54 protein-coding genes, 3 pseudogenes and 1 riboswitch (2 of these 58 only partly in view) are annotated in these 57,671 nt (G+C 35.2%); of the genes and pseudogenes, 45 read left to right on the plus strand and 12 right to left on the minus strand.

The window, feature by feature from the left end; all coding sequences use genetic code 11:
- A protein-coding gene (locus MHH96_RS17470) for a PAS domain S-box protein (RefSeq protein ID WP_235844490.1) crosses the window boundary here: on the plus strand, positions 1 to 930 show its 3' end. It extends 1,203 nt beyond the left edge of the window; only the last 930 of its 2,133 coding nucleotides appear in the window; its start codon lies off the left edge, out of view; its stop codon occupies positions 928 to 930.
- 182 nt (positions 931 to 1,112) lie between these two features.
- Positions 1,113 to 1,844: a 3D domain-containing protein gene (locus tag MHH96_RS17475; protein ID WP_061798853.1), complete on the plus strand. Its 732-nt coding sequence runs from the start codon at positions 1,113 to 1,115 to the stop codon at positions 1,842 to 1,844.
- Positions 1,845 to 1,964: 120 nt separating this feature from the next.
- On the opposite strand, the gene MHH96_RS17480 is transcribed toward MHH96_RS17475, so the two are convergent.
- Together MHH96_RS17480 and MHH96_RS17485 are read right to left on the minus strand one after the other, a co-directional pair.
- On the minus strand, positions 1,965 to 2,708 hold the full coding sequence (locus MHH96_RS17480; protein ID WP_061798852.1) for a hypothetical protein: 744 nt from the start codon (positions 2,706 to 2,708) through the stop codon (positions 1,965 to 1,967).
- Positions 2,709 to 2,852: 144 nt separating this feature from the next.
- The gene (locus MHH96_RS17485; RefSeq protein WP_235973392.1) at positions 2,853 to 3,047 is read right to left on the minus strand and encodes a helix-turn-helix domain-containing protein; all 195 of its coding nucleotides are present in this window, start codon (positions 3,045 to 3,047) and stop codon (positions 2,853 to 2,855) included.
- 377 nt (positions 3,048 to 3,424) lie between these two features.
- Between MHH96_RS17485 and MHH96_RS17490 the strand changes: the two genes are divergently transcribed.
- The 11 genes from MHH96_RS17490 (at position 3,425) to MHH96_RS17540 (ending at position 14,897) form a co-directional block, all read left to right on the plus strand.
- Complete coding sequence (locus MHH96_RS17490) at positions 3,425 to 4,405, plus strand: XdhC family protein (protein WP_047943420.1); 981 nt, start codon at positions 3,425 to 3,427, stop codon at positions 4,403 to 4,405.
- Entirely contained in the window at positions 4,402 to 5,013 is a 612-nt protein-coding gene (locus tag MHH96_RS17495) for a nucleotidyltransferase family protein (protein WP_047943421.1), read from the plus strand. The genes MHH96_RS17490 and MHH96_RS17495 overlap by 4 nt, the downstream gene beginning before the upstream one ends.
- 1 nt (position 5,014) lies before the next feature.
- Positions 5,015 to 5,872, plus strand: a complete 858-nt coding sequence (locus MHH96_RS17500) for an FAD binding domain-containing protein (RefSeq protein WP_047943422.1) — start codon at positions 5,015 to 5,017, stop codon at positions 5,870 to 5,872.
- 24 nt (positions 5,873 to 5,896) lie between these two features.
- The gene (pucD, locus tag MHH96_RS17505; protein ID WP_047943423.1) at positions 5,897 to 8,182 is read left to right on the plus strand and encodes a xanthine dehydrogenase subunit D; all 2,286 of its coding nucleotides are present in this window, start codon (positions 5,897 to 5,899) and stop codon (positions 8,180 to 8,182) included.
- 10 nt (positions 8,183 to 8,192) lie between these two features.
- Entirely contained in the window at positions 8,193 to 8,708 is a 516-nt protein-coding gene (locus tag MHH96_RS17510; RefSeq protein WP_047943424.1) for a (2Fe-2S)-binding protein, read from the plus strand.
- Positions 8,686 to 9,204 (plus strand): 2-oxo-4-hydroxy-4-carboxy-5-ureidoimidazoline decarboxylase, encoded by a 519-nt coding sequence (gene uraD / locus MHH96_RS17515; RefSeq protein WP_341117772.1) that lies wholly within the window; start codon positions 8,686 to 8,688, stop codon positions 9,202 to 9,204. The genes MHH96_RS17510 and uraD overlap by 23 nt, the downstream gene beginning before the upstream one ends.
- 3 nt (positions 9,205 to 9,207) lie before the next feature.
- Complete coding sequence (gene uraH / locus MHH96_RS17520; protein ID WP_061798850.1) at positions 9,208 to 9,549, plus strand: hydroxyisourate hydrolase; 342 nt, start codon at positions 9,208 to 9,210, stop codon at positions 9,547 to 9,549.
- A 4-nt stretch (positions 9,550 to 9,553) separates the two neighbouring features.
- The gene (locus tag MHH96_RS17525) at positions 9,554 to 10,870 is read left to right on the plus strand and encodes an allantoinase (protein ID WP_047943427.1); all 1,317 of its coding nucleotides are present in this window, start codon (positions 9,554 to 9,556) and stop codon (positions 10,868 to 10,870) included.
- 464 nt (positions 10,871 to 11,334) lie between these two features.
- Positions 11,335 to 12,516, plus strand: a complete 1,182-nt coding sequence (gene purT, locus MHH96_RS17530) for a formate-dependent phosphoribosylglycinamide formyltransferase (RefSeq protein WP_047943428.1) — start codon at positions 11,335 to 11,337, stop codon at positions 12,514 to 12,516.
- Between the two features lie 53 nt (positions 12,517 to 12,569).
- Complete coding sequence (locus MHH96_RS17535; RefSeq protein ID WP_047943429.1) at positions 12,570 to 13,832, plus strand: L-lactate MFS transporter; 1,263 nt, start codon at positions 12,570 to 12,572, stop codon at positions 13,830 to 13,832.
- Between the two features lie 153 nt (positions 13,833 to 13,985).
- On the plus strand, positions 13,986 to 14,897 hold the full coding sequence (locus MHH96_RS17540; RefSeq protein ID WP_341117774.1) for an AEC family transporter: 912 nt from the start codon (positions 13,986 to 13,988) through the stop codon (positions 14,895 to 14,897).
- A gap of 57 nt (positions 14,898 to 14,954) precedes the next feature.
- Here MHH96_RS17540 and MHH96_RS17545 read toward each other — a convergent pair whose 3' ends face one another.
- On the minus strand, positions 14,955 to 16,097 hold the full coding sequence (locus MHH96_RS17545) for a CAP domain-containing protein (protein ID WP_341117775.1): 1,143 nt from the start codon (positions 16,095 to 16,097) through the stop codon (positions 14,955 to 14,957).
- 287 nt (positions 16,098 to 16,384) lie between these two features.
- On the opposite strand from MHH96_RS17545, the gene MHH96_RS17550 reads away from it, so the two are divergent.
- The 3 genes from MHH96_RS17550 (at position 16,385) to MHH96_RS17560 (ending at position 18,030) form a co-directional block, all read left to right on the plus strand.
- A complete protein-coding gene (locus MHH96_RS17550; RefSeq protein ID WP_268874827.1) occupies positions 16,385 to 16,516 on the plus strand; it encodes a hypothetical protein in 132 nt (43 codons plus the stop codon).
- Between the two features lie 167 nt (positions 16,517 to 16,683).
- Positions 16,684 to 17,757 (plus strand): branched-chain amino acid aminotransferase, encoded by a 1,074-nt coding sequence (locus MHH96_RS17555; RefSeq protein WP_047943432.1) that lies wholly within the window; start codon positions 16,684 to 16,686, stop codon positions 17,755 to 17,757.
- 33 nt (positions 17,758 to 17,790) lie between these two features.
- A complete protein-coding gene (locus tag MHH96_RS17560) occupies positions 17,791 to 18,030 on the plus strand; it encodes a hypothetical protein (RefSeq protein WP_047943433.1) in 240 nt (79 codons plus the stop codon).
- Positions 18,031 to 18,134: 104 nt separating this feature from the next.
- On the opposite strand, the gene MHH96_RS17565 is transcribed toward MHH96_RS17560, so the two are convergent.
- Positions 18,135 to 18,962 (minus strand): Cof-type HAD-IIB family hydrolase, encoded by an 828-nt coding sequence (locus MHH96_RS17565; RefSeq protein ID WP_047943434.1) that lies wholly within the window; start codon positions 18,960 to 18,962, stop codon positions 18,135 to 18,137.
- A gap of 274 nt (positions 18,963 to 19,236) precedes the next feature.
- On the opposite strand from MHH96_RS17565, the gene MHH96_RS17570 reads away from it, so the two are divergent.
- Both MHH96_RS17570 and pepF read left to right on the plus strand, forming a co-directional pair.
- On the plus strand, positions 19,237 to 19,440 hold the full coding sequence (locus MHH96_RS17570; protein ID WP_047943435.1) for an IDEAL domain-containing protein: 204 nt from the start codon (positions 19,237 to 19,239) through the stop codon (positions 19,438 to 19,440).
- A gap of 600 nt (positions 19,441 to 20,040) precedes the next feature.
- The gene (gene pepF, locus MHH96_RS17575; RefSeq protein ID WP_341117776.1) at positions 20,041 to 21,831 is read left to right on the plus strand and encodes an oligoendopeptidase F; all 1,791 of its coding nucleotides are present in this window, start codon (positions 20,041 to 20,043) and stop codon (positions 21,829 to 21,831) included.
- Positions 21,832 to 21,895: 64 nt separating this feature from the next.
- Here the strand turns inward: pepF and MHH96_RS17580 are convergent, their stop codons facing one another.
- Positions 21,896 to 22,798 (minus strand): LysR family transcriptional regulator, encoded by a 903-nt coding sequence (locus MHH96_RS17580; RefSeq protein WP_047943437.1) that lies wholly within the window; start codon positions 22,796 to 22,798, stop codon positions 21,896 to 21,898.
- Positions 22,799 to 22,937: 139 nt separating this feature from the next.
- Here MHH96_RS17580 and gltB point away from each other — a divergent pair, with 139 nt between their 5' ends.
- The 8 genes from gltB (at position 22,938) to MHH96_RS17620 (ending at position 35,149) form a co-directional block, all read left to right on the plus strand.
- Positions 22,938 to 27,491 (plus strand): glutamate synthase large subunit, encoded by a 4,554-nt coding sequence (gene gltB / locus MHH96_RS17585; protein WP_341117777.1) that lies wholly within the window; start codon positions 22,938 to 22,940, stop codon positions 27,489 to 27,491.
- Between the two features lie 15 nt (positions 27,492 to 27,506).
- On the plus strand, positions 27,507 to 29,000 hold the full coding sequence (gltD, locus tag MHH96_RS17590) for a glutamate synthase small subunit (RefSeq protein ID WP_061798832.1): 1,494 nt from the start codon (positions 27,507 to 27,509) through the stop codon (positions 28,998 to 29,000).
- Positions 29,001 to 29,341: 341 nt separating this feature from the next.
- On the plus strand, positions 29,342 to 29,887 hold the full coding sequence (locus tag MHH96_RS17595) for an HD domain-containing protein (RefSeq protein WP_095257302.1): 546 nt from the start codon (positions 29,342 to 29,344) through the stop codon (positions 29,885 to 29,887).
- 88 nt (positions 29,888 to 29,975) lie between these two features.
- Complete coding sequence (locus tag MHH96_RS17600; RefSeq protein WP_095320087.1) at positions 29,976 to 32,162, plus strand: AAA domain-containing protein; 2,187 nt, start codon at positions 29,976 to 29,978, stop codon at positions 32,160 to 32,162.
- A 125-nt stretch (positions 32,163 to 32,287) separates the two neighbouring features.
- A complete protein-coding gene (locus MHH96_RS17605) occupies positions 32,288 to 32,947 on the plus strand; it encodes a peptidylprolyl isomerase (RefSeq protein WP_061798825.1) in 660 nt (219 codons plus the stop codon).
- Positions 32,948 to 33,030: 83 nt separating this feature from the next.
- Positions 33,031 to 33,468 (plus strand): peptidylprolyl isomerase, encoded by a 438-nt coding sequence (locus tag MHH96_RS17610; protein WP_047943443.1) that lies wholly within the window; start codon positions 33,031 to 33,033, stop codon positions 33,466 to 33,468.
- Positions 33,469 to 33,528: 60 nt separating this feature from the next.
- Positions 33,529 to 34,272, plus strand: coding sequence for an SDR family NAD(P)-dependent oxidoreductase (locus MHH96_RS17615; protein ID WP_047943444.1), 744 nt, complete (start codon positions 33,529 to 33,531; stop codon positions 34,270 to 34,272).
- A 103-nt stretch (positions 34,273 to 34,375) separates the two neighbouring features.
- Positions 34,376 to 35,149 carry a TerC family protein gene (locus MHH96_RS17620; protein WP_047943445.1) on the plus strand — a complete coding sequence of 258 codons (774 nt, stop codon included), beginning with the start codon at positions 34,376 to 34,378 and terminating at the stop codon, positions 35,147 to 35,149.
- 46 nt (positions 35,150 to 35,195) lie between these two features.
- Here the strand turns inward: MHH96_RS17620 and MHH96_RS17625 are convergent, their stop codons facing one another.
- Positions 35,196 to 35,714 carry a ribonuclease H-like YkuK family protein gene (locus MHH96_RS17625; RefSeq protein ID WP_047943471.1) on the minus strand — a complete coding sequence of 173 codons (519 nt, stop codon included), beginning with the start codon at positions 35,712 to 35,714 and terminating at the stop codon, positions 35,196 to 35,198.
- Positions 35,715 to 35,972: 258 nt separating this feature from the next.
- On the opposite strand from MHH96_RS17625, the gene MHH96_RS17630 reads away from it, so the two are divergent.
- The 3 genes from MHH96_RS17630 (at position 35,973) to lepB (ending at position 38,063) form a co-directional block, all read left to right on the plus strand.
- On the plus strand, positions 35,973 to 36,872 hold the full coding sequence (locus MHH96_RS17630; protein ID WP_341117780.1) for a DUF4349 domain-containing protein: 900 nt from the start codon (positions 35,973 to 35,975) through the stop codon (positions 36,870 to 36,872).
- A gap of 100 nt (positions 36,873 to 36,972) precedes the next feature.
- Positions 36,973 to 37,497, plus strand: coding sequence for a GNAT family N-acetyltransferase (locus MHH96_RS17635; protein WP_047943447.1), 525 nt, complete (start codon positions 36,973 to 36,975; stop codon positions 37,495 to 37,497).
- 86 nt (positions 37,498 to 37,583) lie between these two features.
- Complete coding sequence (gene lepB / locus MHH96_RS17640) at positions 37,584 to 38,063, plus strand: signal peptidase I (RefSeq protein ID WP_328282909.1); 480 nt, start codon at positions 37,584 to 37,586, stop codon at positions 38,061 to 38,063.
- 60 nt (positions 38,064 to 38,123) lie between these two features.
- On the opposite strand, the gene MHH96_RS17645 is transcribed toward lepB, so the two are convergent.
- Positions 38,124 to 38,351, minus strand: coding sequence for a DUF2533 family protein (locus MHH96_RS17645; RefSeq protein ID WP_235844489.1), 228 nt, complete (start codon positions 38,349 to 38,351; stop codon positions 38,124 to 38,126).
- A 167-nt stretch (positions 38,352 to 38,518) separates the two neighbouring features.
- Here MHH96_RS17645 and MHH96_RS17650 point away from each other — a divergent pair, with 167 nt between their 5' ends.
- The 6 genes from MHH96_RS17650 to chrA all read left to right on the plus strand — a co-directional run bounded on the left by MHH96_RS17650 (position 38,519) and on the right by chrA (position 43,554).
- Complete coding sequence (locus MHH96_RS17650) at positions 38,519 to 38,890, plus strand: GntR family transcriptional regulator (RefSeq protein ID WP_047943449.1); 372 nt, start codon at positions 38,519 to 38,521, stop codon at positions 38,888 to 38,890.
- A gap of 5 nt (positions 38,891 to 38,895) precedes the next feature.
- Complete coding sequence (locus tag MHH96_RS17655) at positions 38,896 to 39,771, plus strand: ABC transporter ATP-binding protein (RefSeq protein ID WP_047943450.1); 876 nt, start codon at positions 38,896 to 38,898, stop codon at positions 39,769 to 39,771.
- Complete coding sequence (locus tag MHH96_RS17660) at positions 39,755 to 40,408, plus strand: ABC-2 transporter permease (protein ID WP_047943451.1); 654 nt, start codon at positions 39,755 to 39,757, stop codon at positions 40,406 to 40,408. Before MHH96_RS17655 ends, MHH96_RS17660 begins: the two co-directional genes overlap by 17 nt.
- A gap of 208 nt (positions 40,409 to 40,616) precedes the next feature.
- Positions 40,617 to 41,570 (plus strand): tyrosine-type recombinase/integrase, encoded by a 954-nt coding sequence (locus MHH96_RS17665; protein ID WP_047943452.1) that lies wholly within the window; start codon positions 40,617 to 40,619, stop codon positions 41,568 to 41,570.
- Positions 41,571 to 41,751: 181 nt separating this feature from the next.
- Positions 41,752 to 42,195, plus strand: a complete 444-nt coding sequence (locus MHH96_RS17670) for a CoxG family protein (protein WP_328282887.1) — start codon at positions 41,752 to 41,754, stop codon at positions 42,193 to 42,195.
- Between the two features lie 156 nt (positions 42,196 to 42,351).
- On the plus strand, positions 42,352 to 43,554 hold the full coding sequence (gene chrA / locus MHH96_RS17675) for a chromate efflux transporter (RefSeq protein ID WP_061798819.1): 1,203 nt from the start codon (positions 42,352 to 42,354) through the stop codon (positions 43,552 to 43,554).
- Between the two features lie 57 nt (positions 43,555 to 43,611).
- Here the strand turns inward: chrA and ribH are convergent, their stop codons facing one another.
- From ribH to ribE, 3 genes and pseudogenes are all read right to left on the minus strand, one after another.
- Positions 43,612 to 44,085: a 6,7-dimethyl-8-ribityllumazine synthase gene (ribH, locus tag MHH96_RS17680; RefSeq protein WP_061798816.1), complete on the minus strand. Its 474-nt coding sequence runs from the start codon at positions 44,083 to 44,085 to the stop codon at positions 43,612 to 43,614.
- A gap of 30 nt (positions 44,086 to 44,115) precedes the next feature.
- Positions 44,116 to 44,706: pseudogene (ribB, locus tag MHH96_RS17685) on the minus strand (3,4-dihydroxy-2-butanone-4-phosphate synthase); the annotation flags it as partial.
- A gap of 31 nt (positions 44,707 to 44,737) precedes the next feature.
- Entirely contained in the window at positions 44,738 to 45,391 is a 654-nt protein-coding gene (gene ribE, locus MHH96_RS17690) for a riboflavin synthase (protein WP_061798814.1), read from the minus strand.
- A gap of 412 nt (positions 45,392 to 45,803) precedes the next feature.
- A riboswitch (FMN riboswitch) is annotated at positions 45,804 to 45,960 on the minus strand.
- A gap of 178 nt (positions 45,961 to 46,138) precedes the next feature.
- Between ribE and MHH96_RS17695 the strand changes: the two genes are divergently transcribed.
- The 8 genes from MHH96_RS17695 (at position 46,139) to MHH96_RS17730 (ending at position 54,390) form a co-directional block, all read left to right on the plus strand.
- Positions 46,139 to 46,903, plus strand: a complete 765-nt coding sequence (locus tag MHH96_RS17695; RefSeq protein WP_061798812.1) for an MBL fold metallo-hydrolase — start codon at positions 46,139 to 46,141, stop codon at positions 46,901 to 46,903.
- 220 nt (positions 46,904 to 47,123) lie between these two features.
- A complete protein-coding gene (locus MHH96_RS17700; protein ID WP_061798807.1) occupies positions 47,124 to 47,879 on the plus strand; it encodes an exodeoxyribonuclease III in 756 nt (251 codons plus the stop codon).
- Between the two features lie 146 nt (positions 47,880 to 48,025).
- Positions 48,026 to 49,006, plus strand: coding sequence for a ring-cleaving dioxygenase (locus MHH96_RS17705; protein ID WP_061798805.1), 981 nt, complete (start codon positions 48,026 to 48,028; stop codon positions 49,004 to 49,006).
- A gap of 102 nt (positions 49,007 to 49,108) precedes the next feature.
- Positions 49,109 to 49,909 (plus strand): Cof-type HAD-IIB family hydrolase, encoded by an 801-nt coding sequence (locus MHH96_RS17710; protein WP_047943460.1) that lies wholly within the window; start codon positions 49,109 to 49,111, stop codon positions 49,907 to 49,909.
- 97 nt (positions 49,910 to 50,006) lie between these two features.
- Positions 50,007 to 51,065 (plus strand): undecaprenyldiphospho-muramoylpentapeptide beta-N-acetylglucosaminyltransferase, encoded by a 1,059-nt coding sequence (locus MHH96_RS17715; RefSeq protein WP_061798803.1) that lies wholly within the window; start codon positions 50,007 to 50,009, stop codon positions 51,063 to 51,065.
- Between the two features lie 156 nt (positions 51,066 to 51,221).
- The gene (locus MHH96_RS17720; protein WP_061798801.1) at positions 51,222 to 52,559 is read left to right on the plus strand and encodes a DEAD/DEAH box helicase; all 1,338 of its coding nucleotides are present in this window, start codon (positions 51,222 to 51,224) and stop codon (positions 52,557 to 52,559) included.
- Positions 52,560 to 52,709: 150 nt separating this feature from the next.
- Complete coding sequence (locus tag MHH96_RS17725) at positions 52,710 to 53,300, plus strand: branched-chain amino acid aminotransferase (protein WP_341117782.1); 591 nt, start codon at positions 52,710 to 52,712, stop codon at positions 53,298 to 53,300.
- Between the two features lie 67 nt (positions 53,301 to 53,367).
- On the plus strand, positions 53,368 to 54,390 hold the full coding sequence (locus MHH96_RS17730) for an STAS domain-containing protein (RefSeq protein ID WP_341117783.1): 1,023 nt from the start codon (positions 53,368 to 53,370) through the stop codon (positions 54,388 to 54,390).
- Positions 54,391 to 54,753: 363 nt separating this feature from the next.
- Here MHH96_RS17730 and MHH96_RS17735 read toward each other — a convergent pair whose 3' ends face one another.
- A complete protein-coding gene (locus MHH96_RS17735; RefSeq protein WP_341118128.1) occupies positions 54,754 to 55,887 on the minus strand; it encodes a serine hydrolase in 1,134 nt (377 codons plus the stop codon).
- Positions 55,888 to 56,000: 113 nt separating this feature from the next.
- Positions 56,001 to 56,236: pseudogene (locus tag MHH96_RS17740) on the minus strand (hypothetical protein); the annotation flags it as partial.
- 157 nt (positions 56,237 to 56,393) lie between these two features.
- On the opposite strand from MHH96_RS17740, the pseudogene MHH96_RS17745 reads away from it, so the two are divergent.
- Both MHH96_RS17745 and MHH96_RS17750 read left to right on the plus strand, forming a co-directional pair.
- Positions 56,394 to 56,951: pseudogene (locus tag MHH96_RS17745) on the plus strand (recombinase family protein); the annotation flags it as partial.
- Between the two features lie 140 nt (positions 56,952 to 57,091).
- On the plus strand, positions 57,092 to 57,671 hold the 5' portion of the coding sequence (locus tag MHH96_RS17750; RefSeq protein WP_047943465.1) for a response regulator transcription factor. 101 nt of this gene lie beyond the right edge of the window; 580 of the gene's 681 nt are visible here — the first part of the coding sequence; the start codon lies at positions 57,092 to 57,094; the stop codon falls past the right edge of the window.

The raw sequence follows: 57,671 nt of genomic DNA on the forward strand, positions 1-57,671 counted from the left end.
GGATATAGTAGGCAGGAATTAATCGGGAAAACGCATCGTATTGTAAATTCTGGCTATCACTCAAAAGATTTTTTCCGAAATGTTTGGCAAACAATTGAAAAAGGGGAAATCTGGAAGGGGGAAATCCGAAATAAAAGGAAAGATGGCTCTTATTATTGGGTCGATACAACTATTGTCCCTTTTTTAGATAAAAATAATAAGCCTTATCAGTATTTAGCTATAAGAAATGATATTACGGAAAAGAAACGCACAGAAGAAGTTCTTCATCGACAAGATAAATTAGCAGCGATTGGTCAATTAGCAGCTGGTGTTGCTCATGAGATCCGTAACCCATTAACTTCTATAAAAGGATATGCGGAATTTTTGAGTATGGATGAAACCGAGAAAGATCGACAGGAATACTTTGAGATTATTTTAGATGAGATTGAAAGAGTAAACTCTATTGTAGAGGAATTCATGCTTCTTTCTAAGCCGACTGTTTCTGTGTTAGAGAAAAAACCGCTACTACCTATTATCGATAATGTTCTTTCTATTTTAGATTATCAGCTGCGAAAAAATAAAATTCAATTGAATCGATTTTACGAAGAGCCGAATCCTTTTGTAGAATGTGACGAGAATAAATTAAAACAGGTTTTCTTGAATTTTATAAAAAACGCTGTCGAAGCTATGCCTGACGGGGGCTCTATTGATATAAGCGTAAAAAAAGGAAAGGAAGATATTTCGATTATAATCAAAGACAGCGGAATCGGTATGTCAAAAGAGCAATTAAAAAAAATAGGTGAACCATTCTTTACAACAAAAAAAGAAGGCAATGGACTTGGATTAATGGTCAGTTTCAAAATAATTGAGAATTTAAATGGGAAAGTATATGTAGACAGTGAAATAAATAAAGGTACAAGCTTCCACATAACCTTGCCTTCCGTTCATTAAAAACTATGTTTGAAAAGAAAACAGGTATTATTTTATAGATTATTCTGACGATTCGTATTGTGTTTGTTATTGGATTGTCATATACGTAATCGAATTAACAACTGCCTGTTCTTTTTTTTGGCGTTTTTCATGTTAAGATTATACCTGTTAGCTCAACTGGAGCTATTCTAGGAGGTATAAAAATGAAAAAAATCTTTTCTATTCTAACTTGTGCATCAATACTAACTACAGCTGCTCCGTTTGTAGGTGCAGAAGAAATGAAAGTAGAAAAAGGAGATACTCTTTGGTCTATTTCACAAGAAAAAAAGGTAAGTGTTGATGATATAAAAAGATGGAATGATTTAGATAGTGATATCATTAAGGCGGGTGATACACTTACTATTGAAGATGTAAAGAAATACACAGTAAAAGCGGGAGATAATCTATGGAAGATATCTCAAAAATATAATACAACTGTAGATCAGCTAAAGGAATGGAATAAGCTGAATAGTGATACAATACATAAGGATGACGTATTGATTGTTTCCAAAGAAGGTTCTGAACAAAACGCACCAGAATCAAAGCCACTAAACAAAGCAGTTAAAGCAGATAATACAGTAAAGGCTGAAAGTACAAATTCAGCAGCAAAAGAAATCACAGTAACCGCGACAGCATATACAGCAAATTGTGAAGGATGCTCTGGTGTTACAGCAACCGGAATTAATTTAAAGGATAATCCAGATAAAAAGGTTATTTCAGTTGATCCTAACGTAATTCCTCTAGGCTCTAAGGTCTATGTGGAAGGATATGGTACTGCAATTGCCGGAGACACAGGCGGAGCGATTAAAGGGAAGAAAATTGATGTATTTGTTCCATCTCAAGCGAAAGCATTAGAGTGGGGAAGAAAACAAGTTTCTGTAAAAATCCTTGATTAAGTTAAACGCTTGAAAGTATTCCAGCAAAAAAAATAAACCTAGACGATTATACGAATGTTTTTACTAGCAACTTCGTATAATTGTTTAGGTTTTTTATTTGTGTATAAAAAAATTACCATTTTATTTTTTTATCGTCTCATCTTTTTTAGAAGAAACGAAGAATCGCTGAATTGGCTGCGAGATGCTTTTTATATTGTTTTCTATTTTTTCCGCTAAATAATGTACTCTTTCAAAGATAACTTCTTTAAGATGGTCGAGCTGCCGACTGATTTTATTGACGCTCCCAGTTGTTTCTTTCATGCTTTCTAATAAGGTTTGCTGAAATATTTCGTGTAAATCCAACTTTTCTGCAATATGTTGATAGTTGGTTTCAGTTTCCGTGATTTTTGTTTTCACGTCTGCAGCAAGCTGATTAAATTCTTCCATTTTATTAGAAATCATCGAAATATCTTTCTCTTGAAAGGTTAACTGGTCAAATAGAGCTGTTTGCCGCAGAGATTCTTCCCTTGTTAATTCTTTTTGCTCTTCTGCTAGCAAGATAAGAGTGTCAAGTTGTGCTTCTATTGTGGATGTTTCATTATCTAAATCAGTAATTTTAGTTAAAAGATCCTTTGTAGCTGAATCATTAAGTTCTAATTTTGAATCGATTTCGTTAAAATGCTGAAGATGCTTCTTCTGTTTCTCAATCAAATCTTCCTGAAATTTATACCATAATGTCATTAATTGCTCATTTTGTTTGTGCTGTTTAAATAGATATTCCTGTAAATAATTGTGTTGGAAATGGGATTGATTATTTAAACTTTCAGCAGAAAGTTTGGGAAGATAAACTTTTGAAGAGTTGCTGTGGTGTTCCTTTGTAGGCATTTTCCCCCTCCTTTCTCCTTCTTTATTCTATTGGGAAAGAGAAAAAAGGGTGCAGAGGATAATTTTAAATAGAAGAAAATAGAAAGTATCTACATAAAGCATAACACAAGGGATCTGTATGTTCTTGCTATTTTCTTCTAGAAACTACATAAACGGAGGAATTCCTTTACTTATTTCTGATATTATGGATGTAATGGAGGCGATATCTTGATCGTCAATGTTAAACGTTTGTCTAATCTTATTTTCTAAATCTTTACTAACTCTTCGCTTTCCGACTTCCACTAAAGCAATTAATGCAAAGCTGCAATTTAAAACACGGGCAAAATCTCTCTGTGTCATTTCATAATTTTTCCTAATAAATTTAATAATTTCTTTATTCATAGTCCACCTCATTTAATTAAATAAAAGAATAAATAAGAAAGACGAAAAGAAGAATTTTTTAATCCAAGATATGAGCATTATAGTTGATAATCAAGAAAATGTAAATATATTATGCTAGTAAAAAACGAATACAAATATTTTGAATTATAATATTCATTTTTTTAATTTTTAGATAATTTGTTCAATCTATCTAATTACCACTTAGATTATTATTTAATTAGTCCAATGACATATAAAAAGGAAGGAATTAATATGATGTAATAACATCTAATGTTATAAAAAGTAACAATGATTTTCGATTCGACTAAAAATTTGATTGGAATGGGGGAGTTAGCGTGTCTTCCGATCATTATGCTGTTATTGATGCGGTTATTGCAACAGAAAAAAACAGTTATTTAGCGACAATTGTGAAGGTGGAAGGAACAGCCTACCGGAAAGAAGGAACTATGATGTTCATCACGGATGCCGGAAAAGAAAAGGGATTATTAACAGGCGGATGTGTAGAGCAGGATTTACTCGCAAGAATCGAAATGCAGCAAAAAGCTAAAGCTTTTTTAATGGAATACGATCTGCGTTCAGAAGATGATTTGACATGGGGGCAAGGCATTGGATGTGATGGGAAAATTTATATTATGGTTGAACCGGTCACGCCGGCAACAAGCAAAGTTTTTCAGCAATTAAAATCACATATGCAAAAAGGAGAAAGTGTCAAACTTATTAAGAGTTTTCATAAATTAGATAATTTCCTTGTTAATACGGTCAGCCCACAAACAAAAACAGAAACAAATGTTGCATCTACTTCTTTTTTGGATACTGACAATAAGTATATATTTACCCAAGCTCTCTCTCCTCAACCAAGATTAATTATCTATGGAGCAGGACCAGATGTCAAACCAGTTGTCTCTTTTGCTAGCAAAGCCGGGTTTTATGTCATCTTATCTGATTGGCGAGAAGCTATTTGTTCAGCAGATAATTTCCCAGACGCAAAAGAATATCAAATAGGTTCTCCGACTCAGGTGCTGGCCGCAATAAAACCCTCAGAAGATGATTATGTACTATTGATGACACACAGCTTTAGTAAAGATCAAGAATTTGTACATTTACTTTTGGAACGAAGGGTAAAATTCTTTGGGTTATTAGGCTCCAAAAAGAGGTCGGAAAAATTATTGGCAGAAAAAATAAAGCCAGATTGGATCCACTATCCAGTCGGAATATCTATTCATTCAGAAAGCCCAGAAGAAATCGCCATTAGTATAACAGCACAATTAATTAAAATTAAAAATGAAAAGAATTCTCTTGTAGGTAAAATAGGATGATTACAGCCTTATATTTAGCTGCGGGGAATAGCAAGAGGATGGGAGAACATAAACTGTCCCTTCCTCTTCGGAATGAAACAGTTGGTAATCATGGATTATCTGTGTTGCTTACCTCGCCATTTGTTGATTATGTTTTTGTTATCGTTCAACCAGGCGATCACTTAAACTGGATAACACCTGCTAATAAACTCTTTTTGAATGGAAAAAAAGGGAAAGTAATTACTTGTGACGAAGCGTCTCTAGGGCAATCATATTCTTTAAAAAAAGGTTTTAAAGCAGCTATCGAGCAACAGGCAGAAAAGATTCTTGTATGTTTAGCAGATCAGCCTTTTATTACCCATGAAATGATTGATAAAATCGTGACTACTCCATTACTTCCTCCATATAAATATGTAGCAAGCATGCATAAGGGGGTTTACAATCCGCCGATTTTATTCCATCCGAGCGCGATATCAGATATAAACTACTTAGAAGGAGATATAGGAGCTAGAAAATTATTGCAAGATGGCATTATGCATGGGGAAAAGATTGAATTTTCTGAAGAAGAATATTTTATTGATATTGATACAAAAAATGATTATGAAAAAGTGCTGAAAAGGAGGGAATAACATGCATGTTTCAACTCTCAATTATCCGACTACTGTGGAAATACCTACCACCTTATCTGCTATTAATAAATGGAATGAATCAAATTATGCCTTTATCTCCGGTGGAACAATCCTTCAAGTAAATTGGGAAGCAGGTCAGGACAAACCAAACCACCTTATTAGTACAGAAAAATTAATGGAGTTAAAAGGAATCTCAGAAGTAGAACTAGATGGCCAATTCTTTTTGCAGATTGGTGCAGGCATGTCTATTTCTGAATGTTTAACCAGCGTATTAATGCAAGAAAAGGCTCCGCTTATAGTAGAGGCCTGTGAGAAAATAGCGGCTCCTGCAATTCGTAACAGAGGAACAATTGGCGGAAATATATGCAGCAAAATTGGTGATAGCATTCCTGCTTTATTAGTTTTGGAGGCACTATTAACTTTTTTTAATGGCAAGGAGACCTACTTAATCACATTAAAGGATTGGCTGGCATCAAAAAAGCGGCCATCATCCGAATTGTTAACAAAAGTACTCATACCAATAGCAGCACGAAAGCTAGAAACATATTCTTTTTTTAGAAAGATTGGTAGACGGGCCAGTTTTACAGCTGCAATTATATCGATTGCAGGGTATCTAGAATTTGAAGAAAAAAATATAAAGACCATAAAAATTGCGATTGGCGGAGGCAGTCACATTCCGACTCGTCTTACAAGCACAGAAAGGGAGATTACCCGCTCGCAGAGTCCTATTGATTGGTCCCGAATCTCTAAAGTCATTCAGGAAGACTTCCTATCTTATACAGATCCCTTTATAACAGAAGCGTATCGCAAAAAAGTCGCAGCAAACGTAATAATTGCTAATATGAAAGAATTACTTTAATAGAAAAAGAAGGGAGTTGTTTAGATGATCCTTGATAACGAAAGCGCTGGTAGTCGTTGGAAAATAAGAAGAGACGGTGTGCCTAAGGTGACTGGAAAACTTAAGTATTTAACTGACTTAACGTTTCCTAATATGCTTTATGGAACCGTTCTTAGAAGTGAATATCCTCATGCAGAAATTGAATCAATCGATACTAAAGAAGCAGAAGAGCTTGCTGGGGTTTTTGCTGTTATCACTTATAAGGATGTACCAGGCTTAAATGGCTTTGGGATTGTTATACAGGATCAGCCGGTCTTTTGTGAAGAGAAAGTCAGATATGTAGGCGACGCAATTGCCGCTGTTGCGGCTAGAACAAAGGAAATTGCACAACAAGCCATTTCTTTAATTAAAGTAAAATATCAGCCATTGCAGATAATCACAGATCCAGATGAAGCCTTAAAAGACACTGCAATCAGGCTGCATAAAGAAGGAAATCTCCTTCATCAGGCTGCTTTTAAGAAGGGAGAAAGTAATATAGAAGAAGCCTTTAATAAGTGCGAATGGATCATAGAAGGAACGTATCAGACACCAAGACAAATGCATGCTTATATGGAAACGGAAGGGGGTGTAGCTGTACCAGATGAAGCAGGAGGCATTACCATTTATGCACCAACCCAGCATGGTTTTAAAGATCAGCTGCAGCTTTCTCGAATTTTAGCACTCCCACTGGAAAAAATCCGGATTATTTCTAGCCCGATTGGAGGCTCCTTTGGAGGGAAGGACGAATTAAATGTTCAACCATATATCAGCTTGCTGGCATTAAAAACACAGCGGCCAGTGAAAATACATCAATCAAGAAGAATATCGATTAAGGCCGGTTTAAAAAGACATCCAATGAAAATCTATATGAAGACAGGTGCTGACGTATCTGGAAAAATAATCGCCCACCAAGTAAAAATTACTGCAGATACTGGTGCATATGCTACTTTAGGACCTGCAGTACTTGACTTTGCTGTAGAGCATAGTGCTGGACCATATATAATCGAAAATATAGATGTTAAAGGCTACTCTGTTTATACAAATAACGGTGTTGCCGGTGAATTCAGAGGATTTGGCGGCAATCAAATCACCTTTGCATTAGAAACGCAAATTGAAAGATTAGCAGAAAAAGCCAGAATAGATTCAACCAAATTACGCTTCACTAATTTACGTAAGACAGAAGATTTTGGTCCGGTGGACCAGCCTATTGTTCCAACAAATGGCGCTTATGCTGTCCTTACTGAAATTACCAAGTCAGCAATTCTTCAAAAGGACTTGGTCACAAATCCTATGAATGGAGATAAGAAAATAAAAGGAAGGGGATATAGTATTACCATGCATGGAGGGGGATTGGGATATGGAAGAGCAGATGCTTCTGGTGCCCGACTGGCTTTAAACAGTGCTGGGAAAATAGAGGTATCTTTTGGATTTGAAGAATGTGGGCAAGGATTAATTCCAACCATTGATATGATTATGGCAGATACCTTTCTTTGCGAACCTAGTGATATCGAAATTACTATTGGCGATACGGCTAAAGTTCCCCACTCTGGCTCTTCTACTGCCTCACGAGCAACAAATATGGTGTGGCTTGGTATCAATAAATTAAAAGGTCCATTTAGCGAAAAACTACTTACATTGGCAGAAAAACAAACTAAATGTCCGAAAGAAAGCTTATTTCTTGGTAAAAATGGCATTTGGAAAAACGCAGAAGAGAACGAGGAACCAGCGCTTATTCTTCCATATAAACAGTTAGCAGAATCATGTGAAGAGCTGCCAACTGTTTCAGTAAGCTACCACTTTCCTACTACCCCAAACTCTATTGATGGTGGTCATTTTTTATATACTTTTGCCGGTGTAGCAGCCGAGGTCGAAATAGATTTGTTATCTGGAAGCGTAGCAGTAACTAGGATGGATCATGTTATTTCAGCTGGACCTGTAGTGAACCCAATGGGATATTTAGGGCAAATTGAAGGGGGAGCTAATATGGGGTTAGGATTTACGATTATGGAGGATGCAGTTATGGAAAATGGCCGCTATATGAATGAAAATTTTGATACGTATCTTATCCCAACGATATTAGACATCCCGATAGAGACAACTGTTACTGCAATAGAAGAATTAGTCCCTGGAGATGACTATGGGCCAAGAGGGGTTGGCGAAATTGGCACAGTTGCTGTTGCTCCAGCTATCATTTCCGCCATTCATGACGCTGCAGGAATATGGCTTAATCAACTCCCAGTGAAAGCGGATATACTATTGCAAGCACTGGAACGACAAGGTTTACGAGAATAGGAGGGGGCATATGGATACAAAAAAAATTATGGAAAAAACCACTTTTAAGGTAAATGGAGAATCTTTAACGCTAAGTCTTCCTCCAACATTTCGCCTTGTTGATATCCTTCGGGATGTTTTATCTCTTACTGGGACGAAAATAGCTTGTGAGGCTGGCAGGTGTGGTGCCTGCTCAGTCATTATGAACGGAAAGCTGGTGAATTCCTGTTTAGTAATGGCATATCAATTGGAAAATGCTGAAATCTTAACGATCGAAAGCTTAGCAGAGAAAAACCTTCATCCTATTCAAGAAGCATTTTTAGAGGCAGGCGCACTACAGTGTGGTTACTGTACTCCTGGAATGGTAATGGCATTAAAAAGTTTACTAGATGAAAACGAACAGCCCTCTAGAGAGGAAGTACTGGCTGCATTATCTGGAAACCTTTGTCGCTGTACAGGATATGAAGGAATTTTAAGAGCTGTTGCGTTGTTAACTAATAAAAGGGAAGGGCAGGGATCAATAAATGTATACGATAGCAGAAATTAATCAAATGAATCGACAGGAATTCATTGAAAAGATCGGCTGGGTGTTTGAGCATAGTCCGTGGATTGCCAATAAAACATGGAAATATCACCCTTTTCCAAGCTTAAATACCCTCTATCAACTAATGGTACAGGCAGTAACAGAAGCACCAATTGAAGATCAGCTTGATTTAATCCGAGCACATCCAGATTTAGGCGCGAAGTTACAAATGAATTCCTCTTCGAGTAAGGAACAAAAGGGTGCTGGCTTGAATCAATTATCGCAGCAAGAATTCATGCAATTTGCAGCCTTAAATAAAGCCTATTCTGAAAAATTCGGCTTTCCGTTTATCTTAGCTGTCAAAGGTCATACAAAGGATTCCATTTATCAGTCCATGAAAGAACGCATCAACCACACAAAGGAAGAGGAATTTCAAACTGCATTAATCGAGATATTTGCCATATCGAAATACCGATTAGAGGAAATAGTCGAATTAGAAACAGAAGGACAAGGTGCATAGACTATGAAAACGGGCATAACAACTCATGTATTAGATTTATCCAATGGGAAACCAGGAAAAGGGATCAAAGTTGAGCTTTGGAGATTGCAAGATTCAGAAAGAATTTTTTTAGCAAGCGGAATAACCAATCAAGACGGCAGAGTCGACACTATCCTATTAGAAAAAATAGAGACAGGAGAATTTGAATTAGTATTTTATATACAAGAGTATTTTGGTCATTCAAAAGAACAACACCCATTTTTTACGACGATTCCTATTCGTTTTTATACAGATGAAACCCAACTGCATTATCATATCCCTTTATTATTATCTGGCTGGGGATATCAAACCTATCGGGGGAGCTGATGACTTGGAGGATTTAGATTTAATCATTCAAAATGGATTCCTTGTAAATGAGGAAACAGTCTATAAAGCAGATGTTGGAGTGAAGAATGGAAAAATAGCGATAGTTGGTTCAGGCATTAATGGAAATAATGCTACAAAAACTTACAATGCGGATGGTCTATATCTATTTCCAGGGGTTATCGATTCACATGTCCATTTTAACGAGCCGGGAAGAAGTGACTGGGAAGGGCTTGAATCAGGCAGCAAAAGCTTAGCTGCTGGTGGAGGAACGTTATTTTTTGATATGCCTCTTAATAGTCATCCACCTACAATAACAGAATATGGTTTCCAGCAAAAAGAAAGGCTAGCTAAGAAAAAATCAGTTATTGATTACCGTTTATGGGGAGGAATTGTTCCTGGTAATTATAATGAGATTGAAAAATTAGTAAAATGTGGTGTCATTGGTTTTAAAGCATTTATGTCGAATAGCGGGATAGAAGATTTTCAAAGCGCTGATGACCGCACTTTATATCAAGCGATGAAAAAAATCGCAGCTTTACATAGTATCTTAGCCGTTCATGCAGAAAGTGATACGATTACAGAGTTTTTAAGCAAGGAAATCATCCATCAACAGACTAATATAGGCCTTGCTTTTTCCAATGCAAGACCTATCTTTTCGGAAGTGGAGGCTGTTCAGCGGATCATTGCATATGCCGAAGCCACTAGATGTAAGGTGCACATCGTTCACATCACAAGTTCTAAAGTATTGGAACCAATAATTGTCGCAAAGCGGCGGGGGCTGGACATAAGCGTTGAAACATGTCCTCATTATTTATCATTAACAATCGATGACTTAGAAGAATTAGGAGCCGTCGCAAAATGCGCTCCACCGCTACGCTCTGATAACGAAGTAGATGACTTGTGGGAAGCAATCAAACGAGAGGAAATTGATATGATTGGATCAGATCATTCACCATCGCTTCCATCCATGAAAAATGGCAATTTATTAGAAGCATGGGGTGGGATTGCCGGCTGTCAAACGACACTGTCTGTTTTATTAGAAGAAGGCTATTGGAAACGAGGAATTTCTCTTCCGATTATCGCAAAAATAACAAGTACAAACCCAGCTAAACGTTTCGGGCTCTATCCACAAAAAGGAAGTATCACAAATGGAAGTGATGCAGATATAGCTATTGTTGATTTAAATGAAACCTATACACTCCAAAAGGAAGATCTGTATTATAAGCATAAAATAAGCCCTTATATAGGCAAAACGTTTAGGGGGAAAGTGAAAGCAACTATTTGCAAAGGAGAAATAGTTTATTCAACTCTTAATAGATAGCAAGACTTTCACAATTTATTTATGAGAATACAGGAGAATTCAGTGTCTGTAATTAACCATGATTGAGGAGGAAAAACCTCTAATCATGGATTGTTTTGTTTCCTTTTGTATAGAAAGTATTTATTTGGCCGATGAAAACCACTTATATCATCTTTTCCGCAAAAAGTGGCGTTCATTTGTTGAATGAAAACCACTTATGCCATCTTTTCCATAAAAAGTGACGTTCATCTGGAGAATGAAAACCACTTATATCATCTCTTTCACAAAAAGCAGCGTTCATCTTCCTTAAATGCACCTTCCCTTATCGACAATTAATTTTTCCGTAACCACAACAAAATACGAATTATTAATAATCTAACTTAATAAACGTTCGGAAATAGAGAAAAAAAGACTTGAATAGAAGAGCTTTTTACGATATTATGCAGAATAAAGGAATAATTAATTGTTTAGGGGGATTGGCAATCGTGTTAGGAGCACCAAATACTTCACAAGCAAGAAAGATTATGTTATTAGGTTCAGGAGAATTGGGTAAAGAGGTGATTATCGAAGCGCAGCGGCTGGGACTAGAAACAATCGCAGTCGATCGTTATGATCATGCACCAGCTAGTCATGCTGCCCACCGCTCATATACAATAGATATGATTGACGGTAATCAATTAAAAGCAATAATTGAAAAAGAAAAACCGGATCTTATTGTTCCTGAAATTGAGGCGATTGCTACTAGTGCGCTAGTGGAGCTGGAAGAAGAGGGGTATTCGGTAGTTCCAACTGCTAAGGCCACCTATTTAACGATGGATCGCGAAGGTATTAGAAGATTAGCAAGTGAAACGTTGAACATACCGACAGCAAAATATGCCTTTGCCAATAACATTTCGGAATTGAAAGATGCTGTACAGAATATAGGCTTTCCGTGTGTAATAAAGCCAGTCATGAGCTCTTCTGGGAAAGGTCAAAGTATTTGCCGAAGCATAGATGGAATAGAATCTTGCTGGAAAGAAGCTGTTGATGGAGGAAGAGGGAAGAAAACAAGAGTCATAGTAGAAGAGTTTATTGCATTTGAATCAGAGATTACACTTTTAACCGTTCGTTCAGTTAATGGCACAATCTTTTGTCCCCCAATTGGACATACCCAAAAAGACGGAGATTATATAGAATCATGGCAGCCGCATTTCATGTCTGCTGAGCAATTAAATGAGGCAGAAATGATTGCTAAGAAAATTACAGATAGTCTGGGTGGTTATGGAATTTTTGGTGTGGAGTTATTTTTAACAGAAAATGGAGTTTATTTTAGTGAAGTCTCACCTCGCCCTCATGATACTGGAATGGTAACAATGATTACTCAAGACTTATCTGAATTTGCTTTACATGTTAGAGCCATTCTAGGATATCCAGTTACAGGAGTGAAGCTGCATAGCCCAGGTGCTAGTAAAACATTAAAAGCAACTGAAGAAAGTAACGACTACTTAATTCAGGGGATAGAAGAAACGTTATCATTTGAAAATACTCAAATACGCATTTTTGGAAAACCAAAGACGACAGAGGGGCGAAGAATGGCAGTAATATTGCATACAAATGAAACGGTTGAATTAGCGTTAGAAGGGGTAAGAAAAGCTGTTGCGCCACTTTCCATCACCTATTCTAGCTAATTAGAAAATGCAATTAGTGATAATTTATAAATAAACACAATAGGGGTCTTACAATGAAAACAAAAAATCGTTGGCTTATTGCTTTATCTGCAGTCGGTATTCATATTTCAATCGGATCTGTATACGCATGGAGTGTGTTTACAAAGCCGCTTGAGTCACAGTTTAATTGGACATTAACGAGCATTTCCTGGACTTTTAGTATTGCTATTTTATTTTTAGGATTATCTGCTGCCTTTTTAGGGCATTTTGTTGAAAAATACGGACCGCGAACTTCTGGTATGTTGTCCGCTTGTATGTTCGGTTTGGGGATGGCTGGTGCTGGTTTTGCAATAAGCATCGAATCTTTACCGCTTCTTTACATTACCTATGGAATATTTGGGGGGATTGGATTAGGAGTCGGTTATATTACTCCTGTTTCAACATTGGTTAAGTGGTTCCCGGATCGCAGAGGCTTGGCAACTGGATTAGCGATTATGGGATTCGGTTTTGCTGCGATGATCAGCAGTCCAGTTATGAATTATTTAATTAATACAGCTGGTATAGCTAATACATTTTATATTCTTGCAGCTGTTTATTTTGTTATCATATTTGTTTCAGCACAATATTTAGAAGCACCGCCAAAAGGATTTATGCCAAAAGGTTTTCAGCAATCAGTTGAAGCTGGAAATGGAAAAGGGAAGAAAGATTTATCACAATTAACAGCAAATGAAGCCGTAAAAACGAAACGATTTTGGGCGTTGTGGATTATGTTATTTATTAACATTACTTGTGGGATTGCTATTCTTGCTGTTGCTTCGCCCATGGGGCAGGAATTGGCCGGCATGTCAGTTGCAGGTGCAGCAACACTAGTTGGGATTATGGGTGTATTTAATGGAATTGGAAGAATTGCCTGGGCTGCAATTTCTGACTATATTGGCAGACCCAATGTATATACTTTATTTTTTGCTATCCAAGTAGTAGCATTCTTTGCATTACCACATTTACATCATTATATTGCCTTTTCCATTATTGTATTTATTATTATGTCTTGCTATGGCGGTGGATTCGCGTCAATCCCAGCTTATATTGGAGATATATTCGGTACAAAACAGTTAGGGGCAATTCATGGTTATATTCTTACAGCTTGGTCTGCTGCAGGTGTTGCTGGACCTAGCATTGTATCATGGATTCGCGATACAACAGGAAGCTATCAAGGAACATTGCTTGTTTTCTCTTGTATGTTTATTATATCTCTGGCAGTTTCCTTGCTTATTCGTATAGATATTCGTAGATTAGAAGAAATGAATAGATCGGCGACAGAAAGTAATAGCTTCTAATAGTATTTAAATAGGACTTATCACGTTTGTTACATCTTAAATCTTCTCAAACGTAATAAGTCTTTTTTCTATATCTTAGTCTTTCCAAGTATACGGATAAGTAGTATAGTAGGTTCATTGGAAATTTGTAGCTTAGGTAGGGGAATTTAGAGAATGGAAAATTTTAATACGCAGTTTTTGTATTCCGTGATTATTATTGGCATTGGATATTTCTTTAAACAAAGAAATATTATTAAAGAAAAAGATGGCGAAGGTCTTGCAAGGATCATTTTCAATATTACTTTACCTTGTTTAATCATCACCACCTTACATAATGTTATAATTGAAAAATCTTTGTTAATATTGGTATTTCTTGGTTTATTCTATGGTGTTCTTATTTCCATAATTGGACTATTTCTTTTCCGAAATGAAGCGAATAAGCAAAAAGGCATGTTAGGCATGCTGATTCCTGGATTTAACATTGGTATCTTTGCATATCCTTTGGTGCAAGGTATATGGGGGGCTGAAGGGATAAAATATTTTGGTATGTTCGATATCGGAAATGCCATTGTTACTTTCGGAATTAGTTATTTAATTGATAGCTATTATTCACAAGAAGGGTCCGTACTTTCAGCGAAGCAAGTGGTAGGGAAGCTGGGACGGTCTATCCCGCTGATGACCTATGTATTTATTTTCTTCATTAGTATTGTAGGTTTCGAGATACCCCATCAGATAATTGATGTGACATCTACAATATCGAAGGCGAATATGCCACTCTCTTTATTGCTTCTCGGTATTTATTTGAACTTTTCTTTTGAAAAGAATCACTGGAAAGGGATTGGAAGGGTACTCGGAATACGGTACGGGACAGGTCTTTTTTTAGGCGTGCTAGCATATTTTTTATGGCCAGCAGAAGATATGTTTCGTTATACCATTTTAATCTGCTTAATCTTGCCAATGGCATCAAGCGTTTTACCGTATAGTGTGGAGTTTAAATATAACCAACGTTTTGTTGGAACTGCTGCTAATTTATCGATAGTTATTAGTTTTTTCTTAATTTGGATGATTGGTAATTTAATTGTGTAATTATAAAGTTTACTAATCATAAAAACGAGGCTGGAATCAATTTTCCAGCCTCATTTTTTATTCTGTCACGAAGTTTTCGGTATAATATGGTTGGGATTTATTGTTAAAGGCAACCCCAACGCCGAGTGAGGCGAAATCTTTTTGCAGGATATTTTCCCGATGGCCCATTGAATTCATTAAGCCTTCGTGAGCAAATATACTGCTGTTTTGGCCATAAGCCAAATTCTCCCCGGCTATAGTGTAACGGATGCCTTCGTTCAGCATGCGATCAAATGGAGATTCACCCTCCAGATTAGTGTGGCTGAAATAATTATTTTCTGCCATATCCAAACTATGTTTTCGAGCTGTATCACGAACTGCCTCATCCCAAGTCAGCGGTTTTAAATGGTTATTGACACGACTGGCATTGGTTAAATCAAATAATTGATATTCAAAGCCTTCTTTTAAGTTCTCGTTTCCTTCCACATAAAAATCCTTGCGATTTTCTTCCAAAGAAGAGCTGACAATTTGTAGAGCAGTAACGCTGTTATTTTCATGTTTATCAAAGAATACTGTTACATATGAGTAATCAAGTCTGAATACTTCGTAATCTCTGTCCTCTGCCATTTTATAAAAAACAAGTCCTTTTCTTATCTCTGTTAACGGTTTTCCTAATGTTTTTAAGACAACTTCTTTCTTTGTTCCTTTTTTAATCCCATTTGTTGAAGCAATTAAATCTTGATTGGTATATAAGGCTTCTACTTGATTATGTTCATCATAGCCTACCATAACAAAATTGTGATAATTTTGATGATAGGCATACCAAGAGATGCCGTATTCATTGATTGTTTCCCGTTTTGGTGGTCCCAGTGACTTTTCAACCGACTTTTTATCATCGCCGAGAGATATATTATGAATCGAAAAAGGATGGTCTTGCGGTGTAACTAATTCTGGTTTATCAATTTCTTCAGTATCTTCAGTATTTCCTTCAATATTCCAGTCAGGTAATATATCCTCTGCATTTTTAAAAAAGGATTTTATGTTTTCAAACTCATCAGTAAAGGATTGGAAAAAGGAAGTGATCGAATCTTGATTTATGCGATTTTCCATGGAACTAGAAGGTTTGCTTTCTTCAGCATTATGTCCATTGTCTTTAAAATAAAAATTATATGCTCCATATATAAGGAGAATGGTAATAACCCATTTTAATAGTCTAATCATTGATAGTAACCTCCAATAGTCTTCTAATTATAACCAAAAAAATTAGGTTTAAAACTATTTTATCTGGGTATATTGAGATAGATTGTTTTTCACTTTTTATCCTATTTAATTATTATACCATGCCATTACGTCCTAATTGGTTTGTCTAGACTGTGTAATCAATTTGTAAAGCATCTTTATTATATGTTAACGCTATAAACTGTTATAATGAATATAGCCGTTTCTATTTGGAAAATTTTACTTATAAGCACTCTAGACAGATTTAAGACGGTTTTAAAGGAGGCACTATGCATTTAATTAGAACCGACATTGATGAGATTTTAACAAACACAGCCGATTTAGAGCAGGAAATATCTACATGGAATTTAATCGACATAGAAATTGATGAACTTTTAGAAGACACAAAACATTGGAATTAAACATTGCAATCAAATTTACAAATAATTTTGTAGATATTGGTTGTTTTTTTGTGCTGTAAATAATTATTAGGAAAAAATTTCACATCTTTTTATCAAAATTACTTTCACTATAGTAAGTTTGCGTTATAATAAATAGAAATAATATTTAAGATGAGGAGAATGGAAACGTGACAGATCAAACAATCACTGTGACTTTAGCAAAAGAAAAAAAGCCGAAACCAGATCCTTCTACATTAGTATTTGGTAAAGTATTTACAGATCATATGTTTATGATGGATTATACAGTAGACAAAGGATGGCATGATGCTCAAATTTTGCCCTATCAACCAATTACTTTAGATCCTGCTTCTGTTGTTTTCCACTATGGCCAAGCAGTTTTCGAAGGCATGAAGGCATACTTAACAGAAGAAGGTAAAGTGCTTTTATTCAGACCGAAGAAAAATATGGAGCGTTTAAATAAATCAAATGACAGACTTTGTATTCCAGAAATAGATGAAGAGTTTGCCCTAAATGCTTTAACACAATTAATTAATATTGATAGAGAGTGGATTCCAAAAGGGGAAGGTACTTCTTTATACATAAGACCATTTATCATTTCCACACAGCCCTTCTTAGGAGTTGCTGCATCAATTAGCTATAAATTTATGATCATTTTATCTCCTGTTGGTTCGTATTATAAAGAGGGAGTTAAACCGGTTAAAATCTTTGTGGAAAATGAATATGTTCGTGCAGTTGCAGGTGGTACAGGATCTGCTAAAACAGCTGGAAACTATGCAGCAAGCTTAAAAGCACAACAAATTGCAAATGAAAGAGGATATTCCCAAGTTCTTTGGTTAGATGGCGTAGAAAAGAAATATATTGAAGAAGTTGGAGCTATGAATGTTTTCTTTAAAATTAATGGGGAAGTATATACCCCTGAATTAAATGGAAGCATACTAGAAGGGGTAACAAGAAGCAGTGTTATGGAGTTGCTGCAATATTGGAATATTCCTGTAACAGAAAGAAAAATAACTATTGCTGAAATCTTTGAAGCACATAAAAATGGGCAATTAGAAGAAGCATTTGGTACAGGAACAGCTGCTGTTATCTCTCCGATTGGTGAGTTCTTCTGGAACGAGGAAAAAATCATTTTAAATAATGGAGAAACAGGGGAGTTAGCATCCAAATTATATAATACAATTACAGATATTCAAAATGGAAGACAAGAAGATCCATTTGGATGGGCTGTTGAAGTGAAATAATTCCTTTTGCGAGGAAAATAAAGGAGTATCTTAATGGTGAATAAAAGCCACACGCTAAATTTTGGATGGAATTTAATAGCACATAAAGATTATAAACTTTTCTCTAATCAAAATGAATATGTTTTAATGGATTGGGATGGGGACGTTGTCTTATGTGTTTCTGTTCAAGACCATGAGATTGAAATCCTTCGTAGTAATTGGAATCTTCATTTTAAAGTGAATTTAGCTTTTAAAACAATCAAGGTGTTTAATGAGCCGGATGAAGAAGAATGAACCAGTAAATTTTTAAAGGAATAATAACGGAAAACTTAAAAGAGATAAAGCTTCGATTTATAATCGAAGCTTTATCTTTATTATAATGCGAATAAAATAAATTATTAAACAGATTTCGTAATCAAGGGCTCTAAAATAAACGTATCAATCACCTTTGCTATACCATCGTTGTTATTTGTATCAGTTACGTAATCTGCAAGCTGCTTCACATCATCTGGCGCATTTCCCATAGCAACTCCAAGGCCAGCAAATTCAATCATGGCAACATCGTTATAACTATCACCTATTGCAATCACTTCTTCTCTAGAGATACCAAGTTTTTCAATAAGTATCGCTAAGCTTGTCCCTTTAGTAACACCTAATTCAGTAAATTCAAGGAAGTATGGCTTAGAGCGCATGACACTTAAATCATTAGCTAATTCTTTTTGCAGCCTTGCTTCTACCTCTTTAAGATAATTTTCTTCTTTCACCATTAATACTTTTACAACAGGAGTCGAAACGGTCTGCTTGAAATCCGCAACTGTTTTTATCGGCAAGCCTGTAAGTTTTCCTTCGATTTCAGTAAAAGGATTATTTTCTTGCGTAATAATTTCGTCATTCATATAAGTATGAATCCAAATGTTTTCTCTCTGGCTCAAATCAAATAGCTGATGAACTGTTTCGGGAGAAAGTGTACTGCTGAATACTTCTTCGTTTGTTTGACAGTTAGTTATTTTTGCTCCGTTGAATGAAAGAATAAAACTGCCATATTCCGCAAGTCTTAATTCTTTTGCCGCGTCCAGCATTGCATATGTTGGTCTTCCAGAAGCGAGAACTACTTTTACACCTTTTTCTTGTGCAAGCATTAAAGCAGTTTTGGTTGCTTCTGAAATAATATGGTCATCTGTTAATAAAGTATCATCCATATCTAATACGATCATTTTATAGCTCATCTGTATTTCCCCTTTCATAACCTCTTTACAGAATACATGAAAATAGAGAAATAGCCAATATCAAATTGATGATAAGATAGCGAAACAAAACCTTGAATTGTTCCTTTTTATGTTTATAAATTTCTTTAGTGGGAAGTAAATAAATAAAGTTAATAAAGTTAATAGTTAGGGGTTAAACAAAAACATCTTAAATGGGTTAAATTACCTTGAAAAAGTATTTGAATTATCAGAATATTACTGCTATACTATAAAAAAGAACAAGGGGTTGATTCAAATGGAAAAATATTTATTAAATGCACCAAAACAGTCTGTAGGAAATGTTGTGGATTCTTTATTTGCAGAAATGGTATTGGAAAAGGCCCTTTATGACTTTCGAAAAGCTACACTAAAAAGACAAATCGATGAAACATTAATTGCTGGTGACAAAGAATTATTTTATCGTTTAACAGAAGAATTAAATCAATTAACTGCAAAATAACTACTATAAAATAAACAATATAATCATAACCGCTATCCTAGAGGAGAAAACCTCGCTATATTTCTGAGAAGAGATGCAGCGAGGTCTTTTCCTGAAAAAGGATAGCTATTTTCGTTCTATCAACTTATCGTTTAACCATATAAAAACTGCTGATAAACATAGGTTTATCAGCAGTGTAAGGGACACATAAAATGTGTCCTACGTATTGAGGCAATAAACTACGCTCCACATAGCGCAATAACGTTTATTGACTTATTCAATATAGCTCATCGCTTGATAAATATAACACATATAGATGATACTGACAAGCTTTTTTAAAGAATAGTAGTTTTATTGTCTAATTTTAGCATACGGAATCTTTGTGTGCTGAAATTAGCATTGCTGTTGAAACTGTAAAAAAAAGCCAATGGTGCTTATTAATTAGCGCAAAGCTAAATTAGAGATTGATCAAAGGGTCGTATTAGTCTTTTCTGCTTTACATAAAAGCCTTCTGCTATGTATCATTATTGCATATACATAAAATCTCTTCTATTTTAAAAGAAATGATAAGACTTTTATAAATAAGGGTAAAATAGAAACAGAAAGAATGGGAGGAAGTTTATGCAAACATATAAAACAAGAGAAGAAGTTGCTGATTGTGAAAAATGGAATTTACTTGATATATACAAAACAGAGGCTGAGTGGGAAAAGGATTTAGATGCGGTAAAAGAAAAAATAGCGGCTCTTTCAGAATTCAATGGAAAAATTACGAATGGAACAACATTATTAGCGTATCTAACATTATCAGAGGAAGTTAGTTATATATATAGAAAAGTCTACGCATACGCCATGCTTCTTTTAGACTTAGACACGCGGAATACACATGCTCAAAGTCTTATTGAAAAAGCTCGTATAGTCGGCCAAAAATATAGTAGTGCCACTGCCTTTTTTATGCCATATTTATTATCCTTAGATGAAAAGGAATTGAAAACTTACATACAAGAAGAAGATGGCTTAGCATATTTTGAAAAAGATCTCTTGGAATCTTTCCGCTATAAAAAACATGTATTAAGCAAGGAGAAAGAAGAGGTACTATCTGAACTGGGAGAATCGCTATCTGTTCCTAGTAATGTGTTCGGTATGATAAATAATGCAGATATAACCTTCGGGGAAGTAACAACAGATAATGGAGAAAAGATTGAATTAACAAGAGGAATGTACGCAAAAAGAATAGAAGATGAGGACCGAGATGTTAGAAAAGAAGCTTATTTGGCGTATTATAAGCCATATATCGGTCTTAAAAACACAATAGCAGCGACCTTTAGCGCCGCCGTTAAAAACAATGTAAAAACAGCAAAACTTCGAAATTATCCTTCTGCCTTAGAAAAAAGCTTATTTGGTGACCAAGTACCTGTTGAGGTTTACCATAATTTAATTAGTACGACGAGAAAAAATTTACCTTATATGGATGATTATATGAATTTTCGTAAGAAACGACTGCGGCTTAATGAGCTTCATGCTTATGATTTAAGCGTTCCATTAGTTGGAGAGGCAGCTAAAGAAGAGATCAGCTATGATGATGCTTTTCAGATTATGCTGGAGGCGCTGAAGCCTCTTGGTGAAGAATATTTAAGTGTGCTAAAAACCTTTAAAGAAAAACGATACATTGATGTACGTGAAACGCCTGGTAAACGTTCAGGTGCTTATAATTTAGGCTTATATAGCGTTCATCCGTATATTTTACTGAACCATAGAGATGATTTAGATAGTTTATTCACCTTAGCTCATGAATGCGGACATGGCATGCACTCTTATTTTAGTAGTAAGCATCAGCCGCAAATAAGTGCAGGATATAGTATTTTTGTTGCAGAAGTAGCATCTACTGTTAATGAGGTCTTATTAATTCGCCATTTGTTAAAAATAGAAGATGATGAAACAAAACGCGAGCATTTATTACATCATTTTATTGATAGTTTTAAAGGAACCTTCTTTACACAAGTTATGTTTAGTGAGTTTGAAAAAGCGGTTCATGAACAAGCGGAAAAAGAATTGCCACTGTCTTTGGACTTTTTCAATCAAACCTATGAAGAACTATTTAAAGCATACAATGGCAGTTCTTTAGTAATAGACGAACAAGTGAAATATGGATGGGCAAGAATTCCGCATTTCTACCGTCCATTTTATGTATATAAATATGCGACTGGCTTTGCTTCTGCAATTAATATTGCCGATAAACTTTTAGAAGGAAAGAAAGAAGATGCAGAGAACTACTTAGACTTTTTAAAAAGTGGAAGTTCTGATTATCCTCTTGAACTTCTGAAGAAAACCGGTGTCGATTTGACCAGTCCTGAACCAATTAATCATGCATTAACGATTTTTCATTCCTTAGTGAAGGAAGTATTAAAAAAATAAAGTTTTCACAAAACAATAAGAAGCCATTACCTTTTGCAAAGGTGTGGCCCTTATTGCTTCTTAGTTACTGATATTTTTCTAGAATCGTGAAAAAGTCGATGATAAATCGGCGAAATGTTTGTACAGAGGGTGGCAATTCCCGATTACTTGGTACGATGATACCAACTGTCCGGCTAATAATTGGATCCTCAATAGGAACCTTCACTGTAAATTTAGGAACAGTATCATAAAATGTACTCTCTGGAAGAAGAGTTACACCCATTCCTGCGGAAACTAACCCTTTGATTGCATCTAAGTCTTCACCCTCAGCATTTATATTAGGTAAAAAACCTTCTTGTTTACATGCATCAATCGCAATTTTTTGCAATATATATCCTTCTGGAAATAAAACAAATTCGTCATTTCGCAGATCTCGTAATCGAAGTGATTTTCTTTCACTCAAAATATGATTACTTGGTAATAATGCGAAGATTCTCTCTGTAAATAAAATATTGCCTGTTAATAAGAAGTCATCTGTTGGTACAGGTCCTAAGAATGCTAAATCTATATCTCTATTTTTTACGCCTTCGGTTAAAAAGTAATAAGATCCTTGCCGTAATTGAAACCTCACATTTGGATGCTTTTCTTTAAATGCTGATATAACAGTCGGCAATAAGTGGCTTGCAAGACTAGTTGGAAAGCCGATTTTAATCGACCCTCTTTCAGGATCCAAATAGGCATTAACTTGCTCTACAGCTCGATCGACTGATTTCAAGATTGATTGGGAGTGAGTTAAAAAAATCTTTCCAATCGGAGTTAGTTTGACATTCCTTCCTTCTCGTTCAAATAATTGAACACCTAATTCATCCTCTAAATTTGCAATTTGACGACTAACAGCAGATTGGGCAACATGAAGATGTTCAGCAGCCTCTGAGACATGCTCTCTTTCTGCTACTTCAATAAAGTATTTTAGTTGTCTAAGTTCCATTTTTACCGACCTTCTTTATAATAATCTCTTTTTTAGATTAGTTCTATCTAAATGATATATTGTACATATGAATTTGTATAGTATAATTAAATTATCTGAATAAAAAAATTTGTTAGAAAATCTGACAGGGGTGGTTGAAATGACGTACAACCAAATGGAAAAGGCACAGGGCTTATATAGACCGGAATTTGAACATGATGCATGTGGAATCGGACTGTACGCTCATATAAAAGGGGAAGCGACGCATGACATTGTGAAAAAAGGTTTAAGTATGCTTTGTAAATTGGATCATCGCGGCGGACAAGGAAGCGATCCTTTAACAGGAGACGGAGCTGGATTAATGGTTCAAATACCTGATACCTTTTTTCGAAAAGAACTTAAGGAATTCAATCTTCCCGAAAGCGGTAAATACGCGGTAGGAATGATCTTTTTTTCCAAAGATGATCCTCACAGAGAAATAATCGAAGCAAAAATTAACGAATATATTAAAGAAATGGGTCAAGAACTTATTGGCTGGAGAACTGTACCGACAGATTTCAGAAAAATCGGAAAAGTCGCACAAGAAAGTTGTCCGATTGTCCGTCAAGTATTCATTCAATCAAGCATAGAAAACAAAGATAAATTAGTTTTTGAGCGAAAATTATATATTATCCGTAAACTTGCTGAAAATTGGGGAAGAGCAGAAGAAAAAGAATTTTATTTCGCAAGTTTGTCATCTAGCACCATTGTTTATAAAGGACTTCTCACATCAGACCAAGTCGAAAGCTTTTATTTAGATGTGCAGGATCCGGCTTTTGTATCCGCATTTGCTATTGTTCATTCCCGCTTTAGCACAAATACTTTTCCTAGCTGGGAAAGAGCACATCCAAACCGTTACTTAATTCATAACGGAGAAATTAATACATTACGAGGAAATTTCAACTGGATGAAAGCAAGAGAGCAGCAATTTGTATCAGAAGTTTTTGGAGAGGATTTGCAAAAGGTACTGCCGATATTAGATGCAAATGGTAGTGATTCTTCTGTATTCGATAATGCACTTGAATTCTTTATCTTATCTGGACGCACACCTGCTCATGCAGCTATGATGATGATCCCAGAGCCTTGGACTGAGAATCCCCATATTTCAAAGGCGAAAAGAGATTTTTATGAATATCATAGTAGCTTAATGGAGCCATGGGATGGCCCAATGGCAATCACCTTTACGGACGGTAAACAAATTGGTGCTATATTGGATCGTAATGGTTTGCGTCCAGCAAGATATTATGTAACGAAAGATAATTATATTGTTTTTTCTTCAGAAGTGGGAGTTGTTCCAGTCGAAGAAGAGAATATTCTCTATAAAGAGCGTTTAAGTCCTGGGAAAATGCTATTAATTGATCTTGAAGAAGGCCGTATTGTTTCAGACGAAGAATTAAAAAATACTATTGCTTCGGCACATCCTTATGATGAGTGGTTAGATGAAGTTATTCGACTAGAGGAGAATGCAGAAGAAAAAGCAGAAGACTTTCCCGATTTACTTGCAAGGCAGAAAGCATTTGGCTATACGTATGAAGATGTCCAAAAAAATCTGCTTCCAGTTGTGTTGGAGGGCAAAGACCCGATTGGATCGATGGGAAATGATACGCCGCTTGCTGTCTTGTCTAATAAGCCGCAATCTTTATTTAATTATTTTAAACAACTATTTGCACAAGTAACTAACCCTCCAATTGATGCTATTCGGGAACATTTGGTTACATCAACTTTAACTTGGTTAGGTGCTGAAGGTGATTTGTTACATCCTGATGCAAGTAATTGTCATAGAATCCAATTGAAAACACCAATATTATCAAATAGTGATGTAGAACAATTACGATCTCATACATTTACTGAATTTACAGCACGAACACTAGATAGTTTGTTTACAGATGATTTAGAAAGCAGTTTAAATCAGCTCGTGCAAAAGGCAGAAGAAGCAATTGCACAAGGTGTGTCCTTACTTATTCTTTCTGACCGTGCAATGAAACGAGAAGATAAAGCGATTCCCGTTTTATTAGCTGTCAGTGCTTTACATCAGGTTTTAATTAAGAAAGGTCTGCGGACGAAAGCAAGTATTATCGTAGAGTCTGGTGAAGTAAGGGAAGTTCATCATTTTGCAAGTTTAATAGGTTTTGGAGCTGATGCAATTAATCCCTATTTAGTATACGCAACCTACAATCAAGCAATCAAAGATGGGGTGCTGACCCTTTCCTATGAAGAAGCAGTAGCAAGATATAATACAGTCATTACAGAAGGTGTTGTAAAAGTAATGTCTAAAATGGGTATTTCTACTGTCCAAAGCTACCGAGGCGCACAAATTTTTGAAGCTGTCGGTATCGGCGAAGAAGTTATCGACCGTTATTTTACTGGAACTGTTTCACAGCTTGGCGGTATTGGTTTAGAGATTATTGCTGAAGAAGCAACGAAAAGACATGAATTAGGTTATCAAGATGGGATGGACGACACATTAGATTCTGGAAGTGAGTTTCAATGGAGAAAAGGCGGAGAACATCATGCTTTTAATCCGAAAACAATCCACACCTTACAATGGGCATGCCGTAAAGGCGATTATTCCTTATTTAAACAGTTTTCTGAGGCTGCAAATGAAGAAAGCATGAGTTTTTTACGAAATTTATTTGCATTTGATTCAGCACGACAGCCTATCGATATTAAGGAAGTGGAATCAGTAGAATCTATCGTAAAACGATTTAAGACAGGTGCAATGTCCTTCGGTTCTTTAAGTAAAGAAGCACATGAAACATTAGCGATTGCCATGAACAGATTAGGTGCCAGCAGTAATAGTGGTGAAGGCGGAGAAGATCCTTCTCGATATATGATAGATGAAAATGGCGATAACAGAAGAAGTAATATTAAGCAGATAGCTTCTGGACGTTTTGGAGTTAAGAGCCATTATTTAATAAACGCGAAAGAATTACAAATTAAAATGGCTCAAGGAGCAAAGCCGGGTGAAGGAGGTCAATTGCCAGGGAATAAAGTATATCCATGGGTTGCCGAAGTTCGCGGTTCTACACCAGGCGTTGGATTAATTTCCCCACCGCCGCATCATGATATTTATTCTATTGAGGATTTAGCACAACTCATTCACGACCTGAAAAACGCCAATAGAGATGCGCGAATTTCAGTAAAATTAGTTTCAAAAGGCGGAATTGGTACCATCGCTGCTGGTGTTGCAAAGGGGGCTGCTGATGTAATAGTTGTAAGTGGATATGATGGAGGTACAGGTGCTTCTCCAAAAACAAGTATTAAACACACAGGTCTGCCATGGGAATTAGGCTTAGCAGAGGCACATCAGACCCTGATGCTAAATGGTTTACGAAATCGTGTCGTTTTAGAAACAGATGGTAAGCTGATGACAGGAAAAGATGTTGTACTTGCAGCTCTTATGGGAGCCGAGGAATTTGGCTTTGCTACAGCTCCTCTTATTGTAATGGGATGTGTGATGATGCGAGCTTGTCATTTGGATACATGTCCAGTGGGTATCGCCACCCAAAATCCAGAATTGCGCTATAAATTTGCTGGAGATCCAGATCATATTGTCAATTTCATGCGTTTTGTTGCAGAGGAAGTACGTGAACTAATGGCACAATTAGGATTCCGCACAGTAGAAGAAATGGTTGGAAGAACAGATGTGCTAAAAGTAAGTAAACAGGCGCAATCGCATTGGAAAGCAAAAGATTTAAACTTATCGAAACTATTATATCAAGTCGATGGACCAAGAACGTTTGAAACACCACAAAATCATAAAATTGATGAAAGTTTAGATATTCAAAAAATACTTCCAGCAGTTCAAAAAGCTATTATTAATAAAGAAGCGCTGCATTTGCATTTTAGTATCCAAAATACTAATCGTGTAACTGGTACAATTGTTGGTAGCGAAATATCGAAACTATATGGCGAAGAAGGACTTCCTGACAATACAATCAATTTACATTTCACAGGTTCAGCAGGTCAAAGCTTCGGTGCTTTTATTCCCAAAGGCATGAGCCTGTATTTAACAGGTGATGCAAATGATTATATTGGCAAGGGACTCTCTGGAGGTAGAATTGTGGCAAAGGTACCCGCAGACAATTCAATTGTTGCGAATGAGAATGTTATCATCGGAAACGTAGCATTTTACGGTGCGACAAGCGGCGAAGCGTTTATTAACGGAAAAGCGGGAGAAAGATTTGCAGTTCGTAACAGTGGTGCAAGTGTTGTAGTTGAAGGTATTGGTGATCATGGCTTAGAATACATGACTGGAGGAGAAGTTGTTATTTTAGGGGAAGTAGGGAAGAACTTTGCTGCAGGTATGTCAGGTGGAGTTGCCTATGTTTTACCGAAAGATGCAGAGCAATTTAAAGCAATGTGTAATAAGGAAATGATAATCTTTGAACAATTAGAAGAACGAGCAGAAATAGAGAGAATAAAAGGACTTATTGAAAAGCATATTGAATTAACAGGTAGTTTAGCAGGTCAACAGGTACTTGTTAATTGGGATAAATTCGTTCAACGGTTTGTCAAAGTTATACCGAAAGATTATAAGCGAATGATTGCCAATATTCAAAAGGGACTTGAAAATGGCTTATCAGAAGAAGATGCCGCAATGGAAGCTTTTGCGAATAATTCCAATCAAGACAAAAAAAAACAAGCAAATAAAATTACCGTATTAGTGCAGTAGAAAGGAGAGAACAGAATGGGAAAAGCAACTGGATTTATCGAATATAATCGGGAGGAAGCGGAAGAAAGAAATCCGCTTTCCCGTCTAAAAGATTTCAAAAAGTATTCTGCTCCTTTCTCTGATGAAGTACTACAAAGACAAGGGGCGAGATGTATGGACTGTGCAACACCATTCTGTCATATCGGGATGGAAATTGCGGGAAGTACATCCGGCTGTCCAATCCATAACTTAATCCCTGAATGGAACGATTTAGTTTATAGAGGAAGATGGAAAGAGGCATTAGATCGTTTATTGAAAACAAATAATTTCCCAGAATTCACTGGAAGTGCTTGTCCAGCTCCTTGCGAAGGTTCCTGTACTGTAGCGATTTCAGATCCAGCTGTTGCGATTAAAAATATTGAACGCACTATTATTGATAAGGGATTTGAACAGGGTTGGATCCAACCGCGGATACCTGCGAAGAGAACAGGAAAAAAAGTAGCCATTATTGGTTCAGGACCAGCAGGGCTAGCTAGTGCAGATCAGTTAAATCAAGCAGGCCATTCTGTAACTGTGTATGAACGTGCAGATAGACCAGGCGGATTATTAATGTATGGGATACCCAATATGAAAATTGACAAAAAAGATGTGGAAAGAAGAGTGAAACTACTTACACAAGAAGGGATTGATTTTATTACCAATACCGAAGTAGGGAAAGATATAACAGCTTCAGAATTAAGAGAACAGTATGATGCTGTTATTCTATGTACTGGTGCCCAGAAACAAAGAGATTTAGTTATGGAAGGCAGAGATGCAGAGGGTGTTCATTTTGCAATGGACTATCTAACAGGTGTTACCAAAAGTCTACTAGATTCCAATTTTCAAGATAAAAACTTCATCGATGCAGCAGGAAAAGATGTCATCGTTATCGGCGGCGGCGATACAGGAGCAGATTGTGTAGCAACTGCATTACGTCAGAACTGTAAAAGTGTAGTTCAATTTGGGAAGCATCCAAAGCTTGGGATAATGCGCTCAAGTGAAAATATGTGGCCGGCAGCGCCTAATGTATTCACATTAGAATATGCTTACGAAGAAGCTGAACAAAAGTTTGGTGAAGATCCAAGACAATATGGAATTCAAACAAAAAGAATGGTAAAAGATAGCGACGGAAAGCTAAAAGAGCTTCATACTGTTTCCATGGAAAAAATAAAGCAAGCAGATGGAACGTTTATTTTCAAAGAAATTCCTGGTACGGAAAAAGTTTGGCCAGCACAGTTAGTATTTATTGCGATCGGCTTTGAAGGTCCTGAACAACCAGTACTAAAACATTTCGGACTGGAAACTACAAGTCGTAAAGTTGCGGCGGTATATGGCGATTTTACAACGAATTTGGAAGGTGTATTTGCGGCTGGTGATGCACGCAGAGGGCAAAGCTTGATCGTATGGGCAATTAACGAAGGCAGAGAAGTTGCTAGAAAAGTTGACGAATACTTAATGGGCGCCTCCATTTTACCTACTGTAAATGCATAAACGAGAAAAAAGATGTGATTAGCGAGATATCACATCTTTTTTTCTATATACGCTAATATCTAACCTATAAAATCTCTTTTACAAAAGAAGCAAATTTTACGCATTCAAAATATTATAAAAATTCAAAACAAAAATTTCAATAAAATTATTCATAACCGACTTATAATCTAAGCCATTTAGCTATTTCAAGTGTTTTTTATTATCATTTTACAAAAAATATAATATAATAGGAAAAATACTTTTTTAAACGGCTTAATAAGGGTAGGATAAAGCAAATAAAGTTTATCAAATGCTCTCTCAATATAGAGTGTGATTGTTTATAAAGAAAGGAAGTGTCGGAGATGAGAGACGTTAAACTTCTCGATATATATAATCATCATATTGCACAAAAATATATTACACGTTCAGGTTTAGCTCATGCTCTGGCAGTTGCTTATCATGCTTTTGAAATGGCAAAAGAATCAAATGTCGATGTCGATAATGCAGCTAAAGCCGGATTTTTACATGACATGGGACACTATACGTGGTATAAAGATGGAAAATGGGATTATAAATTATATAGGCAAAATGACATTCATCCAATAAAAGGGGCGGAAAGAGCACATAAATTATTAATCCGCTTAGGAGAAAATCCAATTAAAGCAAAAGAAATAGCTTTAGCCGTTCTTTTCCATACAGATAGTTTCATTCCTGGTGGTTCAGTGATTTTAACCCCCTTACAAAAAATTGTTAAACTAGCTGATGAAAAGGACGAGGAGCCTGGGGGACATCATCACTATCGTACGATAACGAAGGAAAGGGCAATAAAGAGTTTAGAACGATTAGATGCAAAAATTGATGAATATATAGAACAGCAAACGAAGAATAGCAAAGAACTAGAAGGATAGAACTGGATTTCCCTGTTTCTATTCTTCTTTTCTTTTAAATGCTATAATAGAAAAATCGACTTTTTTAGAAAAGGAATTAAAGGAGAAAATGACAAACATTATCACTACCATTAAACAATGGCAGCAAGCACTACAAATCGAGATCAATCATTTAAAAAAATACGGGCAATCGAAAGTTGCTTTATATAATGGAATTCGCCTAAACACAGAAAATGACTTTACGTATTATTTTGAAAGCATCAGCAATCTAAAGGTTCCAATTGGATCAAATGTAATGATTCACTGGGGGAGTCAGGCTGTAAGGGGGAGAGTATTATCGGCAGATGGCAAGAGCCTTCTTATTATTTTGGAAAAGGCGATTGGTGAGGATGTCTCAGAAGCATATTTATCCCATGATCCTTGGGAGCTATTAGAACAGCTGCAAATCCGTTTTGATACTATTAAAAAAAATAAACGTAAGCTTAGTAGAATCGTTAAATTAATGCAACCTAGTGAAGAAACAAAGCACCCAAGTGAGCAACTGAAAAATCATGTTCATGAGCTCTCTTTAAGATGCAAATATAACCCCGTCTCCTTTGTGTGGGGGCCGCCTGGAACAGGAAAAACATACACATTAGCTAGAGTTGCTCTACAACGTTATTGGAAAGGTAAGAGGATTTTACTCTTAGCACAAAGTAACCAGGCTGTAGATGTTCTACTCACGGAAATAACGACAACGATTAAAGAAAAGGACCGATTTAAAATAGGGGATATCCTTCGCTATGGGGGAAATAGCAATAATGCATCACTTGAACAAGAAAAAATTACAACAAGTTCCTTATTAGATAAAAAGGATATGGATCTTGCCAAGCAAAAACAGTATTTTTTTGAAGAAAAACTAAAACTTAAACAAGACCTTTCTTATTCGTTTACAACAAGAGATTCTGCTCAGTTATTAGAGATGGAAGAGAAATTAGCAAATGTGATGGAAAAAATCAGAAAAAGGGAACTGCAATTTGTACAAAAAGCAAAAATTGTTGGCACGACAATAGTAAAAGCTGCCACAGATCCAGCCATTTATGAAGATGAATACGATTTAGTAATAGTAGATGAGGCGAGCATGGCATATATTCCACAAGTCGCTTTTTCTGCATCACTAGCAAAAAGAATCATTATTTGTGGAGATTTTAAACAGTTACCTCCTATCGCAACTAGCCGTCATGCTTTAGTAGATAAATGGTTAAAAGAAGACGTATTCCACGCGACAGGCGTTGCCGAAACGGTTCATAGTTCATCGCTTCATCCTCAGCTTTTGTTATTAAACGAACAAAGAAGGATGCATCCAAGCATCTCTCAATTTACCAATAAATATATATATCATTCTCTGGTAGGCGATCATAAGAAGGTGGAAAGAAACAGAAAAGCAATCGCAGAAAAACTACCTTTCCAAGGAGAGGCGAATATTTTATTAGATTCGAGTCAATTTGGCGCATATGCCACATTTGAGAGAGCTTCGAAATCACGTATGAATTATATCCATCTATTATTAGCTCTGCAAGTTATAAATGAAGCTTTAAATGAAAAAGGAACAACGAGTATCGGCTACGTTACTCCATATCGAGCACAGGCGGAAATAATGGAAGCAATGGCATCAGAATTTTTCCCAGAAGCCATCATAGAAAAACGGCTTATTATCGCTACAGTCCATCGTTTTCAAGGAAGCGAAAGAGATATAATCATCTTTGATAGTGTAGAAGGAGAGGCATTTTTGAAGCCTGGAATCCTTTTAACCGGCAAAGAAAGCGAACGGTTAATAAATGTGGCGATCAGCAGGGCAAAAGGGAAATTTATTCATATAGCAAACAGAAATTATATAAAAACAAAAATAGATAGGAAGAAAACGATTCGACAGCTTGTCAACCATCAAGAAGCATTCAATAAAGTGGTAACCAACCAACAAATTGGCGAGTGGATTCAAAAGAAGAATCCAAAACTATACTGGACGCACGCACAAAGAGTAGAATTACTAGAAAAAGATATCAAGCGTTCCAACCATACAATAATAGCCTCTTTTCCAAAACAGAAGGAGATATTAAAACAACAATGGAAACAACTTCTCAATAGAAGGAGTATTGGTTCAGCTCCTGATATACCGTTTCCTTTCATTATTATTGATGAAAAAGTTATTTGGTTTGGCTTACCGTCCGAATTAGTGAATGGGAGTACTCCTCCTTCACTAGCAGTGCGTATACATTCTCCTTCTTTAGCTAGTTATCTATTAAAATATATATCATGAATAAAAAGCATTATCCGGAGATTTGGGATAATGCTCTTTCTTTAGCTATTATCAGTTATTCATTGTACAAACAAAAACGTTTTCGTTAAAATAGGAAAGAATCCATACAGAGGAGATGATGTTATTTGAGTAGAAAACAAACAGGTGGTATAGTATTTTTCTTGAGTTTAGTCCTTCTTTTACTACTGTCAGGCTGTGGCACAACGAAAAGTGAGCCATCAAAAGAAGAAAATACAACACAAGCAAAAGTGATTTCACCAGACGACTATCCTATTGTAACGATTACGATGGAAGATAATTCGACTATTACATTAGAACTTTATCCCGATAAAGCCCCTAATACAGTCAATAATTTCGTATCATTAGTAAATAAAGGCTTTTACGATGGATTAATTTTCCATCGAATTATTCCTGATTTTATGATCCAAGGCGGTGACCCCAATGGAAATGGAACAGGCGGTCCTGGCTATTCGATCAAAGGGGAATTTTCAGAGAATGGGTTTGAAAATGACTTAAAGCACGAAAGAGGCGTAATTAGCATGGCAAGATCTCAACTGCCTGATTCTGCTGGGTCACAATTCTTCATTATGGTTGCAGACGCCCCTCATTTGGATGGAGAATACGCCCCGTTCGGGAAAGTGATAGAAGGCATGGATGTCGTCGATAAAATAGTCTCTTCAAAAAGAGATAAGAATGATAAACCAGTAGAAGAGATAAAAATGAAACAAATTACTGTAGATACAAAAGGTATCGATTATGAAGAACCAAAGAAATTAAAAGAATAATGGATAAAAGGAACGTAATATTTTCTTTCTTTCCGAAAAGATGATATGATAAAAGCTGATTTTGAAATAAGGAGATGTTGATCATGGCAACTAAAGGATACATATTAATGCAAAATGGTGAAAAAATTGAATTCGAATTATATCCAAACGAAGCTCCTGGAACAGTAGCTAACTTTGTGGAACTAATTAAAAAAGGTTTCTATAACGGTTTAACATTCCACCGTGTAATTCCTGGTTTCGTCAGCCAAGGCGGCGATCCAAATGGAAATGGAACAGGAGGACCTGGATACACAATCAAATGTGAAACAGAAGGAAACCCTCACAAACATGTGGAAGGAGCTCTTTCTATGGCACACGCTGGCCGTGATACAGGCGGAAGCCAATTCTTTATCGTACATGAGCCACAACCGCATTTAGATGGTGTTCATACAGTATTTGGACAAGTTACGTCCGGTATTGCTGCTGTAAAAGCAATGAAAAATGGCGATGTTATGGAAAAAGTGGAAATCACTGAAGAATAAATACAACAAGGCAGGCTGAGAAATTGGCTTGCTTTTTTATATGAATGGTTGGTGATTAGAATGTACAAAGATAAAGTTGTCATTGTAACTGGCGCTAGTAATGGTATTGGCAAAGCAATTGCAAAAGCTTATTTGCAAGAAGATGCCTATGTTATCCTAGCTGATATAGATGAAGAGCAAGGAAAACATGTACTTGATTCTATAGAGCAAAAAGAGAGAGCAATTTTTATAAAAACCGATGTTCGAAACGAAGCAGATATCATTCAAATGGTTGAGACAACACAAGCGAAATTTGGAAAGATTGATATCTTAATTAATAACGCCGGTAAAGGCATTTTTAAATCATTTTACGATTTAACGATAGAAGAATGGGATGATGTGATAAATACGAATCTCCGCAGCGTGTTTCTTTGTTCAAGAGAAGTCGCAAAAATCATGCGAACTCAAGGCGCAAAAGGGTCGATTATTAACATGTCATCTAGCAGAGCCTATATGTCGGAACCTAATACAGAAAGCTATAGTGCTAGCAAAGGTGGAATTATGGCTATTACTCATGCTTTGGCAAATAGTTTAGCTGATGCACATATAACAGTTAACAGCATATCACCAGGCTGGATCGAAACGAAAGATTATGAAAATCTGCGAGAAAGCGATCATGAACAGCATCTATCAAAAAGAGTAGGTAAACCTGAGGATATTGCGAGAGCATGCCTTTTCCTCACAAATCCGCAAAATGATTTTATTACAGGAACGAATCTTATGGTAGACGGTGGTATGACAGTAAAAATGATTTATGAAGAATAATAGAAGGTATTTTTTCTTCTTTGCTTTATTACAGTTGCTATCTGAAAATGATAGGAGTATAATAGCTTCCATATGATTACATATAATAATGGAGGCTCATTAAGTGGACGTTTTACATCAGATATTATCAACCTATGCTTCATTTTTTGATTGGAAGATGTGGGCAGAAGTATTAACAGATCCAGTATCATGGGGATTAATCGGATCGTTAGTCATTTTAGAAGGCTTATTATCAGCAGATAATGCGCTCGTATTAGCAGTAATGGTAAAACATTTACCGCCAGATAAACAAAAAAAAGCATTGACATATGGTTTATTCGGAGCCTATTTTTTCCGTTTCTTCTTTATTGGAATTGGTGTTTACTTAATCCATTTTACCTGGATAAAAGTAGTTGGAGCAGCATACTTAGCATGGATTGTAATTAAGCATTTCTGGCTTGGTGAGGAAGATGAAGATTCCTCAGCGATGAAGAAAGACAGTTGGACAATAAGATTGTTCGGAGTATTCTGGGCAACTGTTATCTCCGTAGAATTAATGGATTTAGCCTTTTCGGTTGACAGCATATTAGCATCTTTGGCTGTTTCAAATGAAATCTGGATTCTACTGATTGGTGGAATGCTCGGTATTTTAATGATGAGAACTGTTGCCAAATTATTCTTAGTTCTCATTGAAAAAGTTCCAGAATTAGAGAATACCGCCTTTGTATTAATTGGGATAATCGCGGTAAAGATGTTTGCTAGCATTTTTGGATATGAATTAGATCACTATGTATTTTTTGGGATTCTAATTGCTGCGTTTATTATCACATTTATCATTCATTTTATTAACAAAAATAAAAAGGTTTCTGAAGAAGTTGCTTCTTCAAAAGAAAAATAAATGTATTTTACCTGTTCCGTTTGTGGACAGGTTTTTTTTTATTTAATTATTTCGTATACTTATTAGCATAGGATGAAGCAACAAATGAATCAGGCTTAATTTTTGGTTCGATACCTATTGACTCCATTCTTGCTACCATTTCATTGACAAATTCACTTGTTTTATTTCTTCTGCCTGCTCCAATATCTATATGTCCCTCTATCGAGAAAGTTGCTCCTTGATAAACAAAAGGGAGGACAACATCAATTAATTGGTTTTTCCTATCCTCTGTGAACAGACTAACTACCTCTTCTGTTAGTGTTGTCTCATAGGAGATTTTCTCATGAAGTCTTAAAATCTTCCTTGGTATGATCACTTTTCTAATACAGGCCCAAGCACCTTTTCCTTTATTCATAATGACTATTCCAGTAATAAACTTCGTATGTTTGGTATGCACTTGTGAATCTGTACCAATCATTAATTGATAATTTCCCGAAGGACTTCTAGACATAAAAGCAAGGATACGCTGAAAAACGATATCAAAGGTCATATTTTTCTCTTGTAAGTTTTGAAAAGTCATTTCCATATGCCTGTCTAACTCCACAAAGAATCCCTCCGTATAAACGTTATTTCCACCACTTTTATAACATTGTATGATAATCAAATGGATTTATCCCTGTAACTAAATTTGTATTATCGTATACAAAAAATACTGAATTGGTGTAAAAAATGGTCTTTTTTTAGATGAACTTAATAATGAGTTTTATAATAAAAAAATAGAACTAAACTGAAACTTAATTTCTTCTTATCCGTCTAATCATTAACAAAACGCAGGAGGAAAAAAATGAAAAAATTTCTAATTATATTAAATTGGTCGTTATTATTTCTATTATTATTAACTGGCTGCTCACAAAATTCCGAAGATAAAGCAGCGGATAGCAGAGATTATGAAAAGGCTGATTCCAATGTCATCGATGCCCAGAATGAAATAGGAGAAATACCCGCAACAGATAGTAAAACGGTAAAAGAAAATAGCGGTCAAGCAATTAGTAATAATGACCGATTAGTTATTTATAATGGGAATCTATCCTTAAAGGTGAAAGACTATCACAACGTAGAGAAGCATATCCAGTCAAAAGCAGCCGAGCTAGGCGGGTATGTAGTGGAATCGTCCATTTATGATAGTGGCACAGATTATATAAATGGGACTATTATCGTAAAAATTCCTCAAAAACATTTCCAAACCTACTTAAACGATATCGAAAAGAAAAGCATTAAAGTTACAGAGAAGAGTATCACTGGTAACGATGTGACTGAAGAATATGTTGATTTGGAATCCCGGCTAAAAGCTAAGGAAGCAGTGGAAAAAAGGCTATTAGCTTTAATGGAACAAGCAGAAAAAACGGAAGACCTTCTTAAAATATCAAATGATCTTGCAACTGTGCAGGCAGAAAAAGAACAAATATTAGGGAGAATGAAATACTTAAAAAATAACGTAGACTATTCGACTGTCACGATTCAACTGGAAGAAGAGTTAGTAAAAGTGGGTTCTATTCAAGATAAAGAGTCTTTAAATACATGGGAAAAAACAAAAAGTCAATTCGTGAGCACGATTAACGGGTTAATTTCCTTCCTTTCAAGTGTCATCGTGATGATTGTTGGATTATCACCAATTTTAATTCCAGTTGTAGTTATTGTAATAGCTTGGATTATATATAGAAAAAAGAAAAACAGGTCAGAGTAATTTTATCGTGGCTATGCTATAATGGAATTAAATTCCTTCAGTGGGAGTTTAATCTATTAATATCATCACATTCATATTTATTAAGGAGTGGCTAAAGAAATTGAAATCAGCAGATCAATATCTTATCCGCCATGCGAAACTGGAAGATGCAGAAGCAATTTTTGCTATTCAGCAATCTGTGATTGCCGAAGAAGATTATCTGATAACTACTATCGAAGAGTATAATCAAACACTGGAAGAGCAGCAGGCATGGGTCGCTAAAATATTGCATAATGAGAGAGAAACTATCCTAATTGCGGAAGAAACCAATAAAGTAATTGGCTTTATTGTCTTTCAAACAAAAAATAGACAAAGACTTAATCACACAGGGTCATTTGGGATGATGATAAGTAAAAAGTATAGAAGTAAAGGAATAGGAAAATTACTTATGAAAGCACTACTAGCTTGGGCAAAAGAAAATCCGCTGATTGAAAAAGTTAGCTTAGGTGTTTTCTCAACAAATACTAGGGCTATTTCTTTATATACTTGTATGGGATTTATAGAAGAAGGTCGCAAAATAAAAGAAATCAAACTGTCAGAAAATGAATATATAGATGATATTTTAATGTATAAAATGGTGACCTAAATAGAACCAACTATTTTTTAAAGAGAAAAGAGGGAAGCAATATTAATAAGAAATCAGCTTTTCAAAGAGAGCTAAAGTCGTGGATTATTGCACTTATTAGCGCATTAATATTTGTGTTTATTTGCCGTAACTTTATTTTTGCCCCTGTTAAGGTAATAGGACAATCCATGCAGCCAACATATGAAAATCAAGATAGAGTGATTGTCTCTAAAGTTGGCCAAATCAAGCATTTTGATACCATCGTCTTTCATTCACCAATAGAAAAAGAAGATTATATAAAAAGAGTAATCGGCTTACCTGATGATACGATTGAAATTTATGATGATACACTTTATATTAATGGCGAAAAATATGACGAACCATATCTTCAAGAGAAAAAGAAGCATTTACTTCCTAATCAGAGATTGACGGAAAATCTTAAAGTTACAGTACCTAAAGGGCATCTATTTGTATTAGGGGATAATAGGCAAAATAGTATGGATAGTAGACAGCTTGGTTGTATATCAGAGGATGCTGTTGTCGGGAAAGCTGTTTTTCGATTTTATCCTGTTATGGAAAATTATTAATTAATAAAAAAAACAGTCTTGGATATGAGCTCACGTCCAGAACTGTTTTTTTATTACGATTTACAAATTCACATACCATTGCTTATGTAACATTTTCGCTAATTGAATGACACCATGTCTTGCTAATTCGTTTATTCGCTCTGTAACTTCATTTATTTGTTTAACTGAAAAAGACTCTCCAGTTTTGCAAAGTATAATTGCCTCTTCAATAAAAGACTCGCGACGTTGGTCTAATTGTTTAAATTGATTCACGCGTGAATTTACTTTTTCCCCATGTAGTTCCTGCATGTTTTGTATATTATCTTAGATACTAAATGCTAAAAATAGAAGAAATAATTTGTTTACATAATATTATTATGATAGACTAAAAACTTGTCTAATTATGAGGGTTGACACTACTGTTATATCTGTATATACTGACTATATACAGATATAACAGTTGAAAGGTGTTTCTAATGAATATTTTTATCTCCAATTCCTCTGAGGAACCTATTTATTTGCAAATAGTAAAGCAAATAAAAGAGCAAATAGTAGCAGGTGAACTAAAAGAAACACAATCTCTTCCTTCTATTAGAAGTCTTGCAAAAGAACTGAAAATTAGCGTTATTACAACCAAAAGAGCCTATGATGAACTTGAAAAAGACGGTTTTATTGTTACAGTCGCTGGAAAAGGGTCATATGTTGCAGCAATAAACAAAGAAATACTTCGTGAAAACAAGTTGAAAACAATCGAAGAACATTTAACAGAAGCCAGCAGCACAGCTAAACTAATTGGGTTAACATTAGAAGAATTACAAGAAATATTAAAAATTATTTATAAAGGATGAGCACAGTGGAAAACACATTAGAACTTATCAATGTATCCAAGAACCGACAAGGTTTTTCTTTAGATACGATTAATATTACCTTAAAAAAAGGATTTATAATGGGGTTTATTGGTCCAAATGGGGCTGGAAAAAGCACAACAATCAAACTAATCATGAATTTAATCAAAAAAGATAGCGGCATGATAAAAGTCTTTGGTTTAGACAATGAAAAACATAGTATGAAAATTAAAGAGAGAATTGGCTTTGTTTATGATGACAATCACTTTTATGAAGAGTTAACAATAAAAGAAATGAAGAATATCATCCGCCCATTTTATTCTCAATGGGAAGAAAGTACATTCAATAAATATGTAAAAGATTTTTCACTACCTATGGATAAAAAAATCAACGAGCTGTCAAAAGGGATGAAAATGAAATTCTCATTAGCCATCGCTCTTTCTCATCAAGCTGAACTCTTAATTATGGATGAACCAACTTCTGGTTTAGATCCACTAGTTCGGACTGAATTGTTAGATGTACTGCAAACATTAATACAAGACGAAAACAAGGCAATCTTTTTTTCAACTCACATAACATCCGACTTAGATAAAATTGCCGATTATATTACATTAATTAATAATGGACAAATCATTTTAAGTAAAACGAAGGATGAGCTTTTAGAAGAATATACCATGGTTAAAGGAAAAGATAGCACACAGATTATCCATAATAAAAATTTAATCAGTTTAAAGAGTAATGATTTTGGTTTTGAAGCATTATGTAAAAACAAAGAAGAAGTAAGAAAGCAATTTGGAACTTCTTATTTCTATGAAAAGCCAACTTTAGAAGATATTATGGTGTTTTACACAAGAAGGAGCGGTGGGCATGTATCATCTAATTAAAAAAGACATTCTTATCCAAAAAAGATCAATAGCATTATCACTATTATTAATCTGTTTCTTTTCTGTTTCTCTTTCCAGTCTTGGAGAAGTTGGATTAATGGTTGGAATACTAGCAATTACTTATCAACTCCTTCTAGGAGCTAGTGCATTAGAAGATAAAAATAACAGCGATAAAGTTCTTATTAGTCTTCCGATAAAACTATCTACCATTGTATTATCAAAATATGTGTCCATCTATGTTTATGCAGCTTTTGCAGCAATTGGCTTTTATCTCATCCATGTTCTTGTGAAACTATTTCACATTCCATTGGATGTTCCTTTTAGTTATATCATTCTCATAGGGGGAGCAATAATGGTAACTATATGTTTTTCCATTTCTTTGCCTATGATTTTTAAATTTGGCTATTTAAAAGCCAAAATGGCTAACTTTATTCTTCTTTTCGTAATAGTATTTGGAACAACTGGTATAATGAAGTATTTTGCAAAACTAGATAATCAATTTATCCAAGAAACGATGATTCGTTTATCAACATTATCAAAAGCAGAACTGGGATTAATCCTGCTAATTCCACTTATCATTCTTCTTGTGATATCATATTTTATTTCTCTGAGCTTTTATAGTAAGCGAGAATTTTAATTATAATGAAAAGGAAGAACAAGTACACTTAGAGGTACTGTTCTTTTTTTATTTAGCATTTTGCATCTAAACAAATACCTGTAATTCATGTTTTAAATGTCTTCTAACTAAGTTCTCAACATTACCGCGCATAATATCTCTTATGTGCGGTTTTTTAAGAAATATTGTATACTAGAATTATTACTATATAGATTAGGTGGCAATACATATGATCGCAAAAGAGACATTACTTTCTTGGTATGAAGAAGAGTTAACGCTTTTTCGAACAGAAATGGATAATAAGGATTACAGTATATTTACGATCGAAAATTATTTACGGGACATCTATTTATTCCTTGAATTTATTACACGGAAAAAAGAAGCATATATGGACTTAACTTCAGTAAAAAAATTGCAGATTACCCTTTTTATGAACGAACTAAAAACTAAGCGCGCAAATTCTGCTAGTTCGAGAAATAGAAGATTAACTGCCATTCGTTCTTTTTATAAATGTTTAGTAGATTATGAGCTTGTCCAAAAAAATCCCGCCCTTGATTTGGAGAGCGCAAAAGAACAAAAAGGAAAACTACCCAGTTACTTGGAAAAAGACGAATTAAAATCATTTTTTGAGATGATTGGCAAGGTATCCCAAAAGCAGCATCAAAGACGGAACAAAGTCATCCTTGGACTCATGGCGTTTGCAGGATTACGGGTAATGGAAATACACTCTCTTAATCTGTCGTCCATTAATCAAAACAGGGGAATTCACGTACTGGGAAAGGGAAATAAAACACGCTATATTCCGTTACCGAAAAAGTTAATGGAAGAATTACAATTATATATAGAAGAAAACAGGATTTTCCCCATGAAAGGACAGGAAGATGCACTCTTTATTTCAAGGAGAGGGAAGCGAATTTCCAGAAGACGTATTCAAGAAATAACGGAGCGGATCATTGATCAAATGGGAAAAGAATATCCTGAATTAAAATGGAAAGAAAAAGGGATTTCTAGTCATAAATTACGACATAGTTTTGCGACACATTTAGTTAGAGATGGACGAGATATCCGAACAGTACAAGAGCTGCTTGGTCATACTAATTTAAATACAACGCAGAAATATACGCATGTATCTGATTCGCAAAAAGAAAAAGCAATGGACTTAGAAATTTCAGAATACATTTGAGTTTATCATAATTTTATTATGTTAACTGATTGGCATTCTGATTCATAATCGGTCAATTGACAGCATATATATATCCATGATGTTATAGTAAAAAACAACCTCTTATATTTGCTAGAACGGAAAAGGAAGACGATAAAAGCAAGAATAAGTCTGTCAATGAAAGATAAGGGAAGTGTTTTTGATGCCAAGTAAAAAGCATTCAATTATCGTCCATGCAAATGCAAAAAAAGTTTGGAATTTTGTTCGCTCCATGAACAACTGGGCACCATTAGTACCAGGATATGTGAACCATGAAATCATCAACGATACAGTATCAACTTGGGAATTTAAAATTGATATGGGGCTTTTTAAGAAAAAAGTAGAAATGAAAGTAACGATATTAGAGTGGAAAGAACCTACAAAGGTTACCTTTGACTTAGAAGGAATTAATGATCATTTTACAGGAAATGGCTATTTTATGGTAGAGGTAAAGGATGCCAATTATACGAAAATGACAGGCTATTTAGAAATTAATTCAACAGGTACTTTTCCTACTATAACAAATAATCTTATGGAGCCAAAGCTAGAAGAAATCGCAGAAGAATTGACAATTGCAGTTAGTAAAGCCATTGAGGATTTACAATAATTTCATTATGTTAACTAAAGCGTTAAGTGATAAAGGAGCATTCTTTTAATCATTTAATGCTTTTCTAAATTTTATGTAAATTTTTCTTTTCCATCCTTGGTTAAATAAGCTTCGTCCTTTATGATAAAGGTTACTAATTAATTGGGAGGTTTATCATTGAAAAAAGGACAACAATCGAAGCATAGGACAAATTTTTTAGAAATTTTCCTTATTTCTATAAAGCTAGGATTGACATCATTTGGTGGACCCATTGCACATTTAGGCTATTTTTACGATGAGTATGTAAGTCGAAGGAAATGGATGGATGAGAAAAGCTATGCTGATTTAGTAGCCCTTAGTCAATTCATGCCTGGTCCGGCAAGCAGTCAGGTGGGGATAGGGATAGGAATTTTACGGGGAGGACTCCTCGGTGGGATTATTTCTTTTTTAGGATTTACATTTCCTTCTGTAATTGCTCTGATGATCTTTGCTAGTATACTAAAGGGATTAGACATAGGGAATGCAGGTTGGATACATGGGCTAAAAATAGTTGCTGCTGCCATTGTGGCCCATGCGATACTAGGTATGGCAAAGAACTTAACTCCAGATCTAAAAAGAAAGACGATTGCACTTTTTGCATTAGTACTTACTCTTTTATGGCAAAGTGTTTTTTCTCAGGTAGGAGTAATTATTTTATCAGCTATCATTAGTTATTTTCTTTATAGGCAGCAAGCAAGACAACAAAATCATAGAGATATTTCTTTTCCGATTTCAAGACAACTAGCATGTGTTTCTTTGATCTTATTTTTTTCCCTTCTGTTTCTTTTACCGATAATTCGCGAGATATTTTCATACCAATGGATTGCTATGTTTGATAGTTTTTATCGATCTGGCTCTTTAGTGTTTGGAGGAGGACATGTAGTATTGCCACTTTTAGAGCGTGAATTTGTCCCAGGTGGATGGTTGAGTGAAGAAGCATTCCTTGCTGGATATGGTGCAACCCAGGCAGTTCCTGGTCCATTGTTTACATTTGCTGCCTATATCGGAACCGTCTTAAATGGGTGGGCAGGGGGACTACTCGCGACATTCGCTATCTTCTTGCCAGCCTTTTTATTAATTGTAGGAACACTGCCATTCTGGAATTTCATCAGAAAAAATCCAAAAATTCAAGGGGCCTTAATGGGGGTAAATGCTGCGGTTGTTGGTATTCTAATCTCAGCTTTTTACCAGCCAATTTGGACAAGCAGTATCTCAGATGCGAGTGATTTTGCTTTTGCAGCCATTTTATTTTCGATGTTAGTTTATTGGAAACTGCCGCCATGGATTGTTGTTATGACGGGTACATTAGGGGGGATCCTGCTTACTTATTTACCGATATAGTATTGCTAAAGAAACCTATAAACGAGAGAGCCTCGTTTATAGGTTTTTTGGTATTTTTTAAGCTTGAGTTAATTGATTATATAAATTTCCCATTTCAATTGCATTAACGGCAGCTTCCCAGCCTTTATTTCCAGCTTTTGTACCTGCTCGTTCAATTGCTTGCTCGATGTTTTCTGTTGTAAGAACTCCAAAGATAACAGGTATTTCTGTACTTAACGAAACGTTTGCTACTCCTTTTGCTACTTCATTGCTTACGTAGTCAAAATGAGGTGTTGCACCTCGAATAACAGTACCTAATGTAATAATAGCATCATAATTACCGGACGCGGCCATTTTTTTGGCTGCTAAGGGAATTTCATATACACCAGGCACCCACATAACAGAGATTTTATCCTCGTTTACGCCATGTCGATTTAATGCATCTTCTGCTCCAGATAAAAGTCTTGTTGTAATAAATTCATTAAAACGGGATACAACAATCCCGATTTTTAAATCAGTTCCAATTAAATTTCCTTCAAATACTTGTTTCATTCTTTATTCCACCTTTTGTAATAAATTTTGTCGGTATTGAATTAAATCTTGAATCGTAATCATTTTCAAAGCAAATTCTTCAGCGATTTGCTTTAAATCATTCACTCTTGCCATTGTTCCGTCTTCCTTTAATACTTCCACAATCACTCCAGCGGGATTAGCACCTGCTAGTATCGCTAAGTCAACAGCAGCTTCCGTATGTCCATTGCGATTTAGCACACCGCCATCCTTTGCAATGAGAGGAAAGATGTGACCAGGTCTTGTAAAGTCATCAGCTTTAGCGTCTGAATCGACCATTTTGCTTATAGTAAAAGCTCGTTCATATGCACTAATTCCTGTTGTTGTCTCTTTATGGTCGATACTGATCGTAAAGGCAGTGCTTCTCGGATCAGTACTATTAGTAACCATAGGAGGGAGGTGTAGTCTATCTGCTAAAGCTTGTTGAATAGGGACACAGATTAGACCGCGACCCTCTTTTGCCATGAAATTGATCATTTCTGGTGTAACATGATCTGCCAATCCGATAAAATCTCCTTCATTTTCACGATCTTCGTCATCGCAAACAATCACCACTTTGCCATTTTTTAAATCGTTTAATGCATCTTCTATGGAATCAAACATCGTTTTCTTCCTTTCGTTAATAAATTTATGATTAAAAACCATTTTCCCTTAAAAATGAAACAGTTAATGGTGAGTCTTTTTTTATACCTGGATCTTTGTCTCTATTCATAAAGGAATAAAAATACTTAGCTAAAAGATCAAATTCGATATTCACTAGTTCACCTTTTCGTTTATTCCCAATCACGCTTACCTTGGAAGTATGCGGGATGAGTGATACAAAAATAGAGGTTGGAGTCGTTTGGAAAATCGTTAAACTCGTTCCATCAATGGTAATAGATCCTTTATCCATTACGAGGTATATTTGATCCTCTGGTATCTGAATTTCAACTAATGTACTATTTTCTATTTTTTTTGTTGATATAATCATGCCCGTACAATCAACATGCCCAGACACAAAGTGCCCGCCAAACCTTCCATTTGCAGCCATTGCTCGTTCTAAATTAACAATTGTGCCACTATTTAGAAGCCTTAAAGTCGTATCGTTAAACGTGTTTGGCATAACATCGACTGTAAACAAACAATCACGGAAGGCAGTAACTGTTAGACAAACCCCATTTACGGCAATGCTGTCACCAATTTTCATATCCTCGAGAATCTGTTCTGCTTGAATCGTTATAGAAATAGTGTGCCCCGTCTTTTTACTATGCTTTACAACGCCTAATTCTTCGACTAATCCAGTAAACAATGGAAATTCCTCCTTTCTGCAGATTGTATTTATAGCTCTTAAATAGCAAGGGGTCAATCATTTTTATGGTGACAAAAAAATACTCTTAAAATCCATAAAAAATACAAAATAAAACCCCGTATAATAAACATATACGGGGTCAAATACATACTTAAATAAACGTGGTGGACGATAGAATAGCTGTTTTTTATAGATTGTTGTTTGTAAATAACGCTGTCAATGGACAATTCACCATTCTTTTCGAAAAAAGATCCATCTAAGATTCAGTATATTTAGAAGAAATTACTTCAGCTGTGAATACCCTTATTACAGCACCTCAAATACAACAAAATATATCTATAGAAAAACAGAAAAAGAAAGGTGAGTCATTCATTCTTTTGATTCTATCAATCATACCATTTTGTTTATTGTTATTTGCCTTCTCCCATCCAGACTTTACTGTCGGCTTTGGTTTCTCACCAAATCCACCGTTTTATAAATTTAACTCTTATAAAACGGGTCACGGGCTTAGAGTTTTACGTCCACTCATCACCGCCGGTTGGGAATTTCACCCGACCCCGAAGGCGATCACACATAATGTGTAATCATAACTATTTAATTAACTGTATCGTACACCTTTTCCTTTTAATTATCAAATATTTTCTTTCAAGTACAATATTTGCACTTCTAGTAAAGGGAAAAATAATCTCAATAAGGTGTTTCTTTTATTGAATTGGTCATACTAAAAGAAAAAGTGGAGGCACAAAAATGAAAATTGCAGAAAATGTTTTTGGCTATCGTACAGCAATTGCAAATATAGCATATATAGCTGGATTAGGAGCTAGGAAGGATGAGTGGGTACTTATCGATACAGGCGTTCCTTATTCTGCGCCATTTATTTTGAAAAATACAAATCAACTTTTCAAGGGAAAGAAACCATTAGCAATCATTCTAACTCATGCTCATTTTGATCATATCGGCGCATTACAAACACTCGTTAAGAAATGGAATGTTCCTGTATATATACATGAAAAAGAAATTCCCTATTTAGAAAGCAAGAAGAAATATCCTCCACCTACACCATTAAGGGAAAAAGGGATGATGTCCTTTCTTTCACCATTTTACCCGCGAGATGGCATTGATTTTCATTCCAGTATCAGGCCTATTTCAAGTACTAGTTCCTTACCATATTTAGATGATTGGAAATGGATTCATACGCCAGGACACACGGAAGGACATATTTCCTTATTTAGAGAAAAAGATCGGCTGCTTCTAGCAGGGGATGCACTGATTACAGTAAAACAAGAGTCATTATTTGCCGTTTTAACTCAGAAAAAAAAGATTCATGGCCCACCAGCATACTTTACACCAGATATAAATACTAGCTTCCAATCAATAGAAAAGCTATTAGCGCTAGAACCGCAGACTTTATATACAGGACATGGTATGCCAATGTATGGGGCTGAAATAAGGCAGGGAATTAGGGAACTTCTTTATCAGTATAGTACAGAGAATTTAGTAAAAGAAATTTAATTTATCATAATAAAGTTATGTAAACTAAAAATAGACAAATCATTATTTTTCCATTCCTATTTATAGATGATTAGGAAAAATCGATTTGTCTTTTTATTTTTCTCTAACATTTTGAGATGGTCTACAGCGTCATTTTCTGCCAAGATATAATCCTTTAATGAATAGCTATTTCATGATACCCTTAATAATTAGAAGATTGATATAGTTAGGAGTAAATTACATGAAATTAGTAACTTGGAATGTTAATGGAATAAGAGCTTGTGTTAAAAAAGGCTTTCTTGATTTTTTCCAGCAAATAGATGCAGATATCTTTTGTCTTCAAGAGACAAAGTTACAAGAAGGACAAATTAAACTTGAATTAGAAGGCTATCATCAGTTTTGGAATTATGCAGAAAGAAAGGGCTATTCAGGAACAGCCGTTTTTACAAAGAAAAAGCCCCTTTCTGTTCAATATGGCATTGGGGAAGACTTTGAGGAAGTGGAAGGAAGAGCCATTACCTTGGAATTTAAAGACTTCTTCCTACTGAATGTATATACCCCTAATTCAAAGCGAGATTTAAGCAGATTATCTTATCGTGTTGAATGGGAAAAACAACTAAAGAACTATATATTATCATTAGAAGGTATTAAACCTGTTATTTATTGTGGGGATTTAAATGTGGCTCACCAAGAGATAGATTTGAAAAATCCGAAGCCGAATATTGGAAACTCGGGATTCACGTCAGAAGAAAGAAACGAAATGACAAGCTTACTTGAATTAGGGTTTGTTGATAGCTTTCGATATCTATACCCAGAGCGAACAGATGTCTACACATGGTGGAGTTATATGGCGAAAGTAAGAGAAAGAAATATTGGCTGGCGTATTGACTATTTTATCGTTTCTAACCTATTAAAGGAGCGAATCCAAGATGTAACTATTCATTGTGATATAATGGGAAGCGATCATTGTCCTGTACAACTTGATTTAGAAATATAATTTAATGAACAGGGCATCTTTATTATACTATCATGTCAGGAAACAAATATGGTACAGATGCCCTTTTTTGGTATGCAGATATCAATCCAGTTAAAATAAAATTAAATCCTTTTCATTATACATAATTTAGAAGGAGCAAACCGCAAATGAATTTAAAAGGAATTCATCACGTTTCTGCGATGACGGCAAAAGCAAAAGAAAATCACTCTTTTTATACAAATATTTTAGGTCTACGGCTCATAAAGAAAACAGTCAATCAAGATAACCCCTCTGTTTATCATTTATTTTATGGGGATGAGCAAGGCAGACCAGGAACAGAACTAACATTTTTTGAAATTCCCCATATGGCTCTTAATAGAGAAGGAGTAAGCAGTATTTCTGCTACTTCTTTACGTGTTCCATGTGATAAAGCATTAGAATTTTGGCTAAAACGGTTCGAAGAATACAATGTTAAACACGGAGAAATCCTAGAGAGAGCAGGCAGATTAACATTAGAATTTAGAGATTTTGAAACACAACGGTTCTTTTTAGTATCTGATGAAAACGATAATGGGGTGAAGGCTGGTATACCTTGGGCAAAGAGTTCTATACCAGCAGAGTTTGCGATTACAGGTCTTGGACCAGTACAATTAACGGTAAGACGTCCAGAAGCAACTATTAGCGTTTTAACTGATTTACTTGGATTCCGCTTAAAAACTTCGTATCCATCCACTATGGAGAATCAACCACCTATTCTGGTATTCGAAACAGGTGAGGGTGGCTCTGGGGCGGAGATTCATCTAGAGGAGCGAAATGATTTGAAAGTGCAGCGTCTTGGCAGAGGTGGCGTTCATCATGTAGCTTTACGAGCGGATAATGAGGAAGAACTTTATTATTGGATTGAAAAGGTGAATAATGCTCGCTTTCAAAACTCAGGATATGTAGATCGTTTTTATTTTAAATCACTGTATTTTAGAGATCCGAATGGAATCTTGTTTGAAATTGCCACAGATGGTCCTGGATTTGCGACAGACGAAGATCTAGAACATTTAGGTGAATCTCTTGCCCTTCCACCATTTTTAGAGTCTAAGCGGTTAGATATTGAGGCAATCCTAGAACCATTAGAAACACGTAGAAAAGAAAAGTAATAGCTAACCGAAACGATAAACGGAAAAGACAAAGCAGTATGCAAATATGCTACAATATTGAAAGAAAACAATTGTTAGAATTACTAGGGGGAAAAACGAATAATGAAATGCGTATCAATAGATTTAGATGGTACCTTACTAGATGACCATCATCAAATATCTGAAGCAAATCGCACGATTATCCAGAAATTAAAGGATGAACATATAGAAGTAATTTTAAATACAGGACGTCAATACGCAGATGTTATTAAAGTAGACGGCGTAAAAGAATTAGAACTTCCCATTTTTTGTTTAAATGGCAGCATGATGTATGACCAAACAGGAAAGCTATTATATGAAACACAAATTTCCATTGATTTATATCAAACTTTGCTTAAAGCATTACAAAACTTGGAAGTAGGAGTTCTAGTTTATACGAATCAAGGTGGATTTCCAGGAACATTGCCAATGCTTCGCGGCAAATCTTGGGATGAGATTCAAGCACTCTTTGATCAACAAGATTATGAAGCGATCCTGCATTTAAAGGATGTAAAAATTTATAAGTTAATCGCCGTTGTCGATGAAACACAACTAGACAAAATCGATCACGTTAAAGAAGTGCTTAGAAAATATGAGACTATTTCGTTTTCCTCTTCTTTTCCCAACAACTGTGAAATCACATCAAGTGAAGCACAAAAAGGGAAAGCGATAAGACGGTATGAAAAACTTCGGAATCTTACTTTTAATGAGATTTACTCCTTTGGTGATGGAGGTAATGATATTACACAATTTGAAGTATCAACAAGATCTTTTGCCATGGAAAATGCTCCTGAAGAAATCAAAAAAAGAGCAAGTGACGTCACTAAAAGTAATAATGAGGATGGGTTTGCATACGCCATTGAAAAGATTCTGAAATTAGTGTAACCATCATATATTAGACTAGTTAAAGCCGGGATCTCTATACTAACTTCTGGCTTTTTCGCTGTGAAAATCGATACGAAGAATAGGAGTCGAATCTACTTTGAAGAAAATTGTGTTTACAGGCGGGGGATCTGCCGGCCACGTTACCCCTAATATCGCTATCATAAATGAATTAAATAAACAGGACTGGGATATTTCGTATATTGGCAGTAAAGCGGGTATTGAAAAGGACTTAATCGAAAAGATTGACATCCCATATTATTCTATTTCGAGTGGCAAATTAAGAAGATATTTATCAAAAGAAAATATAAAAGATATATTCAAAGTAATGAAAGGCTGTTATGACGCAAGAAAAATTTTAAAGAAAATCAAACCAAATGTTGTTTTCTCAAAAGGTGGATTTGTATCTGTACCTGTTGTCATCGCAGCCCGTCAATTGAAAATCCCTGTCATTCTTCATGAGAGTGATCTAACACCCGGTTTAGCTAATAAGTTATCTGTCCGTTTTGCTTCGAAAATTTTTACATCTTTTGATGAAACCTTACATTATCTGCCAAAAGAAAAAAGCAAAGCAATCGGTTCTCCAATTCGAAAAGAAATATTAACTGGATCTGCCTCTAAAGGGAAACTATTCCTTGGTTTTACTAGTCAAAAGCCGATTCTTACGATTATGGGGGGCAGCTTAGGGGCAAAGAAAATAAATGAAATCGTTCGAGATAATTTAGATACATTATTACAATCCTATCAAATTGTGCATCTATGTGGGAAAGGAAATCTTTCAGAAGAGCATGCAGGGATAAATGGATACAAACAATTTGAGTATGTCTATAATGAATTAGCTGATATCCTAGCAGTTACAGAATTCGTTATTACGAGAGGCGGATCTAATTCTATTTTTGAATTTCTTGCCTTAAAAATTCCTATGCTTATTATTCCATTAACCAAACAGCAAAGCAGAGGAGATCAAATATTAAATGGGAAGGTCTTTACGGAAAATGGTTACTCCTATATGATAGAAGAGGAATCATTAACAAAAGAGCATTTTCTTCATACCTTAAAACAAATGCAAGAAAACAAGCAACGTATGACAGAAAAGATGGAAAAGAACAAAAGCAAAAATGCTTTAGAAGAAATTATAAAAGAATTAAATCGCTATTAATATACATGTATCAGGCTATAGGTAGAGTTTGCATCTTCCTCTCTACTTGTAGTCTTTTTCATTATGCAGAAGATGATTTCACTTGATAATTTTGATAGAAAAAGCCAAAATAAGAAAATGGAATTCGTATATTTGAACGGAAAGTAGGTAAAATCCATGCAATCATTTACAGACATTGGATTGTCTTCAACAATCATAGAAAAACTCCATAAACAAGGAATAAAACAGCCAACCCCTATTCAAGCAAAGGTTATTACACCGCTCCTTAAAGGTAGTGATGTAATCGCACAAGCACAAACAGGTACAGGAAAGACTTTTGCTTTTATATTGCCGATTTTAGAAAAAATGAGTATCGATGCAAATCATATTCAAACTCTAATCTTAACACCAACTAGAGAACTTGCTATTCAAATAACAAATGAAATCATGAAAATGAAACAAGAAGCAATAAATGTTCTTGCTGTATATGGGGGACAAGATGTCGAAAAACAATTGAAAGTCTTACAAAAAGACGTTTCCATAGTCGTAGCGACACCAGGTAGATTAATTGACCATATAAAACGAGGAACAATCGACTTAAGCAAAATCTCCTATTTTGTATTAGATGAAGCAGATCAAATGCTTCATATTGGCTTTTTAGAGGAGATTAGCTATATTATACGACGTATCCCTGAATCAAGACAAACAATGCTATTTTCTGCGACTATTTCAAAGGAAGTCGAAAAGCTTGCGAAGAAATATACGAAAAATGCCGACTATTTTACTGTTGAAGCAAAACAAGGACCTGCAAAAACCGTTAAGCAAGTTAGTATACATACAACTGATCGTGCCAAGCAAGGTACATTAATGACCTTAGTGAAGGAAGCGAATCCGTATATGGCAGTCATTTTCTGCCGTACGAAACGTCGTGTAACTAAATTATACGAAGTATTACTTGCAAATAAATTTAGCTGTGGCCAATTACACGGAGATTTATCGCAGACAAAAAGAGAGCAAGTAATGAAAGCATTTCGCGATGGAAAATTTCAATTGTTAATTGCGACAGATGTAGCAGCAAGAGGCTTAGATATTGATGGAATTACACATGTATATAATTATGATATTCCTCAAGATGCGGAGTCTTATGTCCACCGAATCGGCAGAACAGGAAGAGCTGGTACAGAAGGATATGCGGTTACCTTTTATTCATCTGATGATAGACCATTGTTAGATTCAATAGAGAATCAATTAGATATAAAAATTGAAAAAATACAGCAACCCAAAAAGAAAGATTCAACTAAAAAAAGGGAAGAATCACAACCAGCTAAAAAGTCTTACAAAAAACAAAGCCATACAAAAAATAAGGGCGAAGATTTTCGTTCGTCTCCATCAGAAAAAAAGGGGAGTGACAATAAGCGTAAGCCACTTTCAACAAATAATAAACATAGGGGAAATTCAACCCAATCTCCAACAAAAAAATGGGCGAAACCTAAAAAACGAAATGGAAAAAGATAAAGAAGGCATGCGATTTGCTTGAAGGTCCTTTTAAGGATTTAAAGGGAGAATTTTAAGCGTATTACCCTAATTCTTAGTTCCAAAGGTGGTTTTTCCACCAGACAAAAATATAAAAAAGAAACAATTGTATAGAGAAAGGAGTTCATTCCATTGTTAAAAAACGAAATGAATAAGTATATAGAAGAGTGCAAATCACAAAACGGAGGGAAAGTAGTTCTTTTCGAAGAGGAAATGAATTATGTTAGAAAAGTTGGCCTTGCGGACGATCATATGGTGATGGAACAGACAGCTGAGCGCTTTTCTGATTTATATATGGAGCTTGCCAATAAAGAAACAGACGAAGTTGTGCAGGAAAACGCTCAAGAAAGGATTCTTGAGGATACTGTAGACTATTTAGAGAGAAATATAGACATTTATCTCTATGTAGAGACAAAAGCATTTGACATTGTCTCTGTCGATTCAATGTCCTTAGAAGTCGATTCTGTTTTTGGTACCTATGAAGTTTTATGTGGATTAAAGAGTCCTAAAAAAACAGAAAAAGAAATTCGAGCATTTATGGAGAATCAACTAACAGGAGATGATACGTCTTTCCATTTAATGTTCAATGGTAACGATGGAGTTTGGGATGTCAATTTCCCGTTAGAAAAAATCAATGGCTTCCATAAAGAAATGCAAATCGGCGATGCGTTAAAATTAGCTTATTTATTTTTATTTTCTTTAAACGAAAAATTATCCGCATAGTACTTTTTTGTTTTAATACCAGATAGAATTAGAAACATTTACGAATGTATGAAAGCGAGGGAGAGGTTTGACAAAAGAATCAAATCAAAAAATTCAGATCGAATCCAGTGAATTTTCATGGAATAGCGAAAACGGTGTTTTCCATTTTGATGGCGCATCGGCTCTTTTATTTTGGGATAATGCATTTGAAATATTTTTAAGTACTATCATGGAAATTTCTGGTCCTGATGCATCTAACGCCGTTTTTGAGACAACTGGTTTCCGGATGGGGCTATTAGTAAATGATTATTATCAAAATCGCTTTTCCATTGAAGAAATTATCAAGAAATATAGTGAAATATATTCCAGTGCGGGCTGGGGAAATGTAACGATAACAGCGTTTAACAAAGACAAGCAAACGGTAACGGTACGTTTGAAAAATTCATGGGAGCACCGAATCTTCCAATCTTTAAATCCAAACCAATCTGCTGTTTTATTACCGAGTCATTGGGCAGGTGTTTTTAGCGGACTATTTAAAGAGAAGATGTGGTATGAGTTAACTAAAAGTCAAACGAGGGGAGATGAATATGATGAATTAAACATATTCGTTTCTGACCATACTCCCCATCAAAGTGTCCATGAACTAGCAAGAGGGAAAGAAACAAAATACATTACAGAATTAGAAACAATGGTTGAGAATCGGACGAAAGAGCTATCCACTTTGATCAGGCATTTATCTACACCAGTCATGCCTGTTATGAAGGGCATCCTAGCCATTCCTCTAATCGGGAAATTTAATGAAGAGCGTTTTGAAGATTTACTGCAAAAAGGTTTGCAGGAATTTTCCGAACGTCGAGCAAGTTATTTACTTCTTGATTTAACGGGAATAAGCGAATTCGATCAGTTTATTATTTTCCGACTGCAAGAATTGGTTAAGGCAATTGAATTAATTGGCGGGGAATGCGTCCTCGTAGGAATTAATCCAGATTTAAGTGTGCAAATTATCCAATCAGGTGTAGATTTAAAAGATATCCATACCTTTGCAACATTAGAACAAGGTATTGAGTATGCAATTGAAGCACTTGGCTATCGGATTGAGAAACAACCCTGAGTCAACGAAGTATAAGAGTTATCCATCCCCATAGCATAGGAGAATTAACCTTTCTGCTAAGCGATGGGTTTTTGTTTTATCCGATAAAGAGAGTGCCTGCAATAACATCGATGCATCTTATGTATTATTCTCAAAATGTTTTTAGAAATATATATTCAGGTTAAGGATTCTCTTAAACAAATTGGATCTGAGAGAAATTTAACTTTGGAAGATTCTAAAATTCTTGAAGAATATGTTAAAGAAAACAACAAAACGCGCCTATCTGGATAACGGCAGGGGGAATAGAACATAATAGGGTCTGCAACTAAATGAGGATATCATACGTAGTAAGTTACCATCTAGAAAGTCGAATTCCTATCAACATTAAGGAATTCGACTTTCTAGTATAGATAATTCTTTTTGTATTAGTGTGCGAAATTCAGCGTCTTTTAAAAATTTCAGTTTAAAGCCATTCAAATTTCGAGATAGTTTTGTTTGTTCTAATGAAGTCAAATCATTTGCAAAAAAGGCCAATTCTGTCTGGTTACCGTCTTTATCTGTAGCATACATTGCCGTTGTAATAATAAACGCTGTAGATCCGCCCTTTTGCCCGGCATGAACAAGCCATTCTCGATTGTTTGGATTTTCCATTAACTGTTCCATTACTGGATCAAGATATTTATATGTATCTTCATCAAAATATGTTTTGTTATTTAGTTTTTCCATAATATATACATAATCCTCTGAAGTTGATCGTGGTAAACGATTGGACCATATTCTTTGAACATCCATGTCTAAATTCTTCACTATTTGTTTTTTTTCTTCAGCAGTTGGTGGGTGGTTTAGCCATTTATTGTGTATATCCATCGCTCTTTTACGATATTCAGAAATATCCATATTTTTCATTGCTTCTAGCGTTTCTTGTTTAGATAATTTTTGCTCATTCATTAGCTGGGTAGGGATAAACAATGCACTTACTATCGGATACAAAGGTTCATGATTTGAAATACCTAAGTTTTCTAGGAAAGTATTGATGTTTTGAAGCCCTAGCACATTAATTAAGTAATCGGTATTTGCATTTGAGCTATAAGCAATCATTCCCTTAGCTACTTCACTTAAATGAACTTTATTTGTCTCTTTACCATCGTTTAGGTTAGCAATCCAAGCATCATGTGCTCCTCCATCGGTTTTAGGAATATAAAAGGTGTTTAGTTCCTCTAAACTTACTTCTTGTAGCGGATCAATTTTCCCCTGTGCTGCTTGTCGTGCATATTCCATGGCGATAATAATTTTAACAGTGCTTGCTAAAGGTAACTGTTTATTTTGATTAACTTCTACCCACTTTTGTTTATTATAATTGATTGAAAGTGAAACTCTTTCACTTTTTGCATTCTCTTTAATAAATTGAAAAATATATTCAGGTTCCTTCTTGGTGATTTCTTTCTTAAACATATAAATTCCAATTCCTATCATGAAACTTAACAAAATAATAATTCCTACTATAATCCAGAGTGTCATTTTCAAGGCAATCACTCTCCTTTTTTATTTATAATCTATCTACGATTAATGAGATAGAAAAGTTCCATTTTAAAGATGTTATTTTTTTCTCTTCTTCATAATCACCAATTAGCCCAAAGTGTCTTTCTTTTTAGAGGATAAAGGCTGAGCGAAGATAGAGTGGCACCTATTTGTTTCCTTGTATAATGTAACACTGAGTCTGGGATGCTTTTGATCAAGAGTGTATGGACAACCGGGATAAGAACCCAAACGGTTTAACTTCTCTTCTTCACATATTAATGATTTCTAAATCTCGTTTGGAAAAAGCGTAGTAGGTTCACAATATCCATTCATCTTCAAGAATTTGCATAAGAGCCTGTCACTGCTCCTGAGTAAGCCATTTTCTGCCTCTCGCTATCATCTCATTTCCGTAATTATTCAGTTAATTAACTCTATTGATACAAGTGTAGTAGACTGATAAAATCATAGTTAACAGTATCTCATAAGACTAACAACGAGGTGATGTATTGCGAATAATCGGTTATATTCGTGTCAGTTCGACTAGCCAATATTCATCAAGGTAATTTGAGCAATGGAACGAAATCGCAATGGATATTTTCTATACGAAGAAAAAGTTTTTGGAGCAGCAAAGAATCGTGAACAATTTCAAAAAGTGTTAGAGGATTTACAGAAAAGTGACATTATTTATTTTACCAACCTAACTCGAATCACTCGAAGTACATAAGGATTATTTGTAATGATTGATTTAATACGGAGTAAAAGGCAAGCTTAAAATCAATCAAGGAGACATGGCTAGATTTATCAAAGGATAATCCATACAGCCAATTCTTCTTACAGTAACGGCTTGAGTTAACCAATTAGATTTAGATCTTATCCGTATGCGCCAACGTGAAGAGATTGATTTTGGCTAAGAAAGAAAGGTAAGTTTAAAGGCTGGTTAAAGAAAGATCATAAAAATCACTCAGGAATGAATTTTGCAGTAGAGCTATATAAAGAAAGAGGTATGCCGTAAATAAATTTGTAAAATTATAAATGTAACTAGAGCTGCACTGGATAGAACATTGGTAGGTGAAAAAGTAATCATTATGTTATATATTTTAGTGAGCATTAGTAAACTTAGTCTACTAAATAGTGAAATTTTAGGAATAGACATACAGTAGAAAAACAGAGTTAGACCCAGTATTAATAATCTTGGAGGTAAGTGATGAGAATACTTCTAATAGAGGACGATTTGAAGTTGATAAAATATATAAAAAAGTATTTGACTGCTTACGACTACGAAGTATTTACTGTTGAAGATTTTGATCGTATTTTGGATACCGTTGATCAAATTGAACCTAAACTAATTATACTTGATATCAATTTACCGTCATTTGATGGCTTTTATTATTTGAAACGAATTAGAAAAAGTCACACAATGCCTATCATTATCTTATCAGCACGAAGTGAAGAGGGTGAACAAATCAGAGGCATGGAACTAGGTGCGGATGATTATGTGACAAAACCTTTCAGTGTAGGAATTTTATTGGCGAAGATAAATGCCATTTTAAGGCGAACAAAGCATATTTCGGATGATGAAAACAAAATAGAAGATGGAAAACTGATTTTGTTAGAAGACAGTTTAAAGCTGCAATATGAAAATCAAACAGTAGAACTTTCAAAGAATGAATATAAAATCATAAAACTATTGTTGCAAAATTCGGGAAAACTGGTCAGTAGAGATGACTTATTTGATGCGTTGACGGACTATAACAAGTTCGTGGCTGAAAATACACTTAATGTAA

Origin of the sequence: Niallia sp. FSL K6-0212 (assembly GCF_038007605.1) — a bacterium.
Lineage (GTDB): Bacteria > Bacillota > Bacilli > Bacillales > Cytobacillaceae > Niallia > Niallia circulans.

Coding starts and splice junctions, on each gene's coding strand:
- MHH96_RS17475 (WP_061798853.1), top strand. CDS start 1,113: ATGAAAAAAATCTTTTCTATTCTAACTTGTGCATCAATACTAACTACA.
- MHH96_RS17480 (WP_061798852.1), bottom strand. CDS start 2,708: ATGCCTACAAAGGAACACCACAGCAACTCTTCAAAAGTTTATCTTCCC.
- MHH96_RS17485 (WP_235973392.1), bottom strand. CDS start 3,047: ATGACACAGAGAGATTTTGCCCGTGTTTTAAATTGCAGCTTTGCATTA.
- MHH96_RS17495 (WP_047943421.1), top strand. CDS start 4,402: ATGATTACAGCCTTATATTTAGCTGCGGGGAATAGCAAGAGGATGGGA.
- MHH96_RS17500 (WP_047943422.1), top strand. CDS start 5,015: ATGCATGTTTCAACTCTCAATTATCCGACTACTGTGGAAATACCTACC.
- pucD (WP_047943423.1), top strand. CDS start 5,897: ATGATCCTTGATAACGAAAGCGCTGGTAGTCGTTGGAAAATAAGAAGA.
- MHH96_RS17510 (WP_047943424.1), top strand. CDS start 8,193: ATGGATACAAAAAAAATTATGGAAAAAACCACTTTTAAGGTAAATGGA.
- uraD (WP_341117772.1), top strand. CDS start 8,686: ATGTATACGATAGCAGAAATTAATCAAATGAATCGACAGGAATTCATT.
- uraH (WP_061798850.1), top strand. CDS start 9,208: ATGAAAACGGGCATAACAACTCATGTATTAGATTTATCCAATGGGAAA.
- MHH96_RS17535 (WP_047943429.1), top strand. CDS start 12,570: ATGAAAACAAAAAATCGTTGGCTTATTGCTTTATCTGCAGTCGGTATT.
- MHH96_RS17540 (WP_341117774.1), top strand. CDS start 13,986: ATGGAAAATTTTAATACGCAGTTTTTGTATTCCGTGATTATTATTGGC.
- MHH96_RS17545 (WP_341117775.1), bottom strand. CDS start 16,097: ATGATTAGACTATTAAAATGGGTTATTACCATTCTCCTTATATATGGA.
- MHH96_RS17550 (WP_268874827.1), top strand. CDS start 16,385: ATGCATTTAATTAGAACCGACATTGATGAGATTTTAACAAACACAGCC.
- MHH96_RS17560 (WP_047943433.1), top strand. CDS start 17,791: ATGGTGAATAAAAGCCACACGCTAAATTTTGGATGGAATTTAATAGCA.
- MHH96_RS17565 (WP_047943434.1), bottom strand. CDS start 18,962: ATGAGCTATAAAATGATCGTATTAGATATGGATGATACTTTATTAACA.
- MHH96_RS17570 (WP_047943435.1), top strand. CDS start 19,237: ATGGAAAAATATTTATTAAATGCACCAAAACAGTCTGTAGGAAATGTT.
- pepF (WP_341117776.1), top strand. CDS start 20,041: ATGCAAACATATAAAACAAGAGAAGAAGTTGCTGATTGTGAAAAATGG.
- MHH96_RS17580 (WP_047943437.1), bottom strand. CDS start 22,798: ATGGAACTTAGACAACTAAAATACTTTATTGAAGTAGCAGAAAGAGAG.
- gltB (WP_341117777.1), top strand. CDS start 22,938: ATGACGTACAACCAAATGGAAAAGGCACAGGGCTTATATAGACCGGAA.
- gltD (WP_061798832.1), top strand. CDS start 27,507: ATGGGAAAAGCAACTGGATTTATCGAATATAATCGGGAGGAAGCGGAA.
- MHH96_RS17595 (WP_095257302.1), top strand. CDS start 29,342: ATGAGAGACGTTAAACTTCTCGATATATATAATCATCATATTGCACAA.
- MHH96_RS17600 (WP_095320087.1), top strand. CDS start 29,976: ATGACAAACATTATCACTACCATTAAACAATGGCAGCAAGCACTACAA.
- MHH96_RS17610 (WP_047943443.1), top strand. CDS start 33,031: ATGGCAACTAAAGGATACATATTAATGCAAAATGGTGAAAAAATTGAA.
- MHH96_RS17615 (WP_047943444.1), top strand. CDS start 33,529: ATGTACAAAGATAAAGTTGTCATTGTAACTGGCGCTAGTAATGGTATT.
- MHH96_RS17625 (WP_047943471.1), bottom strand. CDS start 35,714: ATGGAAATGACTTTTCAAAACTTACAAGAGAAAAATATGACCTTTGAT.
- MHH96_RS17630 (WP_341117780.1), top strand. CDS start 35,973: ATGAAAAAATTTCTAATTATATTAAATTGGTCGTTATTATTTCTATTA.
- MHH96_RS17645 (WP_235844489.1), bottom strand. CDS start 38,351: ATGCAGGAACTACATGGGGAAAAAGTAAATTCACGCGTGAATCAATTT.
- MHH96_RS17650 (WP_047943449.1), top strand. CDS start 38,519: ATGAATATTTTTATCTCCAATTCCTCTGAGGAACCTATTTATTTGCAA.
- MHH96_RS17660 (WP_047943451.1), top strand. CDS start 39,755: ATGTATCATCTAATTAAAAAAGACATTCTTATCCAAAAAAGATCAATA.
- MHH96_RS17665 (WP_047943452.1), top strand. CDS start 40,617: ATGATCGCAAAAGAGACATTACTTTCTTGGTATGAAGAAGAGTTAACG.
- MHH96_RS17670 (WP_328282887.1), top strand. CDS start 41,752: ATGCCAAGTAAAAAGCATTCAATTATCGTCCATGCAAATGCAAAAAAA.
- ribH (WP_061798816.1), bottom strand. CDS start 44,085: ATGAAACAAGTATTTGAAGGAAATTTAATTGGAACTGATTTAAAAATC.
- MHH96_RS17695 (WP_061798812.1), top strand. CDS start 46,139: ATGAAAATTGCAGAAAATGTTTTTGGCTATCGTACAGCAATTGCAAAT.
- MHH96_RS17700 (WP_061798807.1), top strand. CDS start 47,124: ATGAAATTAGTAACTTGGAATGTTAATGGAATAAGAGCTTGTGTTAAA.
- MHH96_RS17705 (WP_061798805.1), top strand. CDS start 48,026: ATGAATTTAAAAGGAATTCATCACGTTTCTGCGATGACGGCAAAAGCA.
- MHH96_RS17710 (WP_047943460.1), top strand. CDS start 49,109: ATGAAATGCGTATCAATAGATTTAGATGGTACCTTACTAGATGACCAT.
- MHH96_RS17720 (WP_061798801.1), top strand. CDS start 51,222: ATGCAATCATTTACAGACATTGGATTGTCTTCAACAATCATAGAAAAA.
- MHH96_RS17735 (WP_341118128.1), bottom strand. CDS start 55,887: ATGACACTCTGGATTATAGTAGGAATTATTATTTTGTTAAGTTTCATG.